Below are 55,688 nucleotides of genomic sequence, written 5' to 3'. Positions count from 1 at the left end.
TGGGCTACACCTGGCAAAAGGGCCGCGTGCCGCTGTCGCATGCCGCGCTCATGCGCGCCATGGAGTTGAACGGCGTGCAGGTGGACAACAACAAGGCCGCCTTCGAATGGGGCCGCCGCTGCGCCCATGACCTGGCCGCGGTGCAGGCCCTGTTCAAGGCCGCGCAGGTGATCCAGTTCGTCAAGAAGCCCGGGCTGGCGGAACTGGTGGCCAAGCGCGAGCAGTTCCTCACGGGCTACCAGAACGCGGCCTATGCGGCCGAGTACAAGGCCTTCGTGGAGAAGGTGCAGGCCGCCGAGGCGCGCACCGGCGGCAAGGGCACGCGCCTGTCCGAGGCCGTGGCCCGCTACCTGTTCAAGCTCATGGCGTACAAGGACGAGTACGAGGTCGCGCGCCTGCACACCGACGCCGCGTTCACCGCGAAGATCGAGGGCATGTTCGAAGGCGACTACAAGCTCGTGCACCACCTGGCGCCCCCGCTGACCGCGAAGAAGAACGACAAGGGCGAACTGCTCAAGCAGCCCTTCGGCCCGTGGATGCGCAAGGCCTTCGGCGTGCTCGCCAGGCTCAAGGGCCTGCGCGGCACGGCGCTCGATCCGTTCGGCCGCACCGAGGAGCGCCGCACCGAGCGCGCCCTGATCGCCGAGTACCGCGCCTGCATCGACGAGCTGCTGACCGGCCTGACCGCCGACAACCTGCCGCTGGCCGCCGACATCGCCCGCATTCCCGAGGACATCCGGGGCTACGGCCACGTGAAGGAGCGCCACCTGAAGGCCGCGCGCGCCAAGTGGGCGGTGCTGATGAACCAGTGGCGCCACCCGCAGGAGGCGCTGCGCCAGACGGCCTGAGGGGGCGAAAGCCCCTTTCCCCGGCGCGCGAGGGGGAGTGAGGCGCTATTGAAAATATAGCAATATGCCCTAGTGGTTATTGTGCTGGGCGGTGTTTTCATGCCCCATCGAAGGCCGCCCCTTGGGCCGGCCTCGCCACGCCAAGACCCCCGCGGACGCGGGTTTTGGCATGGGCTTTGCCAGGGGGCGCCGCATACAATCGCCTGTTGCCCTCCCGGCTGGCGCTGCGTCGCGCCGTGGGCGGGTGTCTGAAACGACCATCCATTTGAATGGAGCCTGTTGCCGTGTTTATCTCTTCCGCTTTCGCCCAGACCGCCCCTGCTGCCGCCGCCGGTGGCAGCGACATCATGTCCTCCCTGACGGGCATGCTCCCGCTGGTGCTGATGTTCGTGGTCCTGTACTTCGTCATGATCCGCCCCCAGATGAAGCGCCAGAAAGAGCATCGCAACATGATCGAGGCCATCGCCAAGGGCGATGAGGTGGCCACCGCCGGCGGCATCGTCGGCAAGGTCACGCGCCTGTCCGAAGGTTTCCTGCACATCGAGATCGCCTCCGGCGTGGAAGTGCAGATCCAGCGCAGCGCCGTGGCGCAGGTCCTGCCCAAGGGCACGGTCAAGTAAGTCCAAGCGATGGCGCGAGCCGTTCCGATCTGGCGGCCGGCCCTGCGGGCCTGCGCCGCGACCTGAGAGTTAAGAGCGCGATCATGAACCGTTACCCGGTCTGGAAGTACGCGATCCTCGTGATCGCGCTGCTGGTGGGGGCCCTGTACACCCTGCCCAATTTCTTTGGCGAGGCCCCTGCCGTGCAGGTGTCGTCGGCCAAGGCGACGCTGAAGGTCGATGCCGCCGTGCAGCGCCGCGTCGAAGAGGCCCTGAAGGCCGCGGGCGTCGTGCCCGATGCCGTGAGCTTCGATGGCAATTCGGTGCGCGCGCGCTTCGACTCGCCCGACAGCCAGCTCAAGGCCAAGGACGCGATCCAGAAGGCCCTGGTACCCGATCCGGCCGACCCGCCGTACATCGTCGCGCTGAACCTCGTCTCGCGCTCCCCCGACTGGCTCAGCGCGCTGCATGCGCGCCCCATGTACCTGGGGCTGGACCTGCGCGGCGGCGTGCACTTCATGCTGCAGGTGGACATGCAGGCGGCCCTCACCAAGAAGGCCGAATCGCTCGCCGGCGACCTGCGCACCACGCTGCGCGACAAGAACATCCGCCACGGCGGCATCAGCCGCGACGGCCAGGCGGTGGACATCCGCCTGCGCGACGAGGCGACCGCCACGGCCACGCGCAACGTGATCACCGACCAGTTCCCCGACCTGGTGGCCACCAGCAGCCCCGACGGCCAGGGCGTGCGCGTGCGCGCCACCATCAAGCCCGAGGCGCTGCGAAAGGTGCAGGACCAGGCGCTCAAGCAGAACATGACCACGCTGCACAACCGGATCAACGAACTCGGCGTGGCCGAGCCCGTGATCCAGCAGCAGGGCCTGGACCGCATCGTGGTGCAGCTGCCCGGCGTGCAGGACACCGCCAAGGCCAAGGACATCCTGGGCCGCACGGCCACGCTGGAAGTGCGCATGGTCGACGAAAGCGCCGAGGCGCGCTCGGCCGAACTGGGCTCCGGCCCCGTGCCCTTCGGCGACGAAAAGTACCTGGACCGCAACGGCCAGTCCATCATCGTCAAGAAGCAGGTCATCCTCACGGGCGAGAACCTCACCGACGCGCAGCCCGGCTTCGACGGCCAGACGCAGGAGCCTACGGTCAACCTCACGCTCGACGCCAAGGGCGCCCGCATCTTCAAGGACATCACCCGCGAGAACGTGGGCAAGCGCATGGCCATCGTCCTGTTCGAAAAGGGCAAGGGCGAAGTGGTCACGGCCCCCGTGATCCGCAGCGAGATCAGCGGCGGCCGGGTGCAGATCTCCGGACGCATGACCACGGCCGAGGCCAACGACACCTCGCTGCTGCTGCGCGCCGGCTCGCTGGCCGCGCCCATGGACATCATCGAGGAATACACCATCGGCCCGAGCCTGGGCGCCGACAACATCGAGCGCGGCATCCACAGCGTGGTGTGGGGCTTCGTGGCGATCTCGGTCTTCATGTGCATCTACTACGCGCTGTTCGGCGTGATCTCGTCCATCGCGCTGTCGGTGAACGTGCTGATGCTGCTGGCCATCCTGTCGATGCTGCAGGCCACACTGACCCTGCCCGGCATCGCCGCCATGGCGCTGGCGCTGGGTGTGGCCATCGACTCCAACGTGCTGATCAACGAGCGCATCCGCGAGGAACTGCGCGCCGGCGTGTCGCCGCAGGCGGCCATCCACGCGGGCTACGAGCGCGCCTGGGCGACGATTCTCGACTCGAACGTGACCACGCTGATCGCAGGTCTCGCGCTGCTGGCCTTCGGCTCCGGCCCGGTGCGCGGCTTCGCCGTGGTGCACTGCATCGGCATCCTGACCAGCATGTTCTCGGCCGTGTTCTTCTCGCGCGGCCTGGTCAACCTCTGGTACGGCCGCAAGAAGAAGCTCAAGAGCGTGTCCATCGGACAGGTGTGGAAGCCCGAACCCGACAGCACCACGTCCGCCGTGGTCAAGTCCAACTGAAGGAGAGGGACCATGGAATTCTTCCGCATCCGAAAAGACATCCCGTTCATGAAGTACGCGTTGGTTCTCAACGCGATCTCCTTCATCACCTTCGCGCTGGCCGTGTTCTTCCTGATCACGCGGGGGCTGCACCTGTCGGTGGAGTTCACCGGCGGCACGGTCATGGAAGTGGCCTATACGCAGAGCGCCGACATCGGCAAGGTCCGCAGCACCGTGTCCGGGCTGGGCTATTCCGACGTGACCGTGCAGAACTTCGGCACGGCGCGCGACGTGATGATCCGCCTGCCGGTGCAAAAGGGCGTGACCTCGGCGCAGCAAAGCGAGCAGGTCCTGGGCGCCCTCAAGGCGGCCGACCCCGACGTCACGCTGCGCCGCACCGAGTTCGTGGGCCCGCAGGTGGGCGAGGAACTGGTGCACGGCGGCCTCATGGCGCTGGGCATGGTGGTGATCGGCATCGTGATCTACCTGGCCTTCCGCTTCGAGTGGAAGTTCGGCGTGGCGGCGGTGATCGCCAACCTGCACGACGTGGTGATCATCCTGGGCTTCTTCGCGTTTTTCCAATGGGAATTTTCGCTGGCGGTGCTGGCGGGGGTGCTGGCCGTGCTGGGCTACTCGGTGAACGAGTCGGTCGTGATCTTCGACCGGATCCGCGAGGCCTTCCGCAAGTACCGCAAGATGAGCACGCACGAGGTCATCGACCACGCGATCACCAGCACCATGAGCCGCACGATCATCACCCATGCCTCCACGGAGGCCGTGGTGCTGTCGATGTTCTTCTTCGGCGGCCCCAGCCTGCACTACTTCGCGCTGGCGCTGACCATCGGGATTCTGTTCGGCATCTATTCATCGGTGTTCGTGGCGGCCGCCATCGCCATGTGGCTGGGCGTCAAGCGCGAAGACCTGGTGAAGGCGCCGCCCAAGAAGGACGGCGACCCGAACGATCCGAACGCCGGCGCAGCGGTCTGACCGCGACGCCCCGGGGCGCCCCATAATCGACGGCGTATGGAAGAACTCCTCCCCCCCACCGCGCCCCGGCGCCTGGCCCGCCTGGCCCGGCAGCGGTTCGTGGAGGGCCTGGTGGCGGGGCTGCCCGGCCTCGACAACGAACTGCAGGATTTCCTGACCCAGCTCATGGGCCTGACGGCCACGCAGCGCGAGATGCAGACGCGCCGCGACCTGTGGATGCGCTACCAGCAGCGCCACCAGGCCTGGATCGCCGGCTGCACCCGCGCCCTGTCCGAGGCCATGCTGCCCCTGGTCAGCACCACCCGGGGGGCGCTGCCCGCCGGGGGCGGGTTCGAATTGCTCAGCGACGACGTCGTCGAGAACCAGATCATCGCCTCGCGCATGGCGCTCACGGTGATGGAGCACACGGGCAACGCCTTCGACACCCTGCGGCAGTTCATTCAGCACCTGGAAGGCCAGGAGCTGGACGGCCGCGACATCCTGCGCCCCGAAACGGTCTGCCTGCTGTTCGTCGACCAGTGGGTCGAGGCCGGCATGGAGCGGGGCGATCTGCAGACCGCCATCGACCCCCTGCAGCGCCAGCTGGGCGAGCTGGTCTTGCGCGAATACCAGGCCGTCAACGCGTTCTGCACCGAGCAGGGCGTGAAGCCCGACAACGACCTGCGCTCCAAGGTGCGCCGCACGGCGGGAGGCTCGTCCTCTCCCGCGGGCCTGGCGTCGCAGGCCCTGCAGCAATCGGCGCAGGCCTTCGCCCTTGAGTCCGCCCAGGCGAGCATGCACGGCATGCCGTCCCAGGGCGGCATGCCGGCGCCCGGGCGCATGGGCGCGCAGGGAACGGCCTTCGGTGCCGGCATGCAGGCGTTCATGACGCCGCTGGCGCGCGCGCGCCAGCGGGCCCAGGGCGTGATGGGCCAGTTGCGCCGCCTGCTGGTGCAGCCCGCCACGGGCTTCGACATGGTGAATGCGCCGCCGGCCTCCGCCGCGCTGGCGCAGGCCCTGTCGGCCCACCGGGCGCAGGCGCAGACGTACTACAGCGGCGTGGCCACGCTGGTCGAGGACTACAGCCCGGCCGCCGTGGTGCAACTGGTGGGCGCGGTGCGCGAGCGCTCCACCGAACTCAAGGCCAAGGCCTCCACCCCCGGTGAAAAGGCCATCATCGAGGTGGTGGCGCTGATGTTCCAGAGCATCCTGAGCGAAGACCGCATTCCGCCGGCCGTGCGCGTGTGGTTCGCGCGGCTGCAGGTGCCGGTGCTGCGCGTGGCGCTGGCCGAGCCCGAATTCTTCAGCGACGTCGCCCACCCGGCGCGCCGCCTGATCGACCGCCTGGGCGGCGTGGTGATGGGGTTCGACGCCACCGCCATCAACGGCAGCGCGCTGGAAGGCGAGATCCGCCGCGTGGTGCAGGTGATCGAGCAGTACCCCGAAACCGGGCAGCGCGTGTTCCAGCTCGTCTATGACGAGTTCGAGAAATTCCTGGCCAAGTTCCTCACGGCCAAGCAGGCCACCTCCAAGCTCGTCAGCGTGGCGCAGCAGGTCGAGCAGCGCGAGACGCTGGCCATCCAGTACACGATCGAGCTGCGCACCATGCTGCGGGACATGCCGGTGCGCGAGGAGATCCGCGATTTCCTCTTCAAGACCTGGGCCGAGGTGCTGGCCATGTCGGCGGTGCGCGACGGCGCGCAGCACCCGGACACCGTCGCGCTCAAGCGCACGGCGGCCGACCTGGTCTGGGCCGCCAGCGCCAAGCCCCACCGGGCGGATCGCGCCAAGGTCATCCAGAGCCTGCCGCCGCTGCTGCAGCACCTGCGCCAGGGCCTGGCGCTGCTCGGCGTGAACGGGCCGGAGCAGGATGCGCAGGTGAAGGTGCTGACCGACACGCTGGCCGATGCCTTCCTGTCCAAGACGGCCTCCATTCCGCAGGCGCACATCGATGCGATGGCGCGCCGCCTGGCCAATCTGGAGGACTACATCAGCGATGCGACGCTGGGCGAAATGCCGCTCAACGCCGACAACATCGAACTGATGCTGGGCATCGATGCCTCGTCCATCCACGTGATCGCCGACAACGGCGCGCCTGTGGAGCCGGGCATGGTGGCCTGGGCGCAGGAGCTGCAGCCCGGCGCCTGGTTCACGCTGGACCACAACGGCGCCTCGGCCCAGGTGCAGTACGTGTGGCAGAGCCAGCGCAAGCAGCTGCACCTGTTCGCCGCGCCCGATGGCAGCAGCTACCTGCTGCAGCTCAAGCGCCTGGGCGCCTACCTGCAGTCCGGCCTGCTGGTGGCGCAGGAAGAGGAAGCCCTCACGATGCGGGCCACGCGCGACGCGCTGGCCAAGATCGACGCCAACCCGGAACGGTTGCTGGACTGAGCCGGCCGGCCTCGGCGGGCCCGCCGGAATCACAGCCGTCAATCGCCTTCGTCGTCCCCGCCGCCCCGCACCACGCGGCGCACGATGTCGCCGGCAAAGCCCCGCGCGGCCATGAAGCGCATCTGGCGCGCGCGCTCCTGCGGCGTCTCGCCCGGGGCGCCGAAGCGCTGGCGCCACACGGCCTGTGCGCGCTCCAGTTCGGTGGCGCGTAGACGCTCCGCGGTGGCGCGCACCAGGGCGTCGTCCAGCCCCTTGCCGCGCAACTCCTGCACCAGGCGCTGCGTGCCCAGGCGGGCGGCGCGGCGGTTCACCACCGAATCGGCCACGCGCTGCGCGCTGATGAAATCCTTGGCCTGCAGGTCGTCGAGCACGGCGTTCAGGTCGTCGCCCTCCTGCACGTGGCGGGCGAGCTTGGTGGCCAGTTCGGCGCGGGAGTGTTCGCGCTGTGCCAGCAGGCGCAGCGCCCGGCCCTTGAGCGAGAGCGTCGCAAATCCCATGGTGCTATGAAAGTGGAAGCGTCCAGCGCCTGTCAATCAAGCGCTGGAGCCGGGCATGGCCTGCAATCGGCCAGGGCTTACTTCTCGGCCGCTTCCTTGGCCGGGGCGGCGGCGGGGGCTTCCAGGCTGGCGGGCAGCAGGGCGATGCCCAGGCTCTCGCGCACCTTGTTCTCGATCTCACGGGCGAGGTCGGCGTTCTCGCGCAGGAACTCCCGCGAGTTGTCGCGGCCCTGGCCGATCTTCTCGCCGTTGTAGGCGTACCAGGCGCCGCTCTTTTCGATGATCTTCGCGTTCACGCCCATGTCGATGATCTCGCCCTCGCGGCTGATGCCCTCGCCGAAGAGGATGTCGAACTCGGCCGTCTTGAACGGCGGGCTGACCTTGTTCTTCACGACCTTGACCTTGGTCTCGTTGCCCACGGCCTCGTCGCCCTTCTTGATCGTGCCGGTGCGGCGGATGTCCAGGCGCACCGAGGCGTAGAACTTGAGCGCGTTGCCACCGGTGGTGGTTTCGGGGCTGCCGAACATCACGCCGATCTTCATGCGGATCTGGTTGATGAAGATGACCATGCAGTTGGTCTTCTTGATGGTGGCGGTGAGCTTGCGCAGCGCCTGGCTCATCAGGCGGGCCTGCAGGCCGGGCAGGGCATCGCCCATTTCGCCCTCGATTTCGGCCTTGGGAGTGAGCGCGGCGACCGAGTCGATCACGATCAGGTCCACGGCGCCCGAGCGCACGAGGCTGTCCACGATCTCCAGGGCCTGCTCGCCGGTGTCGGGCTGGCTGATCAGCAGATCGGACAGCTGCACGCCGAGCTTCTGGGCGTATTGCACGTCGAGCGCGTGTTCGGCATCGACGAAGGCGCACTGGCCGCCCTGCTTTTGCATCTCGGCGATCACCTGCAGCGTGAGCGTGGTCTTGCCGGACGATTCCGGGCCGTAGATCTCGACCACGCGGCCGCGGGGCAGGCCGCCCACGCCCAGCGCGATATCCAGGCCCAGCGAGCCGGTGGAGACGACCTGGATGTCCTCGATCACCTCGCCTTCGCCCAGGCGCATGATCGTGCCCTTGCCGAACTGCTTCTCGATCTGGGCCAGCGCGGCCTGGAGGGCCTTGGCCTTTTCAGTGTTGACGGGCTGGGCGGGGTGGGTCCCCTTGACGGCGAAGTCCATGGAAAGTCCTTGAAAAACAATGGGTTGGGGTGTCTCTGTCCGGCTGTGGGTAGTCACAGGCTGGATGCTTGAACAGTAGTTTATGCGAGCCGTCTCGGCGCGTAAACGGTGTTTTAAGTCAGTTTCCCTGACAATGTGCCATGGCCGAAACCCCACCCTTTCCCCCCCTCGACGACGGCTGGCGCCAGACCCACCTGGGCCGCCTGCTCGGGCATGCCATGCGCCGGTTCGATGCCCGGGTGCTCGAACTCATGGCCCACAACGTGGAAGTGCCGCTGGCGCTTTCCAACCTCGCCGCGCGCGATCAGGTGAGTGCGGCGCACGTCCACATCACGCGCCACCTTTCGCTGGATGGCGACCGGCTGACCGATCTGGCGCAGCGGGCCGGCATGACGAAGCAGTCCATGGCCGATCTGGTGGACCAGTGCGCTGCCTGGGGCCTGGTGGTTCGGGAACCGGACCCACGCGATGCCCGGGCGCGCCGGGTCTGCTTTACCGCTGCGGGACTGGCGTGGCTGCAGGCATTCCGCGACGCGGTGGCCCAGGCGGAGGCGGAGTTCCGCATGGCGGTGGGCGACGAGGTCGCCACGGTGGTTGCGATCGGGCTGGAAGCGTATGCGGGAGGTGACGGGCTGTCAGGTTGAAAGCTGCAAAAATGATACAGCCGGCATCGCATTTCTGTCATTTCCGCGCTGCGGATGCTGGTTTTAAGCCTGTTCTAAGGTGTCTAAATGTTAATCGAGATACCAAACGCAATAGGTGGTCCTTATCATGAACCTGCACAACCTCCGCATCGGCGCCAAGCTGGCGCTCGCCTTCAGCATCACCACGCTGATCACCGTCGCCCTGGCCTGGATGGCCTGGGGCCAGATGCTCCGCATCAACGCCAGCGCCGAAGACCTGGCCACCAACTGGCTTCCCAGCATCGAGGCCATCGCCAACGTGCGCATCGCCGCCAACCGCCTGCGGCGCACCGAGAGCGAGGCCTTCCTGCCGACGGACCAGAGCAACCTGAACAAGCTCAAGGAAGAACTCAAGGTGCGGCGCCAGCAACTGGCAGAGGCCGAGGCCGTGTATGCGCCGCTGGTCAATCCGGGCGAAGAGCGCAAGGGCTACGAGGCCTATCAGGCCCAGCGCGACCAGTACCTCGCGGTGCAGCGCCGCATGCTGGACCAGCCACTGCAGGCGCACGATGAAACGCTGCGGATCTTCTTCACCGATTCGGAAAAGGGCTTCGATGCCATGGCGTCCACGCTGGGCGAGTTGGCCCGCGTGAACCGCCGCGGCGGTGACTCTGCGCACGACGACGCGGTGGCCACGTTCCACCGCGCGCAGGCCACGCTGCTGGCCCTGCTGATCGCTGCGGTGGCGATCGCCTCGGTGCTGGCCTGGTGGATCACGCGGCACATCACGCGGCCGCTGGCCTCGGCCGTCGGAGTGGCGCGGGGCGTGGCCGCCGGCGACCTGACGATGGACATCGCCGTGCACGGCAAGGACGAATCCGCGCAGCTGATGCAGGCCCTGAGCGACATGCGCGCCAGCCTGGCGAGCGTGGTCGGTGCCGTCCACGGCAGCGCCGAGGGCGTGGCCGCGGCCAGCTCGCAGATCGAGCAGGGCAACCAGGACCTGTCGGCCCGCACCGAACAACAGGCCTCGGCTCTGGAAGAGACCGCCGCATCCATGGAGGAGCTGAGCTCCACCGTGCGCCAGAACGCCGACGGCGCCCAAAAGGCCAGCCAGCTGGCGGCGGACGCGTCCACGGTGGCGCAGCGCAGCGGCGACGCGGTGGAGGTGATGGTGGAGACGATGAAGAGCATCGACGCCGCCTCCCAGCGCATCGCCGACATCATCGGCGTGGTGGACGGCATCGCGTTCCAGACCAACATCCTGGCGCTCAATGCGGCGGTGGAAGCCGCCCGCGCAGGCGAACAGGGCCGCGGCTTCGCCGTGGTGGCCTCCGAGGTGCGCACGCTGGCCCAGCGCAGCGCCGATGCGGCCAAGGAGATCAAGGGCCTGATCGCCACGAGCGTGGAGCGCGTCGGCGAGGGCTCGGCGCAGGCCAACCGCGCGGGCGACACGATGAAGGAAGTGGTGCAGTCCATCCAGCGCGTCGCCACCATCGTGGCGGAGATGAGCATCGCCACGCGCGAGCAGAGCGAAGGCATCGGCCAGGTGGGCGAGGCCGTGGCGCAGATGGACCAGGTCACGCAGCAGAACGCCGCGCTGGTCGAGGAAAGCGCGGCGGCGGCATCGAGCCTGAAGTCGCAAGCCGAGCAACTGGTCGATGCGGTGTCGGTCTTCAAGATCGACGGGGTACATACGGCGGCGGCCGCGTCTTCGGCAACGTCCCGCGCGCGGTCGGTGCCGCTGCCGGCCGGGCGCCTCGCCGCCCACGGCCGCACGCTGCCCCTGCCGGCATAGCACCACCTGCGCGGGGAGGGCGCGGCGCGGGATTTCCCCCACGCGCTCCCCCGCCGCCTGGCGGGGCGGGCCTCTAGAATCGGTCTCCAATGCAGCGGCCCCGCCACCGGCCGCGCTCCCAGGAGACAACCCCCATGCGCATCCTCATTGCCGAAGACGACCAGGTGCTGGCCGACGGGCTGCTGCGCACCCTGCGCGGCTCCGGCGCGGCGGTCGATCACGTGTCCAGCGGCAGCGAAGCCGATGCGGCCCTGATGACCAACCACGCGTTCGACCTGCTGATCCTGGACCTGGGCCTGCCGCGCGTGCACGGGCTGGAAGTGCTCAAGCGCCTGCGCGGACGGGGCTCGGCCCTGCCGGTGCTGATCCTCACCGCCGCGGACAGCGTGGAAGAGCGCGTGAAGGGCCTGGATTTCGGGGCCGACGACTACATGGCCAAGCCCTTCAGCCTGCAGGAGCTCGAGGCGCGCGTGCGCGCCCTCACGCGGCGCGGCATGGGCGGCACGACCAGCGCCATCCGCCACGGCCCGCTGGTGTACGACCAGGCCGGCCGCATGGCCACCATCGACGGCAAGCTGGTGGAGCTGTCGGCGCGCGAACTGGGTCTGCTGGAGGTGCTGCTGCAGCGCGCCGGCCGGCTGGTGTCCAAGGAGCAACTGGTCGAGCGCCTGTGCGAATGGGGCGAAGAGGTGAGCAACAACGCCATCGAGGTGTACATCCACCGCCTGCGCAAGAAGATCGAGCGCGGCCCGATCCGCATCGCCACGGTGCGCGGCCTGGGCTACTGCCTCGAAAAGATCGCCACCTGAATGCTATTGATTTAATAGCGGTATGCCCTAGTGATGATTGCGCTGACGGCCCTTTTGGCTTGAACCCCTCCACCGGCGTCCTGTCTTGAAGATCTTCCAGCGCGAGCAGCGCTCCCTCTTCGGCGAGATCCTGGACTGGATGCTCACGCCGCTCCTGCTGCTGTGGCCCGTGAGCCTGGCACTCACCTGGCTGGTGGCGCAGGGCCTGGCCAACAAGCCCTTCGACCGCGCGCTGGAGTACAACGCCCACGCCCTGGCGCAACTGGTCACGGTGCAGGGCGACAAGGCGCAGTTCAACCTGCCGCAGCCGGCCAGCGAAATCCTGCGCGCCGACGAATCCGACATCGTTTACTACCAGGTGGTCTCGCCCACAGGCGAGTTCCTTTCCGGCGAGCGCGACCTGCCGCGCCCGCCGCCGCCCGAGGACGAGCGTCCGCTCTCGGGCGAGGTGCGCCTGCGCGATGCCGAACTGCGCGGCATCGAGATCCGCGTGGCGTCCATCTGGGTGCGGGTGCCGCTGCCGGGCGCGCCGGCCGCGCTGGTGCAGGTGGCCGAGACGCGCGAAAAGCGCAGCGTGCTGGCCACGGAAATCATCAAGGGCGTGATGCTGCCGCAGTTCGTGATCCTGCCGCTGGCCGTGCTGCTGGTGTGGCTGGCCCTGGCGCGCGGCATCCAGCCCTTGAGCCTGCTGGAGGAGCGCATCCGCGCCCGCAAGCCCGACGACCTTTCGCCGCTCGACCACAAGGCGGTGCCGCTGGAGGTGGCGCCGCTGGTGGATTCGGTGAACGACCTGCTGGGCCGGCTCAGCGACTCACTGGCCACGCAAAAGCGCTTTCTGGCCGATGCGGCGCACCAGCTCAAGACGCCGCTGGCCGGGCTGCGCATGCAGGCCGACCTGGCGCAGCGCGAAGGCACCAGCACCGAGGAGTTGAAGCGATCGCTGCAGCAGATCGGCCGCTCCAGCATCCGCGCCACGCACACGGTGAACCAGCTGCTGGCCCTGGCCCGCGCGGAAGGCAGCGGAACGGCCCTGGCGCGCCAGCCGGTGGACCTGGCGCGGCTGGTGATCGAGGTGGTGCGCGACTGCGTGCCGCGTGCCCTGGACAAGCACATCGACCTGGGGTACGAGGGTGCCGAGCCCGGTGCGCCCGGCGTGTGGATGGAGGGCAATCCCACGCTGCTCAAGGAGCTGGCGCGCAACCTGCTGGACAACGCGATCAACTACACGCCCTCGCGGCCCGGGGCGCCGGGGGTCATCACTGCGCGGGTGCTGGCCGACACCTTCGGCCACGTGCTGCTGCTGCAGGTCGAAGATTCCGGCCCCGGCGTGCCGCTGGCCGAGCGCGAGCTGGTGTTCCGCCCGTTCTACCGCGTGCTGGGCAACGACGCGGACGGCTCGGGCCTGGGCCTGCCGATCGTGCTGGAGATCGCGCGCCAGCACAGCGCCACCGTGCAGCTGGAAGACGCGCACCCCGGCCAAGTGCCGCCGGGCGCCCGGTTCAGCGTGCAGTTTCCCGCCCATCCGCCGCTGCCGGCGGCCTGACCGGCCGCGCGCCGCGGCGTGCCGGGAGCGCGACGCCCGTTCAGTGGCTGGTCTCGCTGGCCGCGGCGCCGGCCACAGGCTGGGCGCCCTGGGCGCGGCGCAGTTCGGCCTGGAAGGCGCTGCCGCTGCGCAGGCGCTGGTATTCGGCCAGGCGCTGCGGGCTGGCTTCGTCCACCGCTTCGGAGCGGTCGCTCTCGTTGGCCTGGCCCAGCCCGGCGCGCTGCCACAGGCGGGTGTCGGCCTCCACCGCAGCACGGGTGAGCGTGCTGCGGGTGGCCACTGGCTCGTCGCCGAAACGGTCTTCCTGCGATGGCGCGGCGTGGGCGGCGGACACCGTGGCGCCGGCGAAGGCGATGGTGGCAATGGCGATCAGGTGCTGGGTGTTCATGGCGTTCGTTCCTTGGGCTTGAAAACAGGGGTGACAAAGGGCAGCGCGGGGTGCCTGCCTGACTGCCAGTTTCGGTGTTTCGCCGGGCCGGGTATGTGCGTAAACGCACAGCGGGAGCGCATTGGTCCAGGGCGGCGTGAAAGCGCCGCCCATGAAAAAAGCCCCGGTGCTTCGCGCACGGGGGCTCGGGGGTGTGGCGCGCCGTGGGCGCGCCGGGATGCGCGGGGCATCAGTTCATCGTGGTGCTGGAGGCCATGCCGGCGACGTTGTGGCCGCCGCCGACGCGCTGCACTTCGGCCAGGTACTCGGGGCCGCTGCGTTCGCGCTGGTACTGGGCCAGGCGCATCTGGTAGGCCGGATCGGCATCGGGCGTGCGGTCGGCGGCTTCGAACTGGTTCAGGCCGGCGCGGTTCCACAGGTTCAGATCGGCCACGACTTCAGCGCGGGTCAGTGGCTGGCCCTGCTCGACGGGCTGGGCGCCGAACTGGTCTTCCTGCGACACGGGGGCAGCGGAGGCAGCACCGGCGAAGGCGATGGCGGCGATGGCGATGAGGTGTTTGCGGTTCATGGTAGTGATTCCTTCCTTGGGATCGATTCAACTGGACTGCAGCGCCGGATTGCGTCTGCATGGAAGCCAGTTTGCGCCGCCGGACCCGCTAGGTCTGTGCGAAAACGCACAGTTTTGTGTAGGTCTGTCGCCTACCGGTCCGTGCGCCCAGGGCCGCCGCCGCGTCCGACAGGGCCGCGCTTCCGAGGGAAAAATGCCGCACTGCAACATCGCGTTACGCAGGTGGCCGCATCGGGCGTTGCGCGCCGAAAAACGTCTTGAAACGCGTGTGAAAGCGATTTTCTTGGGCGATAGGCCCCCTCCGGCCCCCCGTGAGGCGCTTATCACTGCCGAGTTGCTACCTCTGCCGGAATGGGCAGATGTTTTCGATGACCATGAAAAGCAGATGTCGGTCGCTGCGACATGTTCATGGATGCGCTCGAACCCCAGGCGATGTGCGCAGAGCGAAGGTCGAAAATATAGAAACGTCGAGCAGGCATCAGCCAGAATGCCGCTTTGAATGCTGGGATTGGGCTCATGGATTCTGTGGTCGACCTACTTGTGCTTTTAACGTTGCATTGGCGAGTGGGCATTTCAACTTTGATCGCACTCGTAGTCGCGGTTTTTTTATCCACGGCGCTGACTGCATTTTCCGGTTGGTTTGGGGTGCCGTTAGTCATTCTTGGTTTTGGCGCAGGCTTGTTGTGGGAAGGCAGCGCCCTATCAAGCACTCGACAGCACGATCACCGCTGAAACTGGCTCCTCATCGCCCCTCCACTTCGACAGAATTCGGCCATCGGCAGCGACCCCGCACGTTGAGTGCGCAAACCATCATGGGTGTCTCTACACAGGGATCAGGCAAATGAGTATCACGTTCCACTTCCCTGACGCTGCAAATCAGCTGACCCACTTCCAGCCTGAATTGCGCGACCTGTTGAGCGGAGCTGCTGCTGAGGTATCGGCCGTTCTTGCGATAGACCGCCTGGATGTGCTGACCTATGCGACGAATGCCGTCATTCCTGAGCTCGGAGTAAACGGGTATGCGGAAGGCCCTCATCTTCTTCACATGAAGATTGATCCGCGCAACAGCAACCTTCCGCGTTGCATGCGAACGGCCGTTCCTGCTCTGTTCGCGCACGAGGTCCACCACTGCGTCAGAGGCCGAACCGTCGGCTATGGCAGCACCTTGAGAGAGGCACTTATTTCAGAAGGCTTGGCGTGTCATTTCGAGGCGCAGGTTTTCGGTCGAATCCCGTTCTATGCCACCGCGCTATCGCCGGTGGAGTCAGACAGGATGAGAACGCGCATGGAGCCCATGCTTGATGCGACTTGGTACGACCATGCCAGTTGGTTTTTCGGGAGCGCAAAGGAGAACATCCCAAGGCATGCTGGTTATGCCGTGGGCTATGCCATCGTGGCGCGGCATCTCGCCAATCACAAGGTGACAGCCAGCGCAGCTGCGGCCACTTGTGCCACCGCCTTCTTTACGGCTTGACCGGCTTGCGGGCCTCGGCTGCGACGCTGCACTTTCGACATATGCAACGCATGTGGAGCGCGCCAGCGGCGGTTGGCCTTTTCCGTCCCGGCAAACTTGCCGATGCCGGGTCGTTCGGATCGCCAACACGGGGTGATTGCTTTCTGGCCCCCGTCTCGGGTTGTCGCCTATCAACCAGCGTCCACGTTCACGGCGGATCAAACCAGGGCCTCGCCGTTGCGGGCGATGGCGCGCCGCCGCCGAAGCGCGGCTCCCCCCACTGCTGCGCGGGATGGGCCACGTACAGCACTTGCAGCGGCGCCGACCGGCCGCGCACGGTGACGGGCTCGGGCGGGCCCAGCGCATCGGCCACGCCCGCCAGGCGCGCGGCCTCCAGCGACAGCACGAGCCGGGCGGCCACCACCTTCGAATGGTCCTGCAGGCGGCTGGCGGTGTTGACGACCTCGCCCACGGCGGTGAACGTGGTCGTGTCCTGAAAGCCCACCTCGCCCACCGCCACCGTGCCGGCGTGCAAACCCATGCCGAAGTCCAGCGGCTGCCCGAACTGGTCGGTGAACGAGGCGCCCCAGGCGTCCATGCGCTGCTCGATGAGGGCGGCCGCGCGCACCGCCTGGGCGCAGGCGGTGGGCAGGTCGGTGTCCAGCCCGAAGATCGCCATCACGCTGTCGCCGATGAACTGGTTGGCCAGGCCGCCGCTGTCGCGCACCGCAGCGCCCACCCGGTCGAAATACTGGTCCAGCACCCAGGCCAGGTCGAAGGGCCACTGCCGCTCGGCCAGGCCCGACCAGCGCCGCAGGTCCACGAACAGCACGGCGACCTGGCGTTCGCGCCCCAGGGGCCGGGCCGCGGCCGCCGCGCCGGGCTGGAACAGCGGCGTCACCGCGATGTCGCCGCGCGGGCGCAACTGGCAGGCCAGCCGCACGCCGGGCGGGGCGTTCACGCGCTGCAGCGTGCGCCGCTCGTCGCGCCGGGGGGCGGGCAGGTGCTCGGCCGGGCCTTGCACGCGCACGCGGCAGGTGGAGCAGCGCGCCCGGCCGCCGCACACCGAGAGGTGGCCGATGCCGTGCTCCCGGCTGGCCTCCAGCACGCTGAAGCCGCGCGGCACCTGCACCGTGCGGTCGGGGTAGCGCAGGCTGATGCGCCCCCGGCCCCCGCGCTCGCGCAGGGCGCCGAAGGCCCAGCGCGCCAGCAGCAGCGCCGCCACCAGCGCGATCCAGCCGGTGCGCAGGCCCTCGGTCAGTGCGCGCGATGCCTGGGCGGCCGGCGCGGACGGCGATGGGGCGCCCAGCGCCGCCCAGGCGATCTCGCGGCCCATGGACACCACGCCGAGCGCCGCCAGCACAGGCAGCAGAACGGCGGCGGCCAGCAGCACCGGCTGCAGGCGCTGCCACCGGGGGCGGATGCGCAGCGCCAGGTGCAGGCCCAGGCAGCCGTGCGTCCAGGCCGCCAGCAGCAGCGCCAGCTGCAGCCAGAGCCCCTCCGGGCTCCAGATGGCCCGCACGATGCGCACGTAGGAAGGCTCCAGCCCGTCGATTTCGCCCAGGTAGCGCGTGCCTGAGAAATGCGCCGCCAGCAACAGCGGCAGCAGCAGCCCGAGCAGCAGGCGCAGCGCCTCCACGGCCGGCATGCGCAGGCTGCGGCGCTGCCACACGGCGGCGCCCGCCATGGCCAGGTGGACGGCCACCGCGCCATAGAGCAGCACGGTGCCCGGCAGCGTGGCCCAGGCGCCATGCACAGCACGCCGCGTGGCTTCGGCCGCGGCCAGCGACACCAGCCCGGTGGCGTGCGTGGCCAGGTGCAGCGCCACATAGAGCCACAGGACCACGCCGCTGGCCCAGCGCAGGTTGCGCGGGGAGGGCATGGTCAGGTGGGGCAGGGGCGCGGGCACGGAAAAAGGCGTGTGGTGGGTCGATGGAATCCGCCCCGGCCGATCAGTGGGGCGGCGCTGAGCATAATGCGGCACCCGGTCGGGCCCACCGGCCTTCCCGCATGCCCTGGCGCCGCCCAGGCCCTCCCTGTTTCTTTCCCGGCCACGGCCTTGCCCGCATGAACGCTCCCCCCGCCCGATCCAGCCTCGCCCTGCGCCGCATTCCCTTGTTCGAGGGTTTGGGCGATGCGTGCCTGGACCGGCTGGCGCAGCAGTGCGACTGGCACCAGCTGCCGGCGCGCAAGCCGCTGCTGTCGCGCGCAGCCGAGGGCGGCGACGTGTTCTTCCTGGTGGCGGGGCGCCTGCGCATCACCACCTATTCGGCCAGCGGCCGGCAGGTCACCTTCCGCGACTGCGAACCGGGCGAGCACATCGGCGTGATCGCGGCCATCGACGGCGGCCCGCGCTCGGCCGACGTCGTGACGCTGGACGCCACCCTGGTGGCCAGCCTCTCGCGCGAAGGGTTCCTGGCCCTGCTGCGCGACGAGCCCCTGGTCGCGCAGCGGGTGATGCACTACCTGGCCTCGCTGGTGCGCCAGTTGTCCGACCGCGTGATCGACCTGAGCACCCTGGGCGTGCACAACCGCCTGCATGCCGAGCTGCTGCGCCTGGCGCGTGCGGCCGGCGTGCAGGGCAACCAGGCCCGCATCGAGCCCGCGCCTGCCCACGCCGAACTGGCCAGCCAGATCAGCACCAACCGCGAGCAGGTCACGCGCGAACTGGGAGTGCTGGTCAAGGCCGGCGTGCTGCAAAAGGACGGCCGCGCGCTGGTGGTCGTCGATGCCGCGCGGCTCGAACGCATGGTGGCCGAGGTGCGCGGGGAGTGACGGGCGGGGCGGGCCCGGTCCGGCCGGCCCCGGTTCATTCAAAGGGTGGCGAGCAGGGCCGCGGGGTCCAGCGCACCGATGTGGCCCGGGGTTTCGAGGTACTTCGCCAGTTCCACGCCCAGCAGCGCATCCAGGTCGCGCAGGAACGCATCGCCCCGCACCGCCGAGGCTCTGGGATCGGGCCCGTGCACGATCGCATGCCCCAGCACGGAGACATTGCCGTCGAAGCGCCGCAGCGGCATGCCGGCCGCCAGGCGCAGCGTGCAAAACGAAATGCCGTGGCGCGCCAGCAGGGCGTCCAGGCGGTCCTGGGTGAAGGCGCAAGACACCACGCCTTCGTTCTTCGCCCCGATGAGCACCACCGTGGCGGCCCCGTCCATGGCCTGCGGGTCGGTCTCGACCGCTTCGCCCAGGTAGGTGCGCAAGAGCAGGTCGAAGGCGTCGCGCCCGGACAAGGCCTGGTACACCTGCGGGCCCACGCCGCCCATCATGCGGCCGTTGACTTCCACCAGGCACGGGCCGTCCTCCGCGTACAGCGTCTCCACGTGAAAGAGGCCGAAGTCCAGGCCCAGGCACCGGCACACGTCGCCCACGTACTGCTCCAGCCGCCGGGCCTGGCGGGGCGCCAGCCCGGAGGGCATCGAATACCCCATCTCCAGCAGGTCGTTGTGCCGGGAGCGGTAGCGGGTGGTGGTGGCAAAGCACTGCAGGCGGCCATTTTTCAGGATGACCTCGGTCGAATGCAGCGAGCCCGTCACGTACTCCTCGACGATGTAGTGGTGGTTGACGATCTGGTTGACCATCGGGTCCGACGCGGCGCGCTCGCGCGCCAGCGCCGCGACGAAGGCATCCCACTGCGCCTCGGTTTGGCAGACCGCCGAGAACTGCTTGCCGAAGCCCCGCGTCGGCTTGACCACCAGCGGCGCGCGGAGGGTGCGGCCCTGGCCGGCCAGTAGCTGCGCCTCGGTCAGCACCTCGTAATGGGGAACGCGCAGGCCCGCGCGGGCCAGTGCGTGGCGGCAGCGGTCCTTGAACACCGCGTCCCGCAGCGCCTGCGGTGCCGGCGTGGGCAGGCCCAGGGCATGCGCCGCCTCGGCCACGGGCAGGATGGCCGCCTCCGAGGTGGTGACGAGCGCGTGGATGGGATGCCGCGTGGCGATGTCCCGCAGTTCGGCCAGCAGCGCGTCCACCGCGATCGTGGGCACGGTCCGGTGCTCGTCCAGGTGCAGCAGGTGGGGGTCGATGCGGCTGCGGTCCCGGGTCGAGATGGCCAGGAACGACGAATCGAGCGGCTCGATCAGGGTGGCCCGGCAGCCGAGCTTCTTCGCGGTTTCGAAGGCCAGCAATCCGGACAGGGTGCTGTCCACGAAGACGACATGTCGTTCGGTCATCGGTTTCTTTCAAGGGAGGGCGCCGGCGGCACGCGGTCCGCTGCCAGCCGCCGGAGAAGGTGGGCCAGGCCGAAGCCCGCCGCGAAGAGCGCCGCCGTGATCGGCATGCCGAACCACTGGACCGAGAAGGCCCCGAAAAAGATGGCCAGCATCATGCCGGCGTACACCAGGGCGTATTGCAGGGTGGCGACCACCGGCATCTGGTCCCGGGGCGTGGCGGCCATGATGTCCGCCTGCAGCCGGAAGAATGCCAGCTCGAACAGGAAGAAGTAGGCGAAGTAGAGCGGGTAGCTCACGGCCGGCGAATGCCACAGGCAGGCGCCCACCATCGCCGCCGCGCAGGCCGGGCAGATGTAGCGCAGGTGGAATGCCTGGCCGCGCCGGCTCTGCACGTAGAAGTACAGCGCGCCCGTCACCGCGGCCAGGCTGGCGACGATCTGCAGCAGCCCGACGTACTGCTGCGACAGGCCCAGGTGGTGCGCCGGCAGGGCCACCCGCGAGATGTTGTAGAAGCCCTGGAAGAAGGCGCCCAACAGCACGAAGCCGACCATGGCCTGGCGCAGTGGCGCAACGTCCCGCAGCATGCGCAGCCCCTGCCACAGGCTGGCCGGTGCGGCCGGTGCCTCCGTGGTGGTGGCTGCGGGCGGGATGAGCCAGGTGCACAGTGCCGCGCAGGCGAACAGCGCCGTGGTGGCGACGGCCGCGCCCAGCGCCGTGATCTGGGTGGGAAAGAAGGCCAGGATGGCGCCCGCCACGGCCCCGGCAATGAACTGCGCGGTCAGCGTCAGGGGCACGGTGAACCGAACCTCTTCGGGCGAGAAGTACCGTTTGATGACGACGATGCGGGCCACCCGCTGCACGGCATCCAGCGCGCCGATCACCGTGGCGCCGAGCAGCACCATGGCCGGCCCCAGGTCGGTGGCCAGGAACAGCGCAAGGCACGCCGCGGCGGCGGCCACGTTGGCCAGGCGCAGGAGCCGGCGCACTTCCATCCGGCCCGTCAACTGGTTCAGCTGGAACGCCAGCAGCACCGGCACCACCATGGGCGCGAAGAGGACGAACTCCGAAACCAGGAGACTGTCCAGATCGCGCAGCGCATGGTGCGCCAGATAGATGTACACCAGCACGCTGGCGGAGATCGACGACAGGTTGATCGCCCACAGCAAGGCCGTGAGCGGGCGCTTGCCGGTGACGGGCGTCATGGGGCAGGGACCGGCTGCGGCATCAGGCGGGCACGGCCTCGTCGATGGCGATGGCCCCTTGCCGGCGCTCGAATTCCTCGCCGTAGCGCCGTCGCTCCCAGGCGTTGAACGAGATGATCAGGATGTCCCGGTGGCCGCCGGCCTCGGTCTTGGGCAGGATGTGCGTGGCGTTGTGCCACATCTGGTCGTCGGCCACGATGATGGCTTCGTTCTCCTGCAGGATGTCTTCGAAGAAGCACGGGCCGCCGCCCGTGGGCATGAGCTGGCTGACCCCGCCGGTGATGTTGTGCCGCGCAAAGATGGCGTTCATCACGAAGTCGTGGCCGTCGCGGTGGGGGCCTTCGGGAACGGTCACGCCCGGGATGTCCGCGTTGGCGAGCACGCGCACCTGGTGCACGTTGATCTGAAACACCTGCCGGGTATCGAGTTGCGCCGCGATCGCGCCCGCCGCCACCTGCGGCGTGGGGTCGAAGCGGATGGGCTCGAACTGGCGCTGCACGCCGCCGACCACGCCGTTGTAGTTCTTCGACTGGATGAAGGGGCGGTGGGGCAGCAGCTCGGTGCGCCACTCGCCGCCCTCGAAACCGATCTTGAATTGCGAGAAGCGGCGGTACCGCTGCTTGCCGCCGGTGTAGGGGTCGAACGCCAGCGTGTCGAATTCGCGCATGGCCTGTTCGGACAGCGGGGGTACGCTGAAGCGTGCGTAATGTTGCTTCTTGAAATCCAAGGTCTCGTCTCCTGGCAGGAAGGTGGGGAAAGGCGGGGTGGGGGGCTCAGGCCGTCAGGGCGTCGCGTTCGAGGCGGCGCTCGATGGCGTTGCGGATGCGGCCCATGGCCTCGTCGATCTCCGGCTCGGTGATGGTGAGCGCGGGCAGGAACCGCATCACGGCCCCGTGGCGCCCGCCGGTCTCGAGGATCACGCCTTGCAGGAAGCACTCGCGCTTGATCGCCTTGGCGAGCGCGCCGTCCAGCACGCCAGGCGTGCCGGCCTCCGGTGCCGAGATGACCTCGGCCCCCACCATGAGGCCGCGGCCGCGGATGTCGCCGATGCAGGGCAGGTCCTCGGCCAGCTCCCGCAGCTTGCGTTGCAGGTAGGCGCCGCGCGATGCGGCGCGCTGGGGAAGGTCCTGGTCGCGCAGGATCTGCATGGTGGCCGCGCCCGCCACCAGGCCGATCTGGTTGCCGCGGAACGTGCCGGCGTGGGCGCCCGGCAGCCATTGGTCGTAGCGGCGGTGGTAGGCCAGCACGGCCAGCGGGAAACCGCCGCCCAGGGCCTTGGACAGCACCACGGCATCGGGAACGATGTTCGCCGCTTCGTACGCGAACATGGTTCCCGTGCGGCCGAAGCCGGTCTGCACTTCGTCGATGACCAGGGGGATGCCGTGGCGGTGCGTGATCTCGCGGAGCTTCCTGAGCCAGCGGGGCGATGCGGGAATGCAGCCACCCTCTCCCTGGACCGCTTCCAGGATGACCAGCGCCGGCTGGGTGATGCCGCTTTCCGGGTCGCGCAGCACGTTGTCCAGGTACTGCAGAGACAGGTCTTCGCCCTGGGTGCCGCCCACGCCGAACGGGCAGCGGCGGTCCGATGGGTAGGGAAAGAAGTGCGTGTGGCCCGGCAGGCCCGGCAACGGGTTCTTCGGGCCGAGGTTGCCCATGAGCGCCAGCGAGCCGGAGGTCATGCCGTGGTAGCCGCCGTGGAAGGCGATGACGCTCTGGCGCCCGGTGGCGATCCGAAAGAGCTTCAGGGCCGCTTCCACGGCGTCCGATCCGGTGGGGCCGCAGAACTGGATGCGGGCCTCGTCCGCGAAGGACGCGGGCAGGGTCTGAAACAGTTGCTCAAGGAACTCCAGCTTGGCCGGGGTCGCGATGTCCAGCCCCTGGAGGATGTGGCCCGACTGCAGGAAGGACTGCACCTGCTCCATCACCTGCGGGTGGTTGTGGCCCAGCGGCAGGGCGCCGGCGCAGGCCAGCAGGTCGATGTATTCGCGCCCCTCCACGTCCCAGACCCTGGAGAGGCTGCCGCGCGCCATCATGCGGTCGAAGGTGCGTGCGTAGGTTCTGGCGTTGGATTCCCGCTGCGCAATGAACCGGATGCCATTGTCGTGCGTGGCTTTCCCTGCCGGTGTTCCCGTGGTTTTCATCGTTCCTCCCGCCCGGTGTGTGCCCGGGTCAAGGCCGGATTCCAGCATGCGTTCGGCGGGGGCACCACTACCCGATTGGGTAGGTGGTGCGGCGGTGTGGGGCGCGGCCCATGGCGCAGAAAGCAGTGTTTGCTATATTTTGTATAGCAAAGAGGGCAATCAGTACTAGGGCATGGCGCCGTTTTTGCTCGAACCCCGGCGCGGGGCGGTTTTCAGTCCGCCCGCGCAGCGTGCGGGCCGGCCGCCGAGTCCAGCAGCCATTGGCGGAACCGGTCCAGCGTGGCCAGCTGCGCGCGGGCCTCGGGGTAGCAGAACCAGTAGCCCAGCGCGCTGGTGTAGCCGCCCTGCGCCAGGGGCTCGGCCACCACGCCCGCGGCGATCTCGTCGTGCACCAGGCATCGCGGCACCAGGGCGACGCCCATGCCCACCGAGACGGCGCGGATCATGCTCTCGAACTGGTCGAACTGCGGGCCGGCCAGCGCATCGAGCCCGGCCACGCCGTGGACCTCGCTCCAGCGCTCCCACGCGTCGGGCACCGACACGTGGCGCAGCAGGGCGCTGCGCACCACGTCGCGCGGGGCCTGCAGAGGCGCGGAGTCGCCCGCGCCGGCGGGCGGTGCGATCAGCGCGACATCATTGCCGGCCAGGTAGTGCGCGCGCGCCCCGGGCCAGTGGCCGTCGCCGAAGAGGATGGAGCAATCCAAGTCGGGGTTGGCGAAGTCGTAGCCGTGCACGAAGGGCACGAAATGCAGCGTGATCTGCGGGTGCTGGTGCTGGAACTGCGGCAGCCGCGGGATCAGCCACTTGGCGGCGAAGGTGGGCAGGGCGGACAGGTGCAGCGCGCCGCCGCCGTCGCTGCTGGTGATGAGCTCCAGCGTGGCCGCCTCCAGCCGGGCGAGCAGCGAGCGCACCGCCTTTTCGTAGCGTTCGCCGGCGGGGGTGAGGGTCAGGCGCTTGCGGCTGCGCTCGAACAGGGCGATGCCCACCCAGCGCTCCAGCTCCTGCACCTGCTTGCTGACCGCGCTCTGCGTCAGGTGCAGGGCCTCGGCCGCGCGGGAGACGCCGCCGAAACGCGCTACCGTGCAAAAGGCCCGCAGCAGGTGCAGCGGGGGGGTGAGTCGGCGCAAGGACATGGCGTTCGGGTTCTTAAAACATTCTCAAATGGAATATTAACAGGCACATCAATTGCTTTTCAATGGGCACCGATTTCGGTAATCTCTGCCATCTTCCGAGGAAAATCTCCATGCAACGCCGTCAATGGATCGCAGCTATGGCTGCCACAACTGTCCTTCCTGGAATGTCTTTCGCGCAAGACAAGCCCCTGCGCATCATCGTGCCCTTCCCGCCCGGCGGCGCCACCGACATCGCCGGCCGCGCCCTGCAGGAGCCGCTGCAGCGCCTGCTGGGCCAGCCCGTGGTGATCGAGAACCGCGCCGGCGCGGGCGGCTCCATCGGCATGGCCGAGGTGGGGCGCGCCGCGGGCGACGGGCTCACGCTGGGCGTGGCCACGCTGTCCACCCACGGCGTGAACCCGGCCGTGTTCTCCAAGCTGCCCTACGACCCCGTCAAGGACTTCGCCGGCGTGACCGAGATCGTCAAGGCTCCCGGGGTGATCGTGGTCAACCCCAAGGTCCTGCCGGTCAAGGACTTCGCCGAGCTGGTGAAGTACCTCAAGGCCAACCCCGGCAAGGTGTCCTACGCCACGCCGGGCAACGGCACCATCGGCCACATGTGGGGCGAGCTGTTCAAGAGCAGCACGGGCACTTCCATGGTGCACATTCCCTACCGCGGTGCCGGCCCGGCGATCAACGACGTGGTGGGCGGGCAGGTACCGGTGTATTTCGACCAGGTGGCCTCGTCGCTGCCGCACGTCAAGTCCGGCAAGCTCAAGGCCCTGGCCGTGTCCTGGCCCGAGCGGCTGGACGTGCTGCCCGAGGTGCCCACCTATGCGCAGCTGGGCTTTCCCCAGGCCAACGAGCCCTCGTGGTTCGGCCTGGTGGCGCCGGCGTCCACCCCCGCCGCCGCCGTGCTGCGCGTGCAGCAGGCCGTGGCCGCGGCCCTGCGGGAGCCGGCGGTGCGCGAGCGCCTGGCCGGGCAGGGGCTCTATGCTTCGGGCACCTCGCCCGCGGACTTCTCGCAGCAGATCGTGCGGGAGATCGACAAGATGAAGAAAGTGGCCGCCTATGCCAAGATCCAGCTCGACTGACCTCGCAGGAGTGCGCCGATGCATGCAGCGCTGCAACTGATCCAACGTCGGCACCGGCTGCAGGCCGCCGAGCCGGGGGCGGCGGGCGCGCCCGCCGTCGCCGCGGCTGCTGCGCCAGCGGCCATGTTCTCCGCCGTGCCCGGCCGCACGGCCCTGGTGCTCGATTCGCCGCACAGCGGCACCACCTACCCCGACGACTTCCGCGCCGCCATCGACCTGCCCACGCTGCGCCGCGCCGAGGACACGCATGTCGAGAAGCTCTACGCCTTCGCCCCCGCGCTGGGCGCGGCCTGGGTGGAGGCGCACTTTCCCCGCATCTACCTGGACGCCAACCGCGACACCACCGAGGTCGATGCCAGCATGTTCGAGGCCGGGTTCGACACCGCGTGGACCGATCCCGTCACCACCGATCCCGTCGTGCTGCAGAAGGTGCGGCTGGGCAAGGGGCTGATCTGGAAGTTCACCGACGAGGGCGTGCCCATCTACGACCGGCCGCTCTCCGTGGCCGAGGCGCGCGCACGCATCGACCGCTGCTGGCGCCCCTACCACGCGGCCGTGGCCCGGGCGATCGACCAAGCCCATGCGCGCCACGGCTACAGCATCCACATCAACTGCCACTCCATGCCCGCCGTGGCCGCCAGCCACGCCACGCTGCACCCGGGCCTGCACCATGCGGACTTCGTGATCGGCGACCGCGACGGCACCACCGCCAGCCCGGCGCTGTCGCAGGCGATCTGCGCCTTTCTGCGCGAGCGCGGCTACAGCGTGGACTACAACCACCCCTACAAGGGCGTGGAGCTGGTGCGCCGCTACGGCCACCCGGCGGCGCACCGCCACAGCATCCAGGTGGAGATCAACCGCAAGCTCTACATGGACGAGCGCACGCTGGCCATCGAGCCGGCAGGTTTCGCGCGGCTGCAGTCCGATCTGCGCGCGCTGGTGGAGTGGCTGCTGGCGACCGATCCGCGGCAGTAAGGCGGCATTGACGCGGCATTGAAAGCGGCAGGGGCGCGCTGCGCTTTTTTGCAAAAGGGGAAGCGGCGCGGCTTGCGCGCGGCTCGCTTCGCATGGCGTGCATTGCATTCGCATTCCGGGCGGAGCGGAGCCGGCCGACTTCGTAGATTGCGGGTCCACTGGCCCGTCCCGCGGGCCTGCCCACCCCCTGCCCGCGACGCGCTCGCCGCGTGTCCGCCCTGCCATGCCATCGCTTTCCACCCTGTTCAAACAGGAGCCGTTCACGCACCGCTCCGAAGCCCCGCCCCCCGCTGCGGTGCCATCGCCCCCCTCGCGCTCCACGCCGGCCTATGCCGACACGCACGCCCAGGCACTGCGATCGCGCGCGGCGGCCGCTGCATCGGGGGCGATACCGCCCCGCGCAGCGTCCTTCGACACGGTTCGGTGGAAGCAGGAGCTGCAACGCTGGTGCGACGCCGATCCGCACCGGGCCGTGTCGGGCCACCATGGGCTGTTCGGGCGCCTGCGGGCGCTGGGGCGCAAGGCCAGGGCGGAGAAGGCGGACGATGGCCTTCCCCTGCTCGCGGAGCGCCGGGAGGTGGCGATGCAGCGCTTGCTCGCCTGCCATGCGCAAAGCGCCAATGGCCGCACGCTCGATCTGAGCGGGCTGGGACTCTCCAGCCTGCCGCCGGGCCTGGAACGGCTGGCGCATCTGGAGGCGCTGGACCTGTCGAACAACACCGGCCTGCAATCCCTGCCCGAAGGGCTGGCCGGGTGCCGCAACCTGCGCAGCCTCACGGCCTGCAACGGCTTTGTCAGCCACGTGCCGCCCTCCCTGTTCCAGTTGCCGAACCTCGAAACGCTCGATCTGTCGGCCAACCCTTTTCTCAACGCACTGCCGCAGGCCATGGCGCAAGCCCCCCGCCTGCGGGAGCTGCGCGTGCCGCATTGCGACGTGAGCCACCTGCCGCCGGGCATGGCGGACATGCCGGCGCTGCGGACCGTGGATGTGTCGCACAACCGCGGCCTGCATACGCTGCCGCCCGGCCTGCGCGAGAGCCACGTTGCCCTCGCACTGCAGGGCACGCCGGTGGCGCTCACGGACCGCTTGCTGCAGACCGTGCCATGGACCTCCGAGCAGCGCGCTGCGCTGGAAACCCGTGTGGGACCACTGTCGAGCGCCTGGCGGGCTTGTGAGCCCTTGCTGCGGGACGGCAGCGCATCGCGTGCAGCGATGGATCAGGCGCGAAATGCGCTCTCTCAGGCGTTGCGCATTGACGGCGCGGACACCGAAGCCGCCTGGGCCGATGCGGACGCGGCCGTGCGGGGCTGGCTGAGCCAGGGCCTGCCGATCACGACCGAGCGCCTGCAGGAGATCAGCTGGCGCCTGAACGGCCGCCCCGCCGGCGGGGCGCAGCTGCGGGCAATGGAGTTCCAGCGCATCCCGGCCGATGCGCAGGGCCTCACCGCCAGCCACCTCGACTATCCCCCGGTCCTCGCACTGCCCGGCCATCTCGCGGCGCTGGACACCTGGCTGGCCCAGGGCGACGGGCCGGCTTCTCCGCTGGCGGCCATGGAGCGGGCCGCGCTGCTGTACCGGGCGGTGGAGAGCCTGCGCCCCTTCGAGGAGGGCAATGGCCCGGCCGCGCTGATGGCGATGGACTGGGCCCTGCAGCAGCATGGGTTGCCGCCCGTCGCGCTGGACGCCGAAGCCATGACCGGGCAGGTGGCGACGGACGGGACGGTGGCCGACGGCGCGTTGACCGATGCCGCGGTCTTCGCCTCGGCCCCAGCCGGCGGCGTGCCTCATGCGCTTTTCGACGCCGTGATGCAGGGGATGGAGGAAGCCCTTTGCACCCTGCTGCCGCGCTGAAATTTCGCATGCGCGGCCAAGGCATCGCATTCGCACCACGGCGCGAGGGGCCCGGTCCGTAGATTGGATGCATCCCGTCGCAATTGGACGGGTTTGCTCCATCACCAACCCTTTCACCACGCGTTTGCCCGCGTGCCCATGCCATGAACGCGACCACCGACGTCCTTGCCCGCGTACCCCACAGCCCCGGTGCCGAGGGCAGCGCCGCGACCAGCGAGGGCGCATCGGCCTTCCGCTTCCTGCGCCGCCACCATGCAGCCCAGGGGCACGGCGCTGCCCGGGCCGCCGGCCGCGCTGGCAACGAAACCCCCGAAATGGAGCGCTGGATGCGCGAACTGCAGGAATGGTGCGATGCCGATCCCAACCGGCCGCCGCCCCGCCAGCAGGGCCTGTGGGCCCGCATGCTCGGCCGCCTGCGCACCCCCGAAGCGGACCTGGACGACGAAGGCGAAACCGCCGCCACGTTCGCCGAACGCCGCCAGGAGGCGGTCAGGCGCGTGCTGGCCTGCCACGCCCTGGGCGAGGAGGGCTGGCAACTGGACCTGCGCGTGCTGCGCCTGTCCTCCCTGCCGCCCGGGCTGGACCGCCTGCGTCATCTCAAGCACCTGGACGTGTCGGACAACACGGGCTTTCACCGCCTGCCCGAGACCCTGGCGCTGTGCCGGGGGCTGCGCACCCTCACGGCGCGCAACTGCGTGGTCACCGAAGTGCCGCAGGCGCTGGCCTGGCTGCAGCACCTCGAAATGCTGGACCTGTCGGCCAACTTCAGCCTGCGCGAGCTGCCCGAATCGCTGGCGCAGGCGCCGCGGCTGGCGACCGTGATCCTCACGCATTGCGGCCTGCAGAACGTGCCCGAGGCCATGGCCCGCATGCCCGTGCTGCAGCTGCTGGACCTGTCGCACAACCTGCAGCTGCACAACGTGCCGGCCGCCGTGCGGGACCATCCCGCCGTCGATCTGACGGGCACGCCCGTGGCGCTGCTGTCCAACCTGCTGCAGGCCCCCCGCTGGAACCCGCCGCAGCAGGCGCGCCTGGCCGCGCGGCTGGACGGCGTGGCCGTCGGCTGGCAGGAATGCCTGGGCGTGCTGCGCAAGAATGCGGGCCTGCGCGCCGAGGTGAACGCCTGGCGCAGCGGCCTGTCGCTGGTGCTGCGCACCGATGGCGTGGGCACGGAAGACGCCTGGGCCGACGCCGCCCAGGCCGTGGGCACCTGGCTGCATGCGGGCCAGTCCATCACACCCGAGCGGCTGCTGGAGATCGGCTGGCGCCTGAACGGCTGCCCGGCCGGCGGGCCCCGGGCGCGCACGCGCGAATTCCAGCGGCTGGCTGCGGGCACCTCGGGCTCCACCGTCTTCGGCGACCCGGGCGTGCTCGCCCCCCGCTTCCTCACGCCGGGTGCCGGCGAGCAGCGCGCCTATCCCATGGCGGCCTCGCTCACGCGCCACCTGGAAACGCTGTCGGCCTGGATCTCGCCGGCCGATGCGGTCTATCCCGCGCTGACCCGCCTGGAGGCCGTGGAGCGGGCCGCGCGCCTGTACCAGGCCCTGGTCAGCCTGCGCCCCTTCGACGAGGGCAACGGCCCGGCCGCCCTCATGGCCATGGACTGGGCGCTGCAGCAGCACGGCCTGCCGCCCGTGGTGCTGGAGGAGTCGGTGCTGAGCCAGGCCATCGTGTTCGCCGAAGACCTGCCCGCCGAAGGCCCGAATGCCCTGGTGAGCGCCCTGGTCGAAGGCATGGAAGAGCTGGTGCAGACGCTGTGCCCCGGCAGCCTGCGGCTGCTGGCCTGAGCCGGGAGACCAAGCCGGCGTGGCCGGCCGGTCAGCCGCAGGCGCGGAACGGCCGGCTGGCCAGCAGGCCGCGCAACTGCCCTTCCGCCTGGGTGCGCAGGGCCGCGGTGGCGGCCGGCAGGCGCAGCACGTAGCCCGTGGCATCGGTGCGTTCCTGCACCACGCGGGCGGTGCGCACGCCCTGCGTGCCCAGCGTGGCCAGGGCCCGCTCGGCAGCCTCTTCCGTGGAAAAGCGGCCCAGCGACAGGCCCGGCTCCAGCGCCGCGCCCGGCCGGTCGTACGGCACCTTGCGGGCGCGCAGCTCGGCGCGTTTCTTCTCCAGCGTGTCCTCGTCGGCGAAGCGGCCCATGTAGACCATCCAGCGGCCGGTGAGCGAGATCGGCTCCAGCGTCCAGCTGCCCGCCGGCAGGCCGGCCGTGGCGGTGCGCAGCGCATCGAGCTGCCCCTTCTCGAACGTGCCCGCCTGCAGGCAGGGCGCGGGCTCGGCGGCGGCCACGGGTGGGGCCGATGCGGGCGCGGCCTCGCTGGTGCTGGGTGCGGGAGTGGAGGCGGGAGCGGGCGGGGTGGCGGGGGCCGCAGGCGCTTCGCCCCCGTTCGCGTTTGCGTTGGGGGTGGTGCCCGCTCCGTTGGCTCGGCCCAGGCGCAGGTTCTCGGGCTGGATCTGCTGCTCCAGGCGCTGGGGCTCGGACTGCTCGGGCGGTGCCCAGCCCCAGGAGCGCAGCAGCCCCTGCGCCCACGCGTAGTAGCCGGCATTGGCCAGCAGCAGAACCAGGACGGCGGCGCGCAGCATGGGTGGGCCTTTCTCGGTCAGCGGGGCGCCGACGGGCCGGCGGGCCGCACGCTGATCTCGGAGCTGGTCACGGCCTGCATGCCCTGCGCGGTGTGCACCAGCAGCGCGCCATCCTCGCCCACGCCATGGGCCGTGCCCGTGGTGCCATCGCTCAGCGTCACCGCGCGGCCGTTCAGCACGTCGCGCTGGTGGAACCGGGCCTGCACTGGCGCGAAGCCATAGGCCTCGAAGGATTGCAGCATGGCGACCAGCGGCGCGGCGATGCGCTGCAGCGCCGTGGGCGCATCCAGGCCGGGCTCCACGTCCTGCAGGCTGCCGGGCGGGGTGTTCATGCCGTCCGCCTGCGGCGGCTGCACGTTGATGCCGATGCCGGCCACCACGTAGCGCGTGGCGGGGGCGGCATGCGCTTCCCAGCCGGGCGCGACGAGGCTCGCCGTCTCCACCAGGATGCCGGCCAGCTTGCGATCACCGTCCAGCCACAGGTCGTTGGGCCATTTGAGGCCGATGCGCGCGGCACCCGCCAGCGGCGTGGGCTGCAGGCTCTCGGCCACGCTCACCCCCACGGCGAGCGACAGGCCCGACCAGTCGGCCGGCGCCAGCGGCATGCCCAGCGAGAACATGAGCGCATCGCCCACCGCGCCACGCCAGGGCCGGCCCAGCCGCCCGCGGCCGGCGGTCTGCAGCTCGGCCACGAGCAGTGTGGGCTCGGCCAGGCCCGCGCGGGCGCGGCGCATGAGTTCGGTGTTGGTGGAGTCGATGCTCGGCAGCACCTCCACGGTGAAGCCCGGCAGCACGGGGGCCACGGCTTCCCAGATGGCCTCGGCGGGCCAGCGGATGGGGGCGTCGGGGGAGCGGCCGGTCACCGGCGGGGGCTCCGCGCCTGGCGGCCCGGCGGGGGCGGCGCGGCGGTTTCGGTGGTAGGCGATGCCTTGTTGGCCTTGCGGGAGCCCTGGCCGCGCTTCGCTTCGTTGCCGGCCTTGTTCGCCTTGGCCGGCTTTTCAGGCGCCATGCCCGGCGGCGCCCAGCCGCGCTTGGGCGCCAGCAGCGTGCCCCGGCAGTTGGCGCTGCCGCACCAGCAGGGGTATTCGGCCTTGAGCTTGGGGGTGTAGCGCTCTTCGATGATGAGGCCGTAGTCGTAGTTCAGCTCGTCGCCCGCGGCGATGTTGCGCAGTGCGGTGATGAAGATCCGGCCGCCGCGCTCGTCGGCGAAGCAGTTGGGGTCGCAGCTGTGGTTGATCCAGCGCGATGAATTGCCGCCGAACTTTGCGTCGATCACGTGGTCTTCATCCACGTGGAAGTAAAAGGTATGGTTGGGCTGCGCGGGATCGTGCGGGTGCCGGTCCTGGGCCTCCTGCCAGCTGATGACCTCGCCCGTGTACTCGATGAGCACTTCGCCTTCGGCGATATCCTGCACGGCGAAGACGCCCTTGCCATGCACGCCCGAGCGCCGGGTCTGGAGGCGGCGCCCCGGTGCGGACGGGGGGGCTGCGGGCGATGCGGTGCGGGGCATGGCAAAACTCTGTTAGTTTGAATAGGCACACAGGCGCGTGCGCGTGTACGCGTGTGAGAAGCGGATTGTAGAAGCGCCTTTCAACGGCGAAACCCACAACATGACCAAGACACTGGTAATTGCAGAAAAACCCTCGGTGGCCCAGGACATCGTGCGCGCGCTCACCCCCGTGGCGGGCAAGTTCGACAAGCACGAGGACCATTTCGAGAACGACCGCTACGTGGTCACCAGCGCGGTGGGCCACCTGGTGGAGATCCAGGCGCCCGAGGAATTCGACGTCAAGCGCGGCAAGTGGAGCTTCGCCCACCTGCCCGTGATCCCGCCGTATTTCGACCTCAAGCCCGTGGACAAGACCAAGAGCCGCCTGTCGGCCGTGGTGCGGCAGGCCAAGCGCAAGGACGTCACCCAGCTCATCAACGCCTGCGACGCGGGCCGCGAGGGCGAGCTGATCTTCCGGCTGATCGAGCAGTACGCCGGCGGCTCCAAGCCCGACGGCAAGGGACTGGGCAAGCCGGTCAAGCGCCTGTGGCTGCAGTCGATGACGCCGCAGGCCATCCGCGACGGCTTCGAGGCGCTGCGCTCCGAGCAGCAGATGCAGGGCCTGGCCCACGCCGCGCGCAGCCGCTCCGAGGCCGACTGGCTGGTGGGCATCAACGGCACGCGGGCCATGACGGCCTTCAACTCGCGCGACGGCGGGTTCTTCCTCACCACCGTGGGCCGGGTGCAGACGCCCACGCTTTCGCTGGTGGTCGAGCGCGAGGAAAAGATCCGCAAGTTCGTGAGCCGCGACTATTGGGAAGTGCACGCGGGCTTCCATGCCGAGGCGGGCGAGTACCTGGGCAAGTGGTTCAACCCCCAGTGGAAGAAGAGCGAAGACCCCGAGGCGAAGGCCGACCGGATCTGGAACCATGCCGACGCCGTGGCCATCGCCGATGCGGTGCGCGGCAAGGCGGCCAGCGTCACCGAGGAATCCAAGCCCACTTCGCAGTCCTCGCCCCTGCTGTTCGACCTGACCAGCCTGCAGCGCGAGGCCAACGGCAAGTTCGGCTTCAGCGCCAAGACCACGCTGGCCCTGGCGCAAAGCCTGTACGAGCGCCACAAGGCCCTGACCTACCCGCGGACCGACTCGCGCGCCCTGCCCGAGGACTACCTGCCCGTGGCGCGCGACACCTTCGGCATGCTGGCCACGAGCGGCATGCGCCACCTGGCGCCCTTTGCACAGCAGGCGCTGGACGGCAACTATGTGAAGCCCAACAAGCGCATCTTCGACAACAGCAAGGTCAGCGATCACTTCGCCATCATCCCCACGCTGCAGGCCCCGAGCGGGCTGTCCGAGGCCGAGCAGAAGCTGTACGACCTGGTGGTGCGCCGCTTCATGGCGGTGTTCTTCCCGAGTGCTGAATACATGGTCACCACGCGGATCAGTCAAGTGGTCAACCACCATTTCAAGACCGAGGGCAAGGTGCTGGTGCGGCCCGGCTGGCTGGCCATCTACGGCAAGGAAGCCGCCGACGAGGTGGAGGGCGCCAAGGAAGGCGACAAGGGCCAGAACCTCGTGCCCGTGCAGCCCGGCGAGATGGTGCGCACCGACTTCGTGGAGCCCAAGGGCCTCAAGACCAAGCCGCCCGCGCGCTACTCCGAAGCCACGCTGCTGGGCGCCATGGAAAGCGCGGGCAAGCAGATCGACGATGAGGAACTGCGCTCGGCCATGCAGGAAAAGGGCCTGGGCACCCCGGCCACGCGCGCGGCCATCATCGAAGGGCTGCTGACCGAAAAGTACATGCTGCGCGAGGGCCGCGAACTGATCCCCACGGCCAAGGCCTTCCAGCTGATGACCTTGCTGCGCGGGCTGGAGGTCGAGGAACTGTGCCGAGCCGACCTCACGGGCGACTGGGAGTTCAAGCTCTCGCAGATGGAAAAGGGCCTGCTCAGCCGCGAGGCCTTCATGGCCGACATCGCCCGGATGACCGAGCGCATGGTCAAGAAGGCCAAGGAATACGACCGCGACACCATTCCCGGCGACTACGCCACGCTCTCCGCGCCGTGCCCCAACTGCGGCGGCGTGGTGAAAGAGAACTACCGCCGCTACGCCTGCGTGGGCAAGGCCGGCGACGGCTCGGACGCCTGCGGCTTCTCGTTCGGCAAGTCGCCGGCCGGCCGCACCTTCGAGACCGCCGAGGCCGACCAGCTGCTGCGCGACAAGAAGATCGGCCCGCTGGAGGGCTTTCGCTCCAAGGCCGGCTGGCCCTTCACGGCCGAGGTGGGCATCGTCTATGACGACGAGGCGCACAACTACAAGCTGGAGTTCGACTTCGGCGACGACAAGAACGCCGAGGAATCGGGCGAGCTGGTCGATTTCTCGGAGCAGGAAAGCCTGGGCGCCTGCCCCGTGTGCGGCGCGCCCGTGTACGAGCACGGCAGCAACTACGTGTGCAGCAAGGCCGCGCCCACGGCGGCGCAGCCCACGCCCAGCTGCACCTTCAAGAGCGGCAAGATCATCCTGCAGCAGCCCGTGGAGCGCGCGCAGATGAGCAAGCTGCTGGCCACCGGCAAGACCGATCTGCTCGACAAGTTCGTGAGCATGCGCACGCGCCGGGCGTTCAAGGCGTTCCTCGCCTGGGACAAGGAGGCGGGCAAGGTGAACTTCGAGTTCGAGCAGCGCGAGAGCAAATTCCCGCCGCGCAAGACGTTCGCTGCAAAGGCCGGTGCAGGCGCGGCCGCCAAGACGTCGGCCGCGGCCAAGAAGGCTGCAAAGCCTGCCGCCAAGACCGCTGCCAAAGCCGCCGCCAAGAAGGCCCCGGCCGCACCCAAGGCGCCGCGCAAGCCCGCGGCCGGCAAGGCCCCGAGCGCCGCATTGGCGGCGGTGATCGGGCCGGAACCGGTCGCCCGGCCCGAGGCCGTGAAGAAGATGTGGGACTACATCAAGGCCAACGGCCTGCAGGATGCCACCAACAAGCGCGCCATCAACGCCGACGCCAAGCTGCGCCCCGTGTTCGGCAAGGACCAGGTCACCATGTTCGAGCTGGCCGGCATCCTGGGCAAGCATTTGGGGGGCGAGGCATGAACGCGCTCGCCCGCTTCGCCCGCTTCCTGGCGGCCCTGGTCTTCGTGGGCCTGCTGGCCGGCTGCGCGGGCGGCGAGCCGTCCGAGGCGCCGTCGCGCGGAACGCATGGCATCGGCGGGCAGGGCTCGAACGGTGTCACTGTCTTTGGCGAAATCGACGTGAGCGCCGAGCGCCGGCGCTGAGGCCTTCGCGCCCTGCGCCCGCGCCGTGGCCCTGCCTGAAAAGAATCCCTTGGCGACCACTACCCCCACCGTTCCCCTTTTCCAGGCCAGGCAGATCGACCCCACGGCCGAGCAGCTGGCGATCCAGCAGTCCGCCGAGCGCACGCTGGTCATCGAGGCCAACGCCGGCGCGGCCAAGACCACCACGCTCGCCCTGCGCATGGGGCAGGCCTGGGCGCGCGGCGTGGCGCCCGAGCGCTGCCTGGCCCTCACGCACACCGCCACCGCCTGCCAGGCGCTGCAGGCCGCGCTGCGCAAGGTCGGCGTGCCCGCGCCCGTGGCGCAGCGCTTTCGCATCGCCACGTTCGATGCCTTCTGCGCCGAAATGCTGGCCGACCAGTACGAGGCCCCCGTGCCGCACCACCGGCACCTGGAGGAACTGCGCCCCTTCGTCTGGCAGGCCGTGCAGCGCGTGGAAGACAACGAGCACGAGCGCTGGCGCGAGGAGTTGCTGCTGCCCACGCTGGGCGACACCGGCTTCGTGGAGGAGTTCCTGGCGACCAGCGTGTGGCTCAAAGGCACGATGAAGGACGAGCTGGAGCGCGAGGGCGGCCCGGCCTCGCCCGAGCACGCGGCCGCCATCGGCGTGGGCTACACGCAGCTCAAGGTGTTCCTGGCCTACGAGCGCATCCGCCGGCGCGAGCTGGCCGACGAGCCGCTGTTTCGCGGCCCCTTCGATGCCACTTACGACCTGGCCCGGCGCCTGCACGGCGGCGACACCGCGGCCAGCCTGCCGCGCTGGCCGCGCGGCGTGCAGGCCGTGCTGGTCGACGAGATGCACGACATGAACGAGGCCGCGTTCCGCGTGCTGCGCGAGCTGCTGGACACCACGCAGTGCACCTTCTGCGGCGTGGGCGACCGCGACCAGGTCATCTACGGCGCCCACGGGGCCGATGCCGCCTTCATGGGCGATGCCATCACCGCGCACACCGGCCGCCCGGTGGCGCGCCTGCGCCTCACGCCCAGCCACCGCTTCGGCAAGAAGCTCGCGGCCAAGGCCGGGCGGCTGGCGGCCAAGCCCTACGACTCGCTCGCCGGGCACGACACCGCGGTGGAGCTGCGGCCCTACGACGATGCCGCGCACTGCGTGGACCTCGTCGCGCAGGCGGCCCAGCAGTGGCGCGCCCGGCCCCGCGCCCGCATGGCGGGCTTTGCCGTGCTGCTGCGCCACTCCAACCAGTCGGTGGGCATCGAGAACCGGCTGCTGGCCGACAACGTGCCCTACACCGTGAGCGGCTTCGACAGCTATCTGCTGCGGCCCGAGGTGCTGTTGGTGCGCGGCCTGCTGGCCGTGGCCACCGACAACTTCGACAGCGTGTCCGAGCCGCGCACGCGCGACAAGCTCATGCGGGCGCTGGTGTTCTTCTGCGGCGCGCGCATCGTCGTGGCCGGGCGCGAGCACGAGTCGCAGCAGGCCCTGCTGGAGGACGCCATCCGCAGCGTGACCGACAACCCGCTGTTCCTGCAGAACTTCTTCACCCACCAGATCGTGGCCAACGTCGAGCCCGCCATGCAGCGGCGCCTGCGCAAGGCCCTGGAGGTGGCGCGCGAGGCGGGCGGCCGGGACACCCTGCCGCGCCTGCTGCAGGCCCTGCAGATCGACGCCGTGATCCGCGAGGTGTTCGTCTCGCGCCAGCGGCGCGAGGACGCCCTCGCCAACCTGGCCGGACTGTGCGAGGCGGCGAAAGGCTTTGCCAGCGCGCGCGCGTATTTCCTGCACCTGAACGCCGCCGAGCAGCGCCAGCGCGAATTGCGCAGTTCCGCCAGCCTGGTCCTTGCCAACATCGAGGACGTCAAGGGCCTGGAGTTCGACCACGTGGTGATCCCGTTCCTGGAGCAGGGCGTGTTCCCCGTGCCGCAGGCTCCCTACGCGCAGGAGAAGAACACCCTCTACGTCGGCATGACCCGGGCGCGCCAGCAGCTCACACTGCTGTGCCACCGCGCGCAGCCGGGCGCCTTTCTGCAACCGCTGGGGTATGCCGCGTCGGCCTGACCACGCCCGGCCCCGGTCCTTTTTCCACACCACGCGAGCGACACCACCATGCAACTGTCCGAACAATGGGTCCTGGTCACCGGCGGTGCCCGGGGCCTGGGCGAATCGATCACCCGGGCGCTGGCGCGCGAAGGCGCCGGCGTGGTCATCAACTACCTGAACAGCGACACGGCCGCCCGCGCCCTGGCCGAAGAACTGGGCCCGCGCGCCATCGCCCTGCAGGCCAACGTGACCGATGCCGCCGCCGTGCAGCGCCTGATCGCCCAGGCGCAAGAGCGCACCGGCCGGCCCATCAGCGCGGTGGTCAACAACGCGCTCGCGCAGTTCCGCTTCGACGGCGACGCGCGCCCGCAGATCGGCGACATCGCCTGGGAGCGCTTTCAGCAGCAGATCGACGGCGCCGTGAAGGGCGCGCTGAACACCCTGCAGGCCGCGCTGCCCGCGATGCGCGCGCAGGGTTTCGGGCGCATCGTGAACGTGGGCACCAACCTGTTCCAGAACCCCGTGGTGCCCTACCACGACTACACCGCCGCCAAGGCCGCGCTGCTGTCGCTCACCCGCACGGCCGCCAACGACCTGGGGCCGCACGGCATCACCGTGAACATGGTGTCGGGCGGCCTGCTGCGCACCACCGACGCCAGCCGCGCCACGCCCGAGGCGGTGTTCGACCTCATCGCCGGCATGACCCCGCTGCGCCGCGTGACCACGCCGGCCGAGTTCGCCGACGCGGTGCTGTTCTTCCTCTCGCCCTGGTCGCGCGCCGTGACCGGGCAGAACCTCATCGTGGACAGCGGCCTGGTGAAGGGCTGAGCGGCCTTGGGGTTACTGCGCGCGGCGCCAGCGCCGCCGCGGGCCCCGGGGGTGTAATGAACGCCCCGGTTCGACGCCTGTTCGATCCCCGTCCGGCCACCCCGGCCGCTCACCCGAGGCCCGCAAAAACCATGACGACGACGCCCTCCGCATCCGGCACCGCCACCGCTCGGTCCATCACCCACCCCATCGCCGCCAAGTGGCCGGCGCGCCACCCCGAGCGGCTGCAGCTGTATTCGCTGCCCACGCCCAACGGCGTGAAGGTCTCCATCCTGCTGGAGGAGCTGGGCCTGCCGTACGAGCCGCACCTGGTGCGCTTCGACACCAACGACCAGTTCTCGCCCGAGTTCCTCTCGCTCAATCCCAACAACAAGATCCCCGCCATCCTCGACCCCGATGGCCCGGGCGGGCGGCCGCTGGCGCTGTTCGAATCGGGCGCCATCCTGGTCTACCTGGCCGAGAAGACCGGCCGCTTCCTGCCGCAGGACCCGGCCGCGCGCTACGAGGCCCTGCAGTGGGTCATGTGGCAGATGAGCGGCGTCGGCCCCATGTTCGGTCAGCTCGGGTTCTTCCATAAATTCGCCGGCAAGGACTACGAGGACAAGCGCCCGCGCGACCGCTACGTGGCCGAGTCCAGGCGCCTGCTGGGCGTGCTGGAGCAGCGCCTGGCCGGGCGCGACTGGATCCTGGGCGATGACTACACCATCGCCGACATCGCCGTCTTTCCGTGGGTGCGCAACCTGGTGGGCTTCTACGAGGCGCGCGAGCTGGTGGACTTCGATGCCTTCCCCCAGGTGCAGCGCGTGCTGGCCGCCTTCCTGGCGCGGCCGGCCGTGGTGCGCGGGCTGGAGATCCCGCAGCGCGGGTGAGGTGCAGGCAGTTTTCTGATGCTATAAAAAGAATAGCTGCATGCCCTAGTCGAATATGCGCTAGAGGCCGATTTTCATCAATCTCCCACCCCAGGGCCAGCGCGGCATGCGCTGGCCCTTTTTGCTTGGGGGGTGGCCTGCCGGGCATGGAAGGCCTGGGGCTTTGGACACCGGCCAACCCATAGGTATTTTTTGCAAACAAACGTAAATTTTCGATGAAATAATGACTTTTCGTTCGCTGTGCCATTGGTGGTAACCCGGGAATCCCGGGGGCCCTCCGCCGATGCGCCGTCCCTCCCATTCCCACCCCTTGCCGTCCCCACCGGACCGCTGGCCCCACCGTGACCTCCATGCGACTTAAAACCAAATTGACCCTGGCCCTGATCCTGATGTGGCTGGGCCTGTTCCTGCTGGGTGCGTGGGCCGCGTTCCATGCGCGCACCGTGGTGACCGAAGAGCGCCAGGCGGCCGTGCACAACGTGGTGGACCTGGGCTACAGCCTGATCGAGAACTACGCCGCCGAGGTGGCTGCGGGCCGCATGGACGTGGCCACTGCCAAGGAGCAGGCGCTGGCGCGCCTGGCCGCGCTGCGATTCGACAACGGCAAGAACTTCCTGTTCGTGATCGATTCGGCGCCGCTGATGCTCATGCACCCCACGGGCAAGAGCCTGATCGGCACCAATGTGGCCGACCGCAAGGACCCGGAAGGCAAGGCCTACTACCGCGAGCTGGCCGACATGGGCAAGAAAAACGGCCAGGGCTTCGTCTCGTACCAGGCGGGGGTGACGCTGCCCAACGGCAACGTGGAGCGACTGGAGAAGGTCACCTTCGTGCGCTATTACGCACCGTGGGACTGGCATGTGATGGCCGGCGTGATGGTGGGCGACATCCAGACCGCCTTCTACAAGACCATCGGCCGGCTGCTCGTCATCGTGCTGCTGGTGGGCGGCGCCATCCACGGCACCATGCTGCTGATCATCCGCAGCGTGACCGGCAGCCTGGGCGGCGAGCCCACGCAGGCCGCCGAGGTGGCCGCGCGCATCGCGGACGGCGACCTCACCGTGGCCGTGGCCGCCTCGGGCAAAAACCCGCACAGCCTGATGCAGGCCATGCACACCATGCAGGCCCGCCTGGCGCAACTGATCGGCAACATCCGCAGCGGGACCGAGGAAATCCGCCACGCCGCGAGCGAGATCGCCTCGGGCAACATGAACCTGTCGTCGCGCACCGAGTCGCAGGCCTCGTCGCTGCAGGAAACCGCGGCCAGCATGGAGCAGCTCACGGGCACCGTGACGCAGAACGCCGAGAACGCCCTGCGCGCGGGCCAACTGGCGAACAACGCATCGAGCATCGCCGAGCGCGGCGGCGCCGTCATGGGCGACGTGGTGGACACCATGCGCGGCATCTCGGAAAGCTCCAGCCGCATCTCCGAGATCATCGCCGTCATCGACTCGATCGCGTTCCAGACCAACATCCTCGCGCTCAACGCGGCCGTCGAGGCGGCCCGCGCGGGCGAGCAGGGCCGGGGCTTCGCCGTGGTGGCCAGCGAGGTGCGCACGCTCGCGCAGCGCAGCGCCCAGGCGGCCAAGGAGATCAAGGGCCTGATCGAAGTGTCCGTCGCCAAGGTGCGCGACGGCTCGGGCCTGGTGGACCGCGCCGGCCACACCATGACCGAGATCGTGGGCGCCGTGCAGCAGGTGCGCACCATCATCGAAGAGATCACCGCCGCCTCGCAGGAGCAGCGCTCGGGCATCGAGCAGGTGAACCAGGCCGTGGCCCAGATCGACCAGGTCACCCAGGAGAACGCGGCGCTCGTCGAGGAATCGGCCGCCGTGGCCAACGCTCTCAACGACCAGGCGCGCCACCTGGCCGAACTGGTGTCGGTGTTCCGCGTGCAGGCCGCGGCTGGGGCCCTGCCTGGTGGCCAGGCGCTGCCCGGCGGCCACGCGCTGCGCCTGGCGTAGCGCATTGGGTAGGGCGCTGCGCCTGGCGTAGCGCATTGGGTGGGGCGCTGCGCGGATCGGCGCAGCCCTGTTCCCGTGGCGCGTTCCCTGCGGGCGCGCTGTCATGGGGTGGTGCGATTGCGGCACCGCCGTCGCAAAAGGATGTATGTGGTGACTGCTGCTGTCGAACGCTTTTTCTTTCAACCCGGCGCGCGCGCCGTGTGGCGCGCCATGGGCGCGCTCGCGCTGGGTGGCGCCCTGCTGGCCCCCGCGGCGGCGCAGGTCACCCGGTTCGAGGTGCTGTCCAGCGAGGCCCCCGCGCTGCAGGCGCGCAGCTTCGGCGAGCGCGGCACCGCGCGCAAGACCGTGGCGCGCGCCACCTTCGCGGTGGACCCGGCCGACCCGCGTAACGCGGGCATTGCCGACATCGCGCTCGCTCCGCGCGACGCGGCGGGCCGCGTCACCGCCGTGGCCGACGTGGTGATCCTGCAGCCCGAGCGCCCCAACGGCACCTTGCTGGTCGAGGTGCCCAACCGGGGCCGCAAGCTCATCGGCCCGGCGTACGACGATGCACCCGCCACCTATGGCCGCCTGCAGCAGGCGTCCGATGCAGGCGCCGGCATCCTGCTGGCGCAGGGCTACACGCTGGCTTGGATCGGCTGGCAGGGCGACCTGCCCGTCTCGGGCGGCACCAAGGGCGCAGCGCTGCTGGGCCTGAACGTGCCCGTGCTCGCCGGCGTGACCGGCCCCTCGCGCGATGAATGGGTGTTCACGCCCAAGCAGGCCGAGGCCGTGCAGACCGTCAAGCTTGCCTACCCGGCGGCCACGCGCGAAGGCGCCCGCCTCACGGTGCGCCCGCGCGCGCAGGACGAGCGCACGCAGCCTGCGGGCCTGGCCTTTCGCTTCGTGGACGACCAGACGCTGGAAATCACCCGCCCTGCCCGCCAGCCGGCCGACGCCATCTACGAGTTCACCTACACCGCGCGCGACCCGCAGGTGATGGGCCTGGGTCTGGCCGCGCTGCGCGACGTGGCCCACTACCTGCGCCACGACGGCAGCGCCGACAACCCGCTCGCGCAGGGCGGCCAGCCGCAGATGCGGCACCTGCTGGGCACCGGCATCTCGCAGTCGGGCCGGGTGCTGCGCGACTTCGTCTACCTGGGCTTCAACGAGTCGGCCGACCACCGGCCCGTGTACGACGGCCTGCTGCTGCAGATTCCCGGCGGGCGCCGCAGCTTCACGAGCGCGCGCTTCGGCCAGCCCGCGCGCAACCCGGGCCCCAACACCGACCACCTGTACCCGGTGGACCAGTTCCCCATGGCCTACGAAGCCAGCACCGATCCGCAGACCGGCCGCACCGACGGCCTGCTGCAGCGCTGCCGCGCCACGGCAAGCTGCCCGCGCATCATGCAGGTGGACTCCGAATACGAAATGTGGGCCTCGCACGCGAGCCAGAGCGTGACCGATGCGCGCGGCCACCACCTGGCCTTGCCGCCCGAGGTGCGCGCCTATCTGGTCGCCGGCACCCAGCACTTTGCCGCGGCCGACGCCGTGGCCAAGCCCCAGCCCGGCTGCCGCCTGCCCACCTCGCCCATCTACCCCGGCCCGCTGATGCGCGCGCTGCTGGCCGGCATGAACGACTGGGTGGCCAGCGGCGCCGAGCCGCCCGCCAGCCGCTACCCCAGCGTGGCCGACGGCACGCTGGTGCGCGCGGGCGACCCGGGGCAGTACCGCGGCATCGCCGCCCTGGGCTACCGGGGCCACGCCGTGCCCTCGTTCCGCACCGATGCGGCCACCGGCCTGCCGCGCGTGCTGGGCGAATACCCCGTGCTCGTGCCCCGCACCGATGCCGACGGCATCGCCGAAGGCGCCGTGCGCCTGCCCGCCGTGGCCGTGCCGCGCGCCACCTACGTGGGCTGGAACGCCAAGACGAGCGACCCCGCCGGCATCTGCACCCAGCTGGGCGCCACGCTGCCGCTGGCCGCCACGCGCGCCGAGCGCCTGGCCAGCGGCGATCCGCGCCCGTCCCTGGCGGAGCGCTACTCCACGCCGGACGCCTACCTAGCCGCCGTGCGCGCCGCCGCCTGGCGCCTGGAGCGCGATCGCCTGCTGCTGCCCGCCGATGCGCAGGCGGCCGTGCGCGAAGCCGAGGCCGGCACGCTGGCGCGCCTGCGCTGAAAAAGCGGCCAGCGCGCCTGGCGGCAGGGACACCGCCTGCCTGCCGGGGGCGGCTGTCGCGGGGTGTCGCTCAACTGTCATGGCCCCGCCATGGCCGGCGCCTAAAGTCAGTGGCTTTGTTTGACCTTGATGAAAGCCCCTGGCATGCACCCCAAGAAATCCTGGATCGCCGCGCTCTGCCTCGCCACGCTGGCGCTCACCGCCTGCGGCGGCAACGACGACGCGCCGCCCGCCCAGCCCCAGGTCATCGCCCACCGCGGCGCCAGCGGCTACCTGCCCGAGCACACCCTGGCCGGCTATGAGCTGGCCATCCGCATGGGTGCCGACTTCATCGAGCCCGACCTGCAGATCACCAAGGACGGCGCCCTCGTCGCCATCCACGACGACACGCTCAACCGCACCACCAACATTTCCACGCTGTTCGCGCAGCGCAACGGCGGCTACAAGGTGGCCGACTTCACCCTCGCGGAAATCCGCACCCTGACCGTGGTGCCCACCGGCACCGGCAAGACCAGCTACCCGGGCTTTGCGCCCAGCGCCGCCAACCCCTTCCAGGTGCCCACCTTCCAGGAAGTGGTGGACTTCGCCAAGAAGCAATCCACCGCCGTGGGCCGCGAAGTGGGCCTGTACCCCGAGGCCAAGCAGGCCGACCCGGTGATGGAAGACGGCATCCTCAAAACGCTGAAGGACAACGGCTACAACGCCGACAGCAAGGTCTACATCCAGTCGTTCAGCGACGCCACGCTGCGCAGCCTGCGCACCAAGCAGACCGCGCAGAACAGCAAGATGCCCCTCATCCTGCTGGGCGTGGCCGCCAAGGCCGCCGATGGCACGCCGCGCATGGGCGTGATCTCCGGCAGCACCGTCACGCAGCTCACCTTCAAGGAAGTGGCCGGCTTCACCGAAGGCATCGGCGTGGTCATCAACACCGCCGCGTACCCGATCACCAAGGACTACATCGACCAGGCCCACGTCGCCGGCCTCAAGGTGCACGGCTGGACCTTCGCCCAGGCGAACGCCGCCACGGCCGCCACCGAGTTCCGCAGCTACCTGGACATGGGCATGGACGGCATGTTCGCCAACTACCCGGACCTGGCGGTGGCGGCGCGCAATGCGTTTGTGAACAAGTAAGCCAGCCGGCTGGTCGCCTTTTGGCAGGCGACCGCCGGCAGCGCGCCGGCCGGTGGCTTGCCCGGCCGCATGGCACCCGCCCTGGGTGCTGAAGACCGGCTCGCCCGTGTGCGGCGGACTCCGCACGGGCGCCAGCCCTCCTGCAGGTACTTGCTGAGTGCTGCCTGCGAGATCAGCGCGACACGCCTGATCCATCGCGTTTTTGGCCCATTTCTTCCCACTCGGCCTCGTATTTGGTTTGCTATTAAATCAATAGCTATACGCCCTAGAAATATATGCGCTGGAGGCCATTTTTTCTCATGGCTCCATCTGCGCGATGACGCTTTACCCCAATGCCATCCCGGGGTTTCCGTCAGTTAGAAATCAGCCACTCCCGCTATAAGCTGCAACAGACAGATACATAAATAGGGAGGGCTGGGGGATGGAATGGCAACCTTGATACCGGCGCTGGGCGCCTGCGCGGGCCGCATGACATCGGGCGAGCGCCGCCTGGCCGAGCGGCTGGAGCAGAAGCTGGAGGACGACTACCTGCTCTGGCGGGACGTGCCAATCGGCCCCAAGCAGACCCGCCCCGACTTCGTGGTGTTGCATCCCCGCCGCGGCGCGCTCATCCTGAAAGTGAAGGACTGGCGCCTGGACACCATCCACAACGCCATGGGGTCACTAAATTAATAAGTATAGGTAAGTATTTTTAAACATCGATAAAATAATCGATTAAAGGAGGTTGACGTGAATATTAAATACACGGATTCTTTTGAAGTCTTAAAGAAAAAGCTTGAATCGTTGGGCGGTGAGTGGAGTGAAGATGGCTTAAAAAAGAAGGTGCTTCGCGTGGATGGTGGGGTGATGAATTGGTTTGAAACCACAGGAACGTTGAGTTTCCAAGGGAAAGAGCCCGGACTTTCCAAGCTAAAGCAGAATGTCCCAAATCTCCTATATCCCACTGAATTTAAAAAACCTTCTTTAGTTAAAGAAAATACTGAGCTATATAAGGCTCCCCCTCCAAAAAAGGAAAAAAGCGTCGAGCAGCTTTATTTGACCGGAAAATTTTCTGAAACTGAAATAGTTATAGGTATTGTTAATGCGGTTGGTACTGAATACCGCCGGGTTTTGGAGCCATTAAAGGATAGGTTGAAGGGGTTTGGTTATCATGCCGAAGAAATTAGAATTTCTACTCTGCTAGCAACTCCATCTGTTGATGATTTGTCTGAGTATGATCGGATCAAGCATTACATGAATGAGGGGAATGCTTGCAGAAAAAATGCTAATAGTAATGCGATTCTGGCGGCCGGTGCAATTGATAAAATTAAAACAGCACGAGTTCCAAAAAGAAAAACCGCTTATATCATCAACTCTTTGAAGCATCCCGATGAGATAGATTTTCTGAGGAGAGTCTATGGCGTTGGGTTTTATTTATTTGGCATTCATGCTGATGAGAGGCGCCGGCTCGAGTATCTGATGAAAGATAAATCGCTGACTCAAACAGAAGCTGTCGAGCTTATACATGTCGATGAAGATGAAAAAATAGAGTACGGCCAAAAAACTAGGGATACTTTCCATCTATCAGATTTTTTTATAAGCCTTGGAAAGAATGATGATCAAGTAAAAAGTACCTTGGAACGGTTTTTGGAATTGCTCTTTTCCAATCCTTTTAGAAATCCGACATTTGATGAATTCGCTATGTTTATGGCATTTAATGCATCGATCAGATCGAGTGATCTCTCTAGGCAAGTTGGTGCTGTAATATCGAGAACAGAACAAATAATTGCGACAGGCGCAAATGACACTCCAAAATCGGGAGGTGGCCAGTATTGGGCTACAGTAAATTCTGATACGGGCGAGGTGACGGATGCCCCTGCAGGAAAAGACTATACGTTGGAAAGAGACTCTAATAAGTCTGCTCAGCAGGAGATTGTGTCGGAAATAGCGAATTCTCTAATAAAAGAGAAATTCGTGGATGAAGTTCAACGTGAGGATATTCAGAAGATTTTAATGCGAAGCACAATTTCTGATTTAACGGAGTTTGGTAGGGTTGTGCATGCTGAGATGGAAGCTATTTTATCTTGCTCAAGAGTTGGAATTTCCACTATGGGGGCTTCTTTGTATTGCACAACCTTTCCTTGTCATAATTGTGCCAAGCATATTATTGATGCTGGCATAAAGCGTGTTGTGTATGTTGAGCCATATCCTAAAAGCAGGGCCCTCGAGCTTCATTCTGATGCCATTACTCTAAAAACTAGTTTCGACTCTCACGATGAAGAAAGGCGTGTTACATTCGAGCCATTCACTGGCGTTGGAGCCAGAAGGTTTTTAGATCTTTTTTCTATAAATTTAGGGGGTGGTGCAAAGTTAAAAAGAAAAGATAAAAATGGTGACACGGTTGAATGGGCAAGGTCGAATGCAGTCGCTCGCACTCCAATGCTTCCGAAATCCTATTTGGATTTGGAGATGTCAGCCTCTGAAGTTTGGATTGAATCTAAAGAAGGATGATTTTTAAATTTAGAGTGAGTCAGGGGTTTTGGTGGGCATGGCGTGTCCCGACGAGTTCATACTGTGTATTCCTACCCCCACTCTTTAATTTAAGAAGCACGCCCCTAAAAATCAAGTCACTAATATCCCGAAGCGCCGTATCCGACGAGCATTTGGCAACGGCAGCCCATTTGGCATTCGTCAGTTTCCCCTCCATCCCATCCAGCACCCGGTTCAAAACCAGCGTCTGCCGCGCATTCATAGGTATCCCTGCGCAACGCTGCCAAAAACTGGCTTTCTCCAGAACATTGGCTAGCAATTCGTCCGCCCCCAGTACGGCACGCAGCAGGCAACCCAGAAACCATTCCAGCCAAGGCGTGACGTCGAGCGGCCCGCGCTGGGTGGTTTCCAGTTGGTCGTAATACGCCTTGCGCTCCCGCTGGATCTGGGCGCTCAGGCTGTAAAAGCGCTGCGCGCTCCCCTCGGCCCGAGCCAAGGCCATGTCGCCCACGGCGCGGCTGATGCGGCCGTTGCCGTCGTCGAAGGGGTGCAGCGTCACCAGCCACAGATGCGCCAGCCCGGCGTGGATCAGGGCATCGCCCGTCGGGGTTGTGTTGAACCATTGCAGGAAGGCGGCCATTTCCACGGGCAACGTGGACGCGGGCGGTGCCTCGTAGTGCACCTTCTCTCGGCCCACGGGGCCGGAAACGACCTGCATGGGGCCGGCGCTGTCGTTTCGCCACGCGCCCACCTGAATGCGCACCCGGCCGCTGTAGCCGGTAGGAAATAGCGCGGCATGCCAGCCGAACAGGCGGTCGGGCGTCAACGGTTGGTCGAAGTGCTGGGTGGCGTCCAGCACCATGTCCACCACGCCATCCACATGGCGGTCCGATGGGGCCAACGCGCCGATGTCCACGCCCAACCGGCGGGCGATGGAAGAGCGCACGGTGTCCTGGTCGAGTGCCTCGCCTTCGATGGCGCTGGTGGTGACGACCTCCTGGGTCAGTGCCTGCAGGGTGGCCTGGTCCCGCTGGGCCAGGCCCACGGCGGCCATGCGGCCGGCCAGATGGCCTTGGGCGCGGTGCACTTCCGCCAAGGGTGCGGCCAAGGCGGCTGCGTCAAATCGCCACTGGGGCCATTCAGGGCGTTGCCAGAGATAGGTGCGGCGGCGGGGGGCTTTGTCTGACCACATGCGGTGATTATTGACCTTATTCGCCGCAAAATGTGCGGCGAATAAGGACTGTATTCACCGCAGTCTCCAGCCACGTATCGGCGTGAGGGGCCTGGGGGAGCATGGCGGGAGGGCCCAGTTCCCGCATGTCGGCATCTTTCAGTGTTAGCTTTTTTAACCGAAGACTGAATGATGGCAATGGCTTATGAATGAAGTTGGAAGCTAATTCCCACCGTATTCACCTTGATCCGTGCAGGAGTCCGCTCCTTCCGCGCCCCATGTGCGCCTTCCCACCCCGCGCTCACACGCGCACCGACGCCCCCGTCGCATAAAACTGCCCACCCGCCACGTAATGCAGCGTGCGCAGTCCTTCCGGCGCTTCGTCGAAGTGCCAGTGCCCTTCCCGGAACACCCGATCGTCCGCCCAGGCAGCGACCACCTCGGCAATGAACAGGTCGTACGCCTGCTGGTTGTGCGGCTCGGGCACCACGCGGCACACCAGCCAGGCCGCGCAGCCCTGCACCAGGGGCGTGGCGTGGCCGGGCGCGTGGAACAACTCCACGCCGTAGTGCTGCAGCTTGTCGGCCCGCGCCTTGGCGCTGTCGGTGCCCACGCCCACGGTGAGCGCGGCCATGGCCTGCGTGGGTAACTGCAGCGCGAACTGGCCGCTGGCTTCCACCAGCTCGCGCGTGCGCGTGGCCTTGTCGATCACCACGGTGACCTTGGGCGGGCTGAAGTCCAGCGCGCAGGCCCAGGCGGCGGCCATCACGTTGTCGGTGCCCGCGTGGTGGGCCGAGACGAGCACGGTCGGGCCGTGGTTGAGCAGGCGGTAGGCCTTGTCGAGCGGGACGGGGGTGAAGTGGGTGGGTGGCATGGCGGGAGGGGCGGCAGGGTGGATGGGGATGGGGATGGGGATGGGGATGGGGATGGGATGGGACTGGGTTGCTGGCAGCGGTTGGCGTGGGGTCGAAACGTGATGCTCTGTTTTTGATAGCGATATGCCCTAGTGTCAATTGCGCTGGTGGCCATTTTGATGCTTGGTTTATCAGCGTGGACGCGGAGGGCTTTCCCCCACCGGCCCGAACCCCTCCGGGGTGTCGCCAAGGCGGCGCGCTGCGCCCGCAGGCGACCCGTGCGCGGGCAGGCGGCCGCTACCATCGTCCGATCCCTTTTTTGCCCGGCGACGGGCGCCACGGAGACAAAAGCCATGTTCAGTCATGTGATGTTGGGTGTGAGCGATCTGGAAGTGTCCAAGCGGTTCTACGACGCGGTGCTCGGCACGTTGGGCATCGCCCCCGGGTCCGCCCACAAGAACCGCTATTTCTACCGCAGCCCCACGGGCACGTTCGCGATCTCCACGCCCATCAACGGCGAGCCGGCCTGCCACGGCAACGGCAGCACCATCGGGTTCACCGTGCAGTCGCCGGAGCAGGCGCAGGCGTTTCACGACGCGGGCGTCGCCCACGGTGGCACGACCTGCGAAGACCCGCCGGGCTTTCGCGAGGGCCCGAGCGGCGCGCTGTACCTGGCGTATCTGCGCGATCCGGACGGCAACAAGCTCTGCGCACTGCATCGGCCGCCCAAGGCGTGAGGCGCTCGCCGCGGGCGGGACGGCTTTCGGCGCGGCAGGCGTCAGCCCGGCGTTGAGGGCGGTTGCTGCGGTGGATGGCCGGTGCCGTCCGCCGGGCCCGCGGGCAGGCCGGCCAGGAATCCCGCGATCCGCTGGGCCACCGCGTCGGGCTGTTCGCGGTGGGGCACGTGCGCCACGCCGGGCAGTATGTCCACACGCGCCGGCCCGGCGGCCCAGCGGGCGATGCGCTCGGGCTGCTCCGTGGAGCCGTATTCGTCGCGCTCCCCATGCAGGGCCAGCACGGGGCAGGTGACGCGCGCCATGGCCTCGGCCAGCGACCAATCGGCAAAACCCGGGTGCAGCCAGGTGTCCACCCACGCGCTCAACACCCAGCGCGCCTGGTCGGCGCCGTGGTAGCGGGCCAGGCGCTCCAGGGCGCCGGGTTGGTTGAACTGCTCCCGCGCCTCGCGGATGCCCTGCAGCGTGCGCTCTTCCACGCAGGCCTGGGCAGCGATGGTGATGAGCGCGTCGCAGTCGCTGCCCGCCGCGCCGCCTGCGTCGTCACCTGGCGTGCCCCGCGTTGCCGCGCAATGGGCCGCCATGCCGCCGCCCACGCTATGCCCCAGCGCCACGAAGCGCTGCACGTTGAAGTGCGCGCGCAGGGCCGGCAGGCTGGTGCGCGCCTCGTCTTCCACGAAGTCCCGCGGCAGCAGGCCCGTGCGCGCGTCGGAGCGGCCGAAGCCCAAGCGGTCGTACGCGATCACCCCGCGGCCTGTCGTGCGGCACAGCACGGCAGGAAATTCGCGCCACAGGTCCACGCAGCCCAGCGAGTCGTGGAAAAGGACGATGGGCGGCGGCGCGGATGCTTCGGGGCAGGGCGCGGGCCCGGCGGCCCAGCGCCGCGCGAACAGGCGGCCGTGCGCGGTGGCGATCCAGTGGTCGGACGGGGCGGGACCAAGTGGTGCGGATAGGGGCGTGGAGGAGGGGGCTGCGCTCATGCCGGCCCATTGTGTCGCGTCCATTCGAATCGGGTGGTGCAGTGCCATGCCGTATCGCCTAAGCCGGACGGCGCTGGCCTGTCCTGCGGCGCACACGGCGGTGGGCATGCAGAGGGCGCGTGGCCGTGGCGATACGGGATACTCGCTGCCACCGTTTTGGCGTCGCCCCCAGCCCCTCCCTTCTTTTCCACTTCCCTGCAAGGACCGCTTTTTTTGAAATCAGCCAGCGCAAGCACCTTCGACGAGGCGTACTACCAGCGCTTCTACTACGACAAGAAGACCAGCGTGGTGGACCCGCAGCACATGGAGCTCCTGGGCACTTTTGTGTGCAGCTACCTCAAGTACCTGCGGGTGCCGGTGCAGCGCGTGCTGGACGTGGGCTGCGGCATCGGGCTGTGGAAGGGCATCGTGGCGCAGCACTTTCCCGCGGCCAGCTACCAGGGCGTGGAGTTCAGCCCCTACCTGTGCGAGCGCTACGGCTGGCAGCAGGGCTCGGTGGTGGACTACCAGGCCAGCGAGCCGTTCGACCTGGTCATCTGCCAGGGCGTGCTGCCCTACCTGAGCCCACCCGATCTGAAGGCCGCCCTGCGCAACCTGGGCCAGTTGAGCCGTGGCGCGCTGTATGTCGAGGCTGTGTCCCGCGAGGACTACGAGCGCGACATCATCGACGAAGACCTGACCGATGCGCGCATCTTCCGGCACTCCGCCACGCTGTACCGGCGCGGGCTGCGGGAGGGCGCGCTGGAGCTGGGCGGCGGCCTGTGGCTGAGCCGCCAGGCCGAGGTGCCGCTGTTCGAGCTGGAGCACGTGGGCGGTTGAGTGGGGCCCTTGTCATGGGCAGGGCCACGCGTGCCGTGCAGTGCGGGCCGATGGGCAGCAGGTGCCCCCTAGAATCTCCCGCATGCATTCCGCCATCGCCCAACACCTGCCGCGCATCGCGGCCATCTGCCAACGCTTCGGCGTGCGCCGGCTGGAGGTATTCGGCTCCGCAGCCCGTGCGCACGATTTCGATCCGGGCACCAGCGATGTGGATTTTCTGGTGGAGTTCGCCGATAACGCGCCGGTCGGGCTGCACTCGTTTTTCGGCACCAAAGCCGCGCTGGAGCAATTGCTCGGCCGTCCGGTGGACTTGATCGAGCCGGGCGCGGTGCGCAATCCCTACGTGCTGGCCAGCATCAACCGCCATCGGGAGCCTGTGTATGTTGCCGCGTGATCCGCGCGCTTTTTTGTGGGATGTGCAGGCGGCGGCCAAGGCGATTCAGAATTTTCTACAGGGCATGGACGCCGAGGCTTACGCCGCCAATGAAATGGCGCAGGCGGCCGTGGAGCGCAAGTTCGAGATCATCGGCGAGGCGCTCGGCCAATTGGCCAGGGCAGACGCCGCACTGGCTGCGCGCATACCGGATCTGGCGCAGATCGTGGCGTTTCGCAACCAGCTGATCCATGGCTACGCCACCATCCGGGTGCACACGGTCTGGACCGTGGCACAGGACTCGTTGCCAGCCCTCATCGCCACGGTGGCCACCTTGCTGGAAGAGCTGGCTTGACCGATCCCGTGGACCGCATGGCCGGCCACTCCCTCGTTCCCCATGCCGTCTCCCGCCTGCGCACCGAGCGCCTGGCGCGCAGTTCCAAGCCGTTCCTCGCCCGGGGCGGCCCGCGCGGCGAGCGCTGCCCCGGCTGCCGGCTGGTGCCCAGCCACTGCCTGTGCGCCGTGCGGCCCCAGGTCGCCACCCAGGCCGGCATGTGCCTGCTGATGGCCGACATCGAGCCGCTCAAGCCCAGCAACACGGGCTGGCTCATCGCCGACGTCGTGCCGGACACCTTCGCCTTCGGCTGGGCGCGCACGCTGGTGGACCCGGCCCTGCTGGCGCTGCTGCGCGACCCGCAGTGGCAGCCGTACGTGGTGTTTCCTGGCGAGTTCGCGGAGCCTTCGCGGGTGGTGACCCGGGTGGAGCCAACAGAGATTCCAGCGCAGGGCGTAACGCCGCCGCAGCCCAGGCGCCCGCTGTTCGTGCTGCTGGACGCCACCTGGACCGAGGCACGCAAGATGTTCAGGAAGAGCCCCTACCTGAACCACCTGCCGGTGCTCAGCCTGCAGCCCGAGCAGCTGTCGCGCTACCGGCTGCGCCGCTCCCAGCGCGACGACCATTTCTGCACCTCCGAGGTGGCGGCGATCTGCCTTGAACTGGCGGGCGAGTCGCACGCAGCGCAGACACTGGAGGCCTATCTCGACGTGTTCACCCACCACTACCTGCAGGCCAAGCACCAATTGCCGGTGGAGATGGACGGCGAGGCGCACCGCCGGTTGCGGGCCTTGCGGGCGCGGGGACCGGGCGTTGCGGCGCAGGGGGCCGCGCGGCAAGACGGATAAGGGCGCGGGCGGCTTGGCGGCGCGCTCCTGCCCCCTTCACTTCACCGCTTGCAAACCTCGCAATAGTAGAAGTAAACGTCTTCCTCCCGGCCCTTGACCACCGGCGACAGATAGCCCACGCCGCTGTCGGCCGCGAACGAAAGGCGCACCTGCCGGCCGTCCTTGAATTGCACGTCCACGGGATCGCTGGTGCATTCCCCGAAGGATCCGTAATCGTTCATCACCGCCACCTGCGAGATGGGGATGGCCTGCCGCAGGAAGTTGCGCACATACCGCTCAGTGACGCGGGCCGGCGGCGGCTCGGCCGTGCATGGCTTGCCTTCCGCATCGAAGAATCGCGCACTGGACAACGTGATGCGGCGCACCGGGCCGATGGCGTAGGCGCGGGCTTCCATTCGGCGGCGGTCCTCATCCCGTTCGGTTGCTGCCGCGGCCTTCGATGCCGATGCGGATTCCGAGCCCCGTGGCGGCGATGGGTCCATTGGCCCCGAATGGGCCAGGGCAGCCCACGCCAGCCATGGCAGGGTGATGGTTCTCAGGGCGCTTTTCATGGTCATCGGTCGTTCCTGTTTCGAATCGGGCTTTTGCCCTGGCGATGGCTGGTTGGGGCCGTCCGGCGCATCAGCCCTGGTTTCTCACCCCCGCCGTGAACGGCCGGCTCAAGAACCGCGAACCCTTCTCCCCGAACCGCCAGGGCACGTCCACCGCCTTGGAGATGCCGATGCGCGGTCCGGCAATCACGTCGGGCGCCGGGTGGCCCGGCGAAGGCTGCAGCAGCGCGAACGGCGGCAGGTGCAGGGACTCGCCGTCCAGGCGTGCGTCGATGCCCAGCGCCTGCGCCAGCCGTCCGGGGCCGGCGCACAGCAGCCGGGCGTCCTGCAGGCCGCGCCGTTCGCGCAGGGTGTCCAGTCCGTGGGTGGGCTCGATGGCCCGCAGCAGCACGCCGGCGCCATGGCCCGCTTCGCGGCACACGGTGTTGACGCACCAGTGCAGGCCGTAGGAGCGGTACACGTAGGCGCAGCCCGGCGGGCCGAACATGGCTGCGTTGCGGGCCGTGGGGCCGCCAAAGGTGTGCGAGGCCGGGTCGGTCTGGTCGTAGGCCTCGGTTTCCACGATGCGGCCGCCCACGCCGTCGACCAGCAGCGTCACGCCGATGAGCCGGCGTGCCACCTCGTGCGCTGGGGCGGTGAAGTCGATGTCGGCAAGGGTCAGGGCCGGGGGCAGGTCGTGGGGCATGGGCGTGATGCTACGACCCGCAGCGGCCGGCGACGGCCGGGCCCTGTGGCATGGGGGCGGCACGCCACGGCGATACTGGCGGGCCGACCGCACCCGCCCGGCCGGCGTTCTGCCGGGTCCAGCGTCTCCCCTTGTTTCTTCAACCAACGAACCCGACCACGAAGGCATGCCCATGAATTTTCTGTCCCACCGATGGCTCCGCGCCGGCTTCGCGCTGGTCCTCGCCTGTCTGCTGTCCAGCGCACCCTGGGCGGCCGAGCTGAGCGCCAAGCGGCAGGCGCTGCTGATGTCCATGTTCAAGGAAGACGCGGTGCTCACCGAGCAGGTGCACCGCGACTTCTGGGCGGGCGTGGACGTCTCCGACGCCGCCGCCACCGAGGCCGCACAGGACCGCCTGGCCGCGGCCATGCGCAATTCGATCGAGTACGAGCGCGCGACGGCACTGAGCTACCAGGCCAGCATGAAGCAGCGCAAGCCCGTGGTGAATCCGCGCTACGAGGCCGCCCTGAAGGAACGGCTGGCCATGCTGAAGGCGCGCAATCTGGCGCCCGACGACGTGCTGGCCAAGGACAAGGCGTTTCGCGCCTCGCTGGTGCCGATCTCGCGCGGCAAGCCGTTCGAGGCCGATGGCAAGCGCATCGTGATGACGCCTGCTCTGGTCGATGCGGCATTGCAGCGCGTGGAGGCTTCGCACCAGCGGCTGGAGCGTTTGCTCAATCCGGTGTGGGCCGGTGCCGGGGGCTGACACGGCCCGCCTTGCGGTGCAGCAGATGCACCGAGGCTGGAGGCCTGTTCACTTGACGGAAGGAAAGGTGAAGTCTGCGCCCATCAGCCCTTCGCAAGCCTCGCAGTAGAGGTAGTACGTGGTCTGGTGAATCTGCAGCACGCCCCAGCCCGTCGCATTGTCCAGCGACAGCCGGCCTTTTTTCCGGTTCGGCAGTTGCAGTTGCGCTTCGGCCTGGCAGTCGCCCTGGTCCAGACTCTGGAGGTAGTTGTACCGGGCGCTTCGGACAGCATGCTGCCAAAAATAGGCCACCCGGCGGGTGTCGATGGAAAGGTTTTCGCAGTTCGCATCTCCGCCTTGCACGCTTTTGGCCGAGCCGTTGGTGATTTGAATGTTGGCAATGCGGCCAATGGCTTGGGGCGCATAGGCAGAGGCGGGGACAGGCGTGGTGGCCCACGACACAGTTGCTCCGCTCAAACCCAGTAACAGCGTCAAGGTGATTTTGGTCATCGCCATACCGCTGTCGAAGCTTCGGTGGTGTTTTTGTAGCTCACATGGCTTTGTTGCACAAACACGGCAGTAGAACTGGTAGCCTGAGCCGATGAGTGAACCCAAGGGTCGCAAGCGGCGCTACAAGACAACGAATTGGCCGGCGTACAACGCTGCGCTCACAGCGAGGGGAT

General features: G+C 68.3%; 50 protein-coding genes and 1 pseudogene (1 of these 51 running past the window's edge). 32 read left to right on the top strand and 19 right to left on the bottom strand.

Translation table 11 applies throughout. The features are described from left to right. From AVKW3434_RS14940 to AVKW3434_RS14920, 5 genes are all read left to right on the top strand, one after another. Nucleotides 1–848, top strand: partial view of an indolepyruvate ferredoxin oxidoreductase family protein gene (locus AVKW3434_RS14940; protein WP_284406470.1) — the 3' end only. Its footprint begins 2,725 nt before the window's first position; 848 of the gene's 3,573 nt are visible here — the last part of the coding sequence; its start codon lies off the left edge, out of view; its stop codon occupies nt 846–848. Nucleotides 849–1,132: 284 nt separating this feature from the next. Next, entirely contained in the window at nt 1,133–1,468 is a 336-nt protein-coding gene (gene yajC, locus AVKW3434_RS14935) for a preprotein translocase subunit YajC (protein WP_272566596.1), read from the top strand. A gap of 83 nt (nt 1,469–1,551) precedes the next feature. Further along, on the top strand, nt 1,552–3,444 hold the full coding sequence (gene secD, locus AVKW3434_RS14930; RefSeq protein ID WP_272566597.1) for a protein translocase subunit SecD: 1,893 nt from the start codon (nt 1,552–1,554) through the stop codon (nt 3,442–3,444). 12 nt (nt 3,445–3,456) lie between these two features. Beyond that, nucleotides 3,457–4,410: a protein translocase subunit SecF gene (secF, locus tag AVKW3434_RS14925; protein ID WP_272566599.1), complete on the top strand. Its 954-nt coding sequence runs from the start codon at nt 3,457–3,459 to the stop codon at nt 4,408–4,410. A gap of 36 nt (nt 4,411–4,446) precedes the next feature. Beyond that, the gene (locus AVKW3434_RS14920; protein WP_284406469.1) at nt 4,447–6,777 is read left to right on the top strand and encodes a DUF1631 family protein; all 2,331 of its coding nucleotides are present in this window, start codon (nt 4,447–4,449) and stop codon (nt 6,775–6,777) included. 38 nt (nt 6,778–6,815) lie between these two features. Here AVKW3434_RS14920 and recX read toward each other — a convergent pair whose 3' ends face one another. Both recX and recA read right to left on the bottom strand, forming a co-directional pair. Further along, the gene (gene recX, locus AVKW3434_RS14915; RefSeq protein ID WP_272566602.1) at nt 6,816–7,274 is read right to left on the bottom strand and encodes a recombination regulator RecX; all 459 of its coding nucleotides are present in this window, start codon (nt 7,272–7,274) and stop codon (nt 6,816–6,818) included. 77 nt (nt 7,275–7,351) lie between these two features. After that, on the bottom strand, nt 7,352–8,443 hold the full coding sequence (gene recA, locus AVKW3434_RS14910; RefSeq protein WP_284400760.1) for a recombinase RecA: 1,092 nt from the start codon (nt 8,441–8,443) through the stop codon (nt 7,352–7,354). 140 nt (nt 8,444–8,583) lie between these two features. On the opposite strand from recA, the gene AVKW3434_RS14905 reads away from it, so the two are divergent. From AVKW3434_RS14905 to AVKW3434_RS14890, 4 genes are all read left to right on the top strand, one after another. Beyond that, the gene (locus AVKW3434_RS14905; protein WP_284406468.1) at nt 8,584–9,087 is read left to right on the top strand and encodes a MarR family winged helix-turn-helix transcriptional regulator; all 504 of its coding nucleotides are present in this window, start codon (nt 8,584–8,586) and stop codon (nt 9,085–9,087) included. Between the two features lie 127 nt (nt 9,088–9,214). Then, complete coding sequence (locus tag AVKW3434_RS14900) at nt 9,215–10,864, top strand: methyl-accepting chemotaxis protein (protein WP_284406467.1); 1,650 nt, start codon at nt 9,215–9,217, stop codon at nt 10,862–10,864. Between the two features lie 134 nt (nt 10,865–10,998). Further along, complete coding sequence (locus tag AVKW3434_RS14895) at nt 10,999–11,673, top strand: response regulator (protein WP_272566607.1); 675 nt, start codon at nt 10,999–11,001, stop codon at nt 11,671–11,673. Nucleotides 11,674–11,758: 85 nt separating this feature from the next. Next, nucleotides 11,759–13,216, top strand: a complete 1,458-nt coding sequence (locus tag AVKW3434_RS14890; RefSeq protein ID WP_284406466.1) for a sensor histidine kinase — start codon at nt 11,759–11,761, stop codon at nt 13,214–13,216. Between the two features lie 40 nt (nt 13,217–13,256). Here the strand turns inward: AVKW3434_RS14890 and AVKW3434_RS14885 are convergent, their stop codons facing one another. Beyond that, nucleotides 13,257–13,604: a DUF4148 domain-containing protein gene (locus AVKW3434_RS14885; RefSeq protein WP_284406465.1), complete on the bottom strand. Its 348-nt coding sequence runs from the start codon at nt 13,602–13,604 to the stop codon at nt 13,257–13,259. Between the two features lie 229 nt (nt 13,605–13,833). After that, nucleotides 13,834–14,172, bottom strand: a complete 339-nt coding sequence (locus AVKW3434_RS14880) for a DUF4148 domain-containing protein (RefSeq protein ID WP_272566610.1) — start codon at nt 14,170–14,172, stop codon at nt 13,834–13,836. A 516-nt stretch (nt 14,173–14,688) separates the two neighbouring features. Here AVKW3434_RS14880 and AVKW3434_RS14875 point away from each other — a divergent pair. Next, nucleotides 14,689–14,904 carry a hypothetical protein gene (locus AVKW3434_RS14875; RefSeq protein WP_284406464.1) on the top strand — a complete coding sequence of 72 codons (216 nt, stop codon included), beginning with the start codon at nt 14,689–14,691 and terminating at the stop codon, nt 14,902–14,904. 109 nt (nt 14,905–15,013) lie between these two features. Next, nucleotides 15,014–15,646, top strand: coding sequence for a DUF2268 domain-containing putative Zn-dependent protease (locus AVKW3434_RS14870; RefSeq protein WP_284406463.1), 633 nt, complete (start codon nt 15,014–15,016; stop codon nt 15,644–15,646). Between the two features lie 187 nt (nt 15,647–15,833). On the opposite strand, the gene AVKW3434_RS14865 is transcribed toward AVKW3434_RS14870, so the two are convergent. Beyond that, complete coding sequence (locus tag AVKW3434_RS14865) at nt 15,834–17,507, bottom strand: adenylate/guanylate cyclase domain-containing protein (protein WP_284406462.1); 1,674 nt, start codon at nt 17,505–17,507, stop codon at nt 15,834–15,836. Nucleotides 17,508–17,692: 185 nt separating this feature from the next. Between AVKW3434_RS14865 and AVKW3434_RS14860 the strand changes: the two genes are divergently transcribed. Next, on the top strand, nt 17,693–18,400 hold the full coding sequence (locus tag AVKW3434_RS14860; RefSeq protein WP_284400779.1) for a Crp/Fnr family transcriptional regulator: 708 nt from the start codon (nt 17,693–17,695) through the stop codon (nt 18,398–18,400). Nucleotides 18,401–18,438: 38 nt separating this feature from the next. Here the strand turns inward: AVKW3434_RS14860 and AVKW3434_RS14855 are convergent, their stop codons facing one another. The 5 genes from AVKW3434_RS14855 to AVKW3434_RS14835 all read right to left on the bottom strand — a co-directional run bounded on the left by AVKW3434_RS14855 (nt 18,439) and on the right by AVKW3434_RS14835 (nt 24,267). Then, nucleotides 18,439–19,791 carry an ATP-grasp domain-containing protein gene (locus tag AVKW3434_RS14855; protein WP_284406461.1) on the bottom strand — a complete coding sequence of 451 codons (1,353 nt, stop codon included), beginning with the start codon at nt 19,789–19,791 and terminating at the stop codon, nt 18,439–18,441. Then, nucleotides 19,788–20,993: an MFS transporter gene (locus AVKW3434_RS14850; RefSeq protein ID WP_284406460.1), complete on the bottom strand. Its 1,206-nt coding sequence runs from the start codon at nt 20,991–20,993 to the stop codon at nt 19,788–19,790. Before AVKW3434_RS14850 ends, AVKW3434_RS14855 begins: the two co-directional genes overlap by 4 nt. Nucleotides 20,994–21,015: 22 nt before the next feature. Continuing rightward, entirely contained in the window at nt 21,016–21,720 is a 705-nt protein-coding gene (locus AVKW3434_RS14845; protein WP_284406459.1) for a 2OG-Fe dioxygenase family protein, read from the bottom strand. A 46-nt stretch (nt 21,721–21,766) separates the two neighbouring features. After that, on the bottom strand, nt 21,767–23,134 hold the full coding sequence (locus AVKW3434_RS14840) for a diaminobutyrate--2-oxoglutarate transaminase family protein (RefSeq protein ID WP_284406458.1): 1,368 nt from the start codon (nt 23,132–23,134) through the stop codon (nt 21,767–21,769). Between the two features lie 212 nt (nt 23,135–23,346). Further along, nucleotides 23,347–24,267, bottom strand: a complete 921-nt coding sequence (locus AVKW3434_RS14835; protein WP_284406457.1) for a LysR substrate-binding domain-containing protein — start codon at nt 24,265–24,267, stop codon at nt 23,347–23,349. Between the two features lie 110 nt (nt 24,268–24,377). On the opposite strand from AVKW3434_RS14835, the gene AVKW3434_RS14830 reads away from it, so the two are divergent. From AVKW3434_RS14830 to xopAC (AVKW3434_RS14815), 4 genes are all read left to right on the top strand, one after another. Then, nucleotides 24,378–25,340, top strand: a complete 963-nt coding sequence (locus tag AVKW3434_RS14830; protein WP_284406456.1) for a Bug family tripartite tricarboxylate transporter substrate binding protein — start codon at nt 24,378–24,380, stop codon at nt 25,338–25,340. Between the two features lie 18 nt (nt 25,341–25,358). Continuing rightward, entirely contained in the window at nt 25,359–26,315 is a 957-nt protein-coding gene (locus AVKW3434_RS14825; RefSeq protein ID WP_284406455.1) for an N-formylglutamate amidohydrolase, read from the top strand. A gap of 223 nt (nt 26,316–26,538) precedes the next feature. Continuing rightward, nucleotides 26,539–28,167: a XopAC/AvrAC family type III secretion system effector gene (xopAC, locus tag AVKW3434_RS14820; protein WP_284406454.1), complete on the top strand. Its 1,629-nt coding sequence runs from the start codon at nt 26,539–26,541 to the stop codon at nt 28,165–28,167. A 143-nt stretch (nt 28,168–28,310) separates the two neighbouring features. Continuing rightward, nucleotides 28,311–29,954: a XopAC/AvrAC family type III secretion system effector gene (gene xopAC, locus AVKW3434_RS14815; protein WP_284406453.1), complete on the top strand. Its 1,644-nt coding sequence runs from the start codon at nt 28,311–28,313 to the stop codon at nt 29,952–29,954. Nucleotides 29,955–29,985: 31 nt separating this feature from the next. Here xopAC (AVKW3434_RS14815) and AVKW3434_RS14810 read toward each other — a convergent pair whose 3' ends face one another. Genes AVKW3434_RS14810 through AVKW3434_RS14800 form a run of 3 tightly spaced genes read right to left on the bottom strand, consistent with a single transcriptional unit; the run spans nt 29,986 to nt 32,254 of the window. After that, nucleotides 29,986–30,744, bottom strand: a complete 759-nt coding sequence (locus tag AVKW3434_RS14810; RefSeq protein ID WP_284406452.1) for an SPOR domain-containing protein — start codon at nt 30,742–30,744, stop codon at nt 29,986–29,988. Between the two features lie 17 nt (nt 30,745–30,761). Next, nucleotides 30,762–31,607 (bottom strand): biotin--[acetyl-CoA-carboxylase] ligase, encoded by an 846-nt coding sequence (locus AVKW3434_RS14805; RefSeq protein WP_284406451.1) that lies wholly within the window; start codon nt 31,605–31,607, stop codon nt 30,762–30,764. After that, a complete protein-coding gene (locus tag AVKW3434_RS14800) occupies nt 31,604–32,254 on the bottom strand; it encodes an SET domain-containing protein (RefSeq protein WP_284406450.1) in 651 nt (216 codons plus the stop codon). The genes AVKW3434_RS14805 and AVKW3434_RS14800 overlap by 4 nt, the downstream gene beginning before the upstream one ends. 100 nt (nt 32,255–32,354) lie before the next feature. On the opposite strand from AVKW3434_RS14800, the gene AVKW3434_RS14795 reads away from it, so the two are divergent. The 10 genes and pseudogenes from AVKW3434_RS14795 to AVKW3434_RS14750 all read left to right on the top strand — a co-directional run bounded on the left by AVKW3434_RS14795 (nt 32,355) and on the right by AVKW3434_RS14750 (nt 46,953). Continuing rightward, entirely contained in the window at nt 32,355–35,318 is a 2,964-nt protein-coding gene (locus tag AVKW3434_RS14795) for a DNA topoisomerase III (protein ID WP_284406449.1), read from the top strand. After that, entirely contained in the window at nt 35,315–35,500 is a 186-nt protein-coding gene (locus AVKW3434_RS14790; protein WP_284406448.1) for a hypothetical protein, read from the top strand. The genes AVKW3434_RS14795 and AVKW3434_RS14790 overlap by 4 nt, the downstream gene beginning before the upstream one ends. 49 nt (nt 35,501–35,549) lie before the next feature. Beyond that, a complete protein-coding gene (locus AVKW3434_RS14785) occupies nt 35,550–37,532 on the top strand; it encodes a UvrD-helicase domain-containing protein (protein WP_284406447.1) in 1,983 nt (660 codons plus the stop codon). Nucleotides 37,533–37,580: 48 nt separating this feature from the next. Then, nucleotides 37,581–38,342, top strand: coding sequence for a 3-oxoacyl-ACP reductase (locus AVKW3434_RS14780; protein WP_284406446.1), 762 nt, complete (start codon nt 37,581–37,583; stop codon nt 38,340–38,342). Nucleotides 38,343–38,473: 131 nt separating this feature from the next. Next, complete coding sequence (locus tag AVKW3434_RS14775; protein ID WP_284406445.1) at nt 38,474–39,211, top strand: glutathione S-transferase N-terminal domain-containing protein; 738 nt, start codon at nt 38,474–38,476, stop codon at nt 39,209–39,211. A 350-nt stretch (nt 39,212–39,561) separates the two neighbouring features. Then, nucleotides 39,562–41,175, top strand: coding sequence for a methyl-accepting chemotaxis protein (locus AVKW3434_RS14770; RefSeq protein ID WP_284406444.1), 1,614 nt, complete (start codon nt 39,562–39,564; stop codon nt 41,173–41,175). A gap of 150 nt (nt 41,176–41,325) precedes the next feature. Next, the gene (locus tag AVKW3434_RS14765) at nt 41,326–43,332 is read left to right on the top strand and encodes an alpha/beta hydrolase domain-containing protein (RefSeq protein ID WP_284406443.1); all 2,007 of its coding nucleotides are present in this window, start codon (nt 41,326–41,328) and stop codon (nt 43,330–43,332) included. Between the two features lie 144 nt (nt 43,333–43,476). Next, on the top strand, nt 43,477–44,463 hold the full coding sequence (locus AVKW3434_RS14760) for a glycerophosphodiester phosphodiesterase family protein (protein WP_284406442.1): 987 nt from the start codon (nt 43,477–43,479) through the stop codon (nt 44,461–44,463). A 426-nt stretch (nt 44,464–44,889) separates the two neighbouring features. Next, nucleotides 44,890–45,117 (top strand): annotated as a pseudogene (locus tag AVKW3434_RS14755) (nuclease-related domain-containing protein); the annotation flags it as partial. A 75-nt stretch (nt 45,118–45,192) separates the two neighbouring features. Then, nucleotides 45,193–46,953 (top strand): anti-phage dCTP deaminase, encoded by a 1,761-nt coding sequence (locus AVKW3434_RS14750; RefSeq protein WP_284406441.1) that lies wholly within the window; start codon nt 45,193–45,195, stop codon nt 46,951–46,953. Nucleotides 46,954–46,972: 19 nt separating this feature from the next. Here the strand turns inward: AVKW3434_RS14750 and AVKW3434_RS14745 are convergent, their stop codons facing one another. Together AVKW3434_RS14745 and AVKW3434_RS14740 are read right to left on the bottom strand one after the other, a co-directional pair. Continuing rightward, entirely contained in the window at nt 46,973–48,124 is a 1,152-nt protein-coding gene (locus AVKW3434_RS14745; protein WP_284406440.1) for a Fic family protein, read from the bottom strand. A gap of 280 nt (nt 48,125–48,404) precedes the next feature. Beyond that, entirely contained in the window at nt 48,405–48,977 is a 573-nt protein-coding gene (locus tag AVKW3434_RS14740) for a flavin reductase family protein (protein ID WP_284406439.1), read from the bottom strand. Between the two features lie 333 nt (nt 48,978–49,310). Here AVKW3434_RS14740 and AVKW3434_RS14735 point away from each other — a divergent pair, with 333 nt between their 5' ends. After that, on the top strand, nt 49,311–49,694 hold the full coding sequence (locus AVKW3434_RS14735) for a VOC family protein (RefSeq protein WP_272566650.1): 384 nt from the start codon (nt 49,311–49,313) through the stop codon (nt 49,692–49,694). 41 nt (nt 49,695–49,735) lie between these two features. On the opposite strand, the gene AVKW3434_RS14730 is transcribed toward AVKW3434_RS14735, so the two are convergent. Continuing rightward, nucleotides 49,736–50,671: an alpha/beta fold hydrolase gene (locus AVKW3434_RS14730; RefSeq protein WP_284406583.1), complete on the bottom strand. Its 936-nt coding sequence runs from the start codon at nt 50,669–50,671 to the stop codon at nt 49,736–49,738. A 213-nt stretch (nt 50,672–50,884) separates the two neighbouring features. On the opposite strand from AVKW3434_RS14730, the gene AVKW3434_RS14725 reads away from it, so the two are divergent. From AVKW3434_RS14725 to AVKW3434_RS14710, 4 genes are all read left to right on the top strand, one after another. Beyond that, nucleotides 50,885–51,490 (top strand): class I SAM-dependent methyltransferase, encoded by a 606-nt coding sequence (locus tag AVKW3434_RS14725; RefSeq protein WP_284406438.1) that lies wholly within the window; start codon nt 50,885–50,887, stop codon nt 51,488–51,490. A gap of 82 nt (nt 51,491–51,572) precedes the next feature. Next, the gene (locus AVKW3434_RS14720; protein WP_284406437.1) at nt 51,573–51,884 is read left to right on the top strand and encodes a nucleotidyltransferase family protein; all 312 of its coding nucleotides are present in this window, start codon (nt 51,573–51,575) and stop codon (nt 51,882–51,884) included. Beyond that, on the top strand, nt 51,871–52,218 hold the full coding sequence (locus tag AVKW3434_RS14715) for a HepT-like ribonuclease domain-containing protein (RefSeq protein ID WP_272566656.1): 348 nt from the start codon (nt 51,871–51,873) through the stop codon (nt 52,216–52,218). Before AVKW3434_RS14720 ends, AVKW3434_RS14715 begins: the two co-directional genes overlap by 14 nt. Before the next feature lie 17 nt (nt 52,219–52,235). Then, nucleotides 52,236–53,045 carry a tRNA-uridine aminocarboxypropyltransferase gene (locus AVKW3434_RS14710; RefSeq protein WP_284406582.1) on the top strand — a complete coding sequence of 270 codons (810 nt, stop codon included), beginning with the start codon at nt 52,236–52,238 and terminating at the stop codon, nt 53,043–53,045. 41 nt (nt 53,046–53,086) lie between these two features. Here AVKW3434_RS14710 and AVKW3434_RS14705 read toward each other — a convergent pair whose 3' ends face one another. Continuing rightward, the gene (locus AVKW3434_RS14705) at nt 53,087–53,440 is read right to left on the bottom strand and encodes a hypothetical protein (RefSeq protein ID WP_284401720.1); all 354 of its coding nucleotides are present in this window, start codon (nt 53,438–53,440) and stop codon (nt 53,087–53,089) included. 226 nt (nt 53,441–53,666) lie between these two features. Then, nucleotides 53,667–54,281, bottom strand: a complete 615-nt coding sequence (locus AVKW3434_RS14700; protein ID WP_284406436.1) for a DNA-3-methyladenine glycosylase — start codon at nt 54,279–54,281, stop codon at nt 53,667–53,669. A 172-nt stretch (nt 54,282–54,453) separates the two neighbouring features. Here AVKW3434_RS14700 and AVKW3434_RS14695 point away from each other — a divergent pair, with 172 nt between their 5' ends. After that, nucleotides 54,454–55,026 (top strand): hypothetical protein, encoded by a 573-nt coding sequence (locus AVKW3434_RS14695; RefSeq protein ID WP_284406435.1) that lies wholly within the window; start codon nt 54,454–54,456, stop codon nt 55,024–55,026. A gap of 48 nt (nt 55,027–55,074) precedes the next feature. Here AVKW3434_RS14695 and AVKW3434_RS14690 read toward each other — a convergent pair whose 3' ends face one another. Then, nucleotides 55,075–55,515 (bottom strand): hypothetical protein, encoded by a 441-nt coding sequence (locus AVKW3434_RS14690; protein ID WP_284406434.1) that lies wholly within the window; start codon nt 55,513–55,515, stop codon nt 55,075–55,077. Nucleotides 55,516–55,688: the final 173 nt, after the last annotated feature.

It is taken from the genome of Acidovorax sp. SUPP3434, from assembly GCF_030159015.1.
Classification (GTDB): domain Bacteria; phylum Pseudomonadota; class Gammaproteobacteria; order Burkholderiales; family Burkholderiaceae_C; genus Paracidovorax.
This window is presented reverse-complemented; position numbering and strand designations above follow the sequence as displayed.

Excerpts from the sequence above, each read along its gene's own strand:
- secD (WP_272566597.1), top strand. The coding sequence starts at position 1,552 with ATGAACCGTTACCCGGTCTGGAAGTACGCGATCCTCGTGATCGCGCTG.
- secF (WP_272566599.1), top strand. The coding sequence starts at position 3,457 with ATGGAATTCTTCCGCATCCGAAAAGACATCCCGTTCATGAAGTACGCG.
- AVKW3434_RS14920 (WP_284406469.1), top strand. The coding sequence starts at position 4,447 with ATGGAAGAACTCCTCCCCCCCACCGCGCCCCGGCGCCTGGCCCGCCTG.
- recX (WP_272566602.1), bottom strand. The coding sequence starts at position 7,274 with ATGGGATTTGCGACGCTCTCGCTCAAGGGCCGGGCGCTGCGCCTGCTG.
- recA (WP_284400760.1), bottom strand. The coding sequence starts at position 8,443 with ATGGACTTCGCCGTCAAGGGGACCCACCCCGCCCAGCCCGTCAACACT.
- AVKW3434_RS14905 (WP_284406468.1), top strand. The coding sequence starts at position 8,584 with ATGGCCGAAACCCCACCCTTTCCCCCCCTCGACGACGGCTGGCGCCAG.
- AVKW3434_RS14900 (WP_284406467.1), top strand. The coding sequence starts at position 9,215 with ATGAACCTGCACAACCTCCGCATCGGCGCCAAGCTGGCGCTCGCCTTC.
- AVKW3434_RS14895 (WP_272566607.1), top strand. The coding sequence starts at position 10,999 with ATGCGCATCCTCATTGCCGAAGACGACCAGGTGCTGGCCGACGGGCTG.
- AVKW3434_RS14885 (WP_284406465.1), bottom strand. The coding sequence starts at position 13,604 with ATGAACACCCAGCACCTGATCGCCATTGCCACCATCGCCTTCGCCGGC.
- AVKW3434_RS14880 (WP_272566610.1), bottom strand. The coding sequence starts at position 14,172 with ATGAACCGCAAACACCTCATCGCCATCGCCGCCATCGCCTTCGCCGGT.
- AVKW3434_RS14875 (WP_284406464.1), top strand. The coding sequence starts at position 14,689 with ATGGATTCTGTGGTCGACCTACTTGTGCTTTTAACGTTGCATTGGCGA.
- AVKW3434_RS14870 (WP_284406463.1), top strand. The coding sequence starts at position 15,014 with ATGAGTATCACGTTCCACTTCCCTGACGCTGCAAATCAGCTGACCCAC.
- AVKW3434_RS14865 (WP_284406462.1), bottom strand. The coding sequence starts at position 17,507 with ATGCCCTCCCCGCGCAACCTGCGCTGGGCCAGCGGCGTGGTCCTGTGG.
- AVKW3434_RS14860 (WP_284400779.1), top strand. The coding sequence starts at position 17,693 with ATGAACGCTCCCCCCGCCCGATCCAGCCTCGCCCTGCGCCGCATTCCC.
- AVKW3434_RS14855 (WP_284406461.1), bottom strand. The coding sequence starts at position 19,791 with ATGACCGAACGACATGTCGTCTTCGTGGACAGCACCCTGTCCGGATTG.
- AVKW3434_RS14850 (WP_284406460.1), bottom strand. The coding sequence starts at position 20,993 with ATGACGCCCGTCACCGGCAAGCGCCCGCTCACGGCCTTGCTGTGGGCG.
- AVKW3434_RS14840 (WP_284406458.1), bottom strand. The coding sequence starts at position 23,134 with ATGAAAACCACGGGAACACCGGCAGGGAAAGCCACGCACGACAATGGC.
- AVKW3434_RS14835 (WP_284406457.1), bottom strand. The coding sequence starts at position 24,267 with ATGTCCTTGCGCCGACTCACCCCCCCGCTGCACCTGCTGCGGGCCTTT.
- AVKW3434_RS14830 (WP_284406456.1), top strand. The coding sequence starts at position 24,378 with ATGCAACGCCGTCAATGGATCGCAGCTATGGCTGCCACAACTGTCCTT.
- AVKW3434_RS14825 (WP_284406455.1), top strand. The coding sequence starts at position 25,359 with ATGCATGCAGCGCTGCAACTGATCCAACGTCGGCACCGGCTGCAGGCC.
- xopAC (WP_284406454.1), top strand. The coding sequence starts at position 26,539 with ATGCCATCGCTTTCCACCCTGTTCAAACAGGAGCCGTTCACGCACCGC.
- xopAC (WP_284406453.1), top strand. The coding sequence starts at position 28,311 with ATGAACGCGACCACCGACGTCCTTGCCCGCGTACCCCACAGCCCCGGT.
- AVKW3434_RS14810 (WP_284406452.1), bottom strand. The coding sequence starts at position 30,744 with ATGCTGCGCGCCGCCGTCCTGGTTCTGCTGCTGGCCAATGCCGGCTAC.
- AVKW3434_RS14800 (WP_284406450.1), bottom strand. The coding sequence starts at position 32,254 with ATGCCCCGCACCGCATCGCCCGCAGCCCCCCCGTCCGCACCGGGGCGC.
- AVKW3434_RS14795 (WP_284406449.1), top strand. The coding sequence starts at position 32,355 with ATGACCAAGACACTGGTAATTGCAGAAAAACCCTCGGTGGCCCAGGAC.
- AVKW3434_RS14790 (WP_284406448.1), top strand. The coding sequence starts at position 35,315 with ATGAACGCGCTCGCCCGCTTCGCCCGCTTCCTGGCGGCCCTGGTCTTC.
- AVKW3434_RS14780 (WP_284406446.1), top strand. The coding sequence starts at position 37,581 with ATGCAACTGTCCGAACAATGGGTCCTGGTCACCGGCGGTGCCCGGGGC.
- AVKW3434_RS14775 (WP_284406445.1), top strand. The coding sequence starts at position 38,474 with ATGACGACGACGCCCTCCGCATCCGGCACCGCCACCGCTCGGTCCATC.
- AVKW3434_RS14770 (WP_284406444.1), top strand. The coding sequence starts at position 39,562 with ATGCGACTTAAAACCAAATTGACCCTGGCCCTGATCCTGATGTGGCTG.
- AVKW3434_RS14760 (WP_284406442.1), top strand. The coding sequence starts at position 43,477 with ATGCACCCCAAGAAATCCTGGATCGCCGCGCTCTGCCTCGCCACGCTG.
- AVKW3434_RS14745 (WP_284406440.1), bottom strand. The coding sequence starts at position 48,124 with ATGTGGTCAGACAAAGCCCCCCGCCGCCGCACCTATCTCTGGCAACGC.
- AVKW3434_RS14740 (WP_284406439.1), bottom strand. The coding sequence starts at position 48,977 with ATGCCACCCACCCACTTCACCCCCGTCCCGCTCGACAAGGCCTACCGC.
- AVKW3434_RS14735 (WP_272566650.1), top strand. The coding sequence starts at position 49,311 with ATGTTCAGTCATGTGATGTTGGGTGTGAGCGATCTGGAAGTGTCCAAG.
- AVKW3434_RS14730 (WP_284406583.1), bottom strand. The coding sequence starts at position 50,671 with ATGAGCGCAGCCCCCTCCTCCACGCCCCTATCCGCACCACTTGGTCCC.
- AVKW3434_RS14720 (WP_284406437.1), top strand. The coding sequence starts at position 51,573 with ATGCATTCCGCCATCGCCCAACACCTGCCGCGCATCGCGGCCATCTGC.
- AVKW3434_RS14715 (WP_272566656.1), top strand. The coding sequence starts at position 51,871 with ATGTTGCCGCGTGATCCGCGCGCTTTTTTGTGGGATGTGCAGGCGGCG.
- AVKW3434_RS14710 (WP_284406582.1), top strand. The coding sequence starts at position 52,236 with ATGGCCGGCCACTCCCTCGTTCCCCATGCCGTCTCCCGCCTGCGCACC.
- AVKW3434_RS14705 (WP_284401720.1), bottom strand. The coding sequence starts at position 53,440 with ATGGAAGCCCGCGCCTACGCCATCGGCCCGGTGCGCCGCATCACGTTG.
- AVKW3434_RS14700 (WP_284406436.1), bottom strand. The coding sequence starts at position 54,281 with ATGCCCCACGACCTGCCCCCGGCCCTGACCCTTGCCGACATCGACTTC.
- AVKW3434_RS14695 (WP_284406435.1), top strand. The coding sequence starts at position 54,454 with ATGAATTTTCTGTCCCACCGATGGCTCCGCGCCGGCTTCGCGCTGGTC.
- AVKW3434_RS14690 (WP_284406434.1), bottom strand. The coding sequence starts at position 55,515 with ATGACCAAAATCACCTTGACGCTGTTACTGGGTTTGAGCGGAGCAACT.